The organism is Flavobacterium sp. 245 (genome assembly GCF_004362055.1).
GTDB lineage: Bacteria > Bacteroidota > Bacteroidia > Flavobacteriales > Flavobacteriaceae > Flavobacterium.
The window spans coordinates 230,686-288,356 of record NZ_SNXB01000005.1 but is presented as its reverse complement, the minus strand read 5'-3'; the positions used below and the strand labels follow the sequence as shown (position 1 = coordinate 288,356).

Below are 57,671 nucleotides of genomic sequence, written 5' to 3'. Positions count from 1 at the left end.
TTAAAAGTTGGTATTTTAAGCAGAGGAACAGCTTGGTTAGATACAGGAACTTTTAATAGTCTAATGCAGGCTGGGCAATTTGTTCAAGTCTTAGAAGAGAGGCAAGGACTAAAAGTGGGATGTATTGAAGAAATTGCGTGGAGACAAGGCTTTATTGATGATGCTCAATTAGAAGAACTTGCATTGCCTTTAGTAAAATCAGGTTACGGTACGTATTTAATCGAATTTTTAAAACAGAAGAAAAAAGGAGTTAAATTTTAATTTACTTACACAAATACATTTTTAAACGTTTAATTTGTATTTTTGTAAGACCTACAAAATTGCAGAATCAAAATTGATACCATTGAATACAGATAAACAGGCCAAAATAGCTGACGTGTTGCACAACTCGTTATCTCCTAGAAATCTAAGGGCGCATATTAATAACCTTAGCTATTTGCCTAGGTGGATTATTGTTGCCATAGATGTAATGGTCCTGATTTTTTCATTTACATTTACTTATATGCTGTTTGAAGGAACAGCGTTGGGCTATATTATTACCTCTCATGATTTTTACTTTGTTTCTAGTTTAATAATTATTAACATATTTTTCTTCTGGTTATTCAGGACTTATTCGGGAATTATTAGGCATTCCTCTTATATTGATGCGATAAAGTTGCTGTTTTCACAAATGTCAGTTTTGGTTTTCTTTTTATTTTTCAATTTAGTTTTTGAATTATACACAGGACATAAGGCTTTTTTAAATACGGCGCTTTTTATTAATTTGGTTTTGTCCTTTTGCGGGTTGTTTTTATATCGTGTAATTGTTAAGCAAACTTTCGAATTGTATTTTTCAGAAAAGGCAAATACAAAACTTATCAGAACTGTAATTTATGGTACAGATGCTAACGCAATTTCTGTTGCCAATGCATTAAAATTTGAAACACCTTCCCGATTTAAAATTGTTGGATTTGTTGATAAAAACAATCAAAATGCATCTAAGAGAATGTTGGATTTGCCAATTTTGATTTTGAGGAAAAAATTGCCTGCTTTAATGCGTTCTGTGGCAGCAGAAGGTGTAATTATTGCGGATAAAAGTTTGTCTAAAGATGAGCAATTAATTATTGTTGATCAATGTTTGGAATTTAATTACCGGGTTTATACCGTTCCGCTGATTTCAGATTGGGAAAATCAAAAAGAGATTTCGCAGAAAGTTAAAAATATTCAGATTGAGGATTTACTAGAAAGAAAACCAATTGTTTTAGATAGTAAATCAATTTCTAAGCAATTAAAAGATAAAACAATTTTAATTACTGGCGCAGCAGGATCTATTGGAAGTGAAATAGTGAGACAAGTTCTTGGATTTAATCCAAAAGTTGTAATTATTTTAGACCATGCCGAAACTCCTTTGCATAATTTATGTTTAGAGACATTTGCAATGAAGGCAGAAACTAAAATAGTTGCTGTAATTGCCGATGTAAAAAGTAAAAAAGCATTAGATAAAGTTTTTAAAAACTATAATCCGCATGTAGTTTTCCACGCAGCGGCTTATAAGCACGTTCCATTGATGGAAGAAAATCCGTCACAAGCTATTTTGACTAATATAAAAGGTACCAAAAATTTAGCAGACTTGTCGTGTAAATACCATGTTAAGAAGTTTGTCATGGTTTCAACGGATAAAGCTGTTAATCCTAGCAATGTCATGGGAGCGAGCAAGCGAATTGCAGAGAAATATGTACAGTCTTTATTTTTGAAAAATCAAAGAGAAAATAATGAGGGAAGTACAAAATTCATTACAACACGTTTTGGAAATGTTTTAGGCTCAAATGGATCAGTTGTTCCTTTGTTTACGAAACAAATTGCAGAAGGAGGTCCGGTAACCATAACGCATCAAGATATTATTCGTTATTTCATGACTATTCCTGAAGCCTGCCAATTAGTTCTTGAAGCGGGAGCAATGGGTAATGGAGGTGAAATTTATATCTTTGATATGGGTAAACCGGTTCGTATTATTGATTTGGCGAAAAAAATGATCAAATTGGCTGGTTTTATTCCAGACAAAGAAATCAAGATAAAGATAGTTGGTTTGCGACCAGGAGAAAAACTTTATGAAGAATTACTAAATGATACTTCTAAAACGTTGCCAACCTACCATAACAAAATTATGATTGCTCAAGAAATTCAAGATGAATATGAAAATTTGCATACCGACATTGATGAATTGATTGGTATTGCTGATTTCTATGATAATGATGATATTGTAGCAAAAATGAAAAAAATTGTTCCTGAGTTCAAAAGTATGAATTCTGCTTTTGAAGTTTTGGACAAGTAATATTCATATAATATTGAATTTTAATTCTAATTGTAAGAAAAAGGTGTTTTTTAAGAAAAACACCTTTTTGCTTTTTTGCGAATTTGTAAAAGAGTAAAAATCTTGTTAATTCAGTAGATTTTCATTTTTTGACATAACAAATTGTATTTTAAAAATACTATCATTGCTTTTATAAATTCATCTTTTTTATATTGCACAAAAATTAAATAATTCTTGCATCCCCAATTTAAATGGAATTAAAAACTACAGTTTACCAAAAAAAAAATAACACCAAAATCGGTAAACTTTTAAAAGAAAGCCTTAGTGACATGTATACCTCCCGTTTTCTGGCAAAGCAATTAGCCATTCGGGATATTAAGGCACAATACCGTCAATCTTATTTAGGCATTATCTGGGCATTTATTACGCCTTTGTCAACAGCTTTAGTTTGGATTATTTTAAGCAAATCAGGAACGGTTACATTATCAGATACCGGAGTTCCTTATCCTGTTTTTGTTTTCTCTGGAACATTGTTGTGGTCTATTCTTATAGAATCGATTAACGCACCAATGGCAAATACTAATGGTGCAAAAGGAATACTTTCTAAAATTAATTTTCCAAAGGAAGCTTTAATCTTGATGGGGGTTTACAAGTTGCTGTCCAATAGTTTTGTGAAGATAGTTTTGCTGTTAGTTTTCTTAATTGTGTATGGAGTAGGTTTTCATTATTCGATTCTGTTATTTCCGCTTGCGTTTTTAGGAATTATTTTTTTTGGGACAAGTATAGGTTTATTTATTACTCCTTTAGGAATGCTTTATAATGATATAAGTAAAATAATTAGTATGGGACTTAGTTTTTTGATGTATGCTACGCCCGTAGTTTATGCAATTCCTAAAACAGGATTGCTTAAGACTTTAATGGAAATAAACCCTTTAACACCGCTATTGTTAACTACTAGAAATCTACTATTCGGACAAGACTTGGATTATTTAATATATTACTTTGGGGTTTTTGCTGTTTGTATCCCTTTGTTTTTTTTAGGATTAGTTTTTTACAGAATTTCTATTCCGATAATTGTTGAACGTATGAGTGCTTAATAATGGAGGAAAACGAAGTATTAGTAAAAGTAGAAAATCTTTCAAAAAAGTTTTGTAAAGATTTAAAAACGAGTCTATGGTATGGCGTAAAAGATTTATGCTCTAATGTATTGGGGAATAATAATGATGACCAACAAGAATTGCGACCAAAAGAATTTTGGGCGGTAAAAGATATTAATTTTGAATTAAGAAGAGGAGAGTGCCTTGGTTTAATTGGACATAACGGTGCTGGAAAATCGACGTTACTAAAAATTTTAAATGGTTTAATTAATCCAGATGAAGGAAAGATAACAATGAAAGGGCGAGTTTGTGCTTTAATTGAACTAGGTGCGGGTTTTAACCCGATATTAACTGGAAGGGAAAATATCTATAATAATGGTGCAGTTTTAGGTTTTTCAAGAAACGAAATTGATGCAAAAGTAGAAGAGATTATTGATTTTGCTGAAATTCGTGAATTCATCGATATGGCTGTGCAAAATTATAGTTCTGGAATGAAAGTGCGTTTAGGGTTTTCGATTGCTGCACAAATGCAACCTGATGTACTCATTATTGATGAGGTGTTGGCAGTTGGTGATTTAGGATTTGTTTTGAAATGTTTTAAAGTGATTGACTCAATTTTGCCTAATACCGCTATCATATTTGTATCACACAATATGCCTATGATTTCTCGTATCGCCAGTCAGATTATCCTATTGGAAAAAGGAAAGGCTGTATATCAAGGAGAAAAAGTTTCTAAAGGGATTGATTTATATTATAGCAAATTTGCAAAAACAGGAAACTCCCAGATAGTTTACGATGATAAATCTATTCAATTAATCAAAGCATCTATTGAGGGTTTCGAACAAATAAACGGTATATATCATATTGAATGGGGAAATACAGTTAATTTAAATTTCACGATTAAAAATATTAATTTATCTAAGACTCCATACATTTCACTTGCTATTTATGATAAAGAAGAAAGAGGAATAGCGGAGATTTTTCCAGACAAACAAAGTATGGCAATAATTGGCAATACAAATGAAATTACTTTTACTTTTCAATTAAATAATATTTATCTATCAAAAGGTATATATAATGTTACTTTTACTGCTTCGGAAGATTTTGGATTGAATGTTTATTTTAAAATTCATAAAGCGATTACTCTACAGATAATTCATGACAAACAATTATGGACATCTTTTCTCATGGATTCTAAATTAATTAATGTAACATATTCATAATGCAAAAAAAAGCACTAAAAAATTTAATAAAAAAAATGGCTAATAAATTAGGTTATAGGATTTTAAAAAAGAAAAATTCTGTATTTAATGAATTAATTGTAGCTCATGATATTAATCATAAAAATGATTTATTAAATAAATTTTATACTTTCTTATTAAATCAAAATTATTACCCAAAAACGATCTATGATATTGGCGCGAATACAGGTACGTGGACAGAAGAATGCTTGAGGTATTTTCCCAGCGCTACTTATTACTTATTTGAGCCCCAAATTAATTTAAAAGAAGATATAGATTCACGATTTAAAAACCTCGAAAATGTTCACTTATTTTCTGTAGGAGTTGGGAATGTAAATGATCAATTAAATTTTACTATTCATGATAGGGATGATAGTTGTTCATTTAGCTTTTCAGAGTTGGAAGCAAAAGATAGAGGATTTAAACAAATAAAAGTTCCAATTGTACAATTAGAATCTTTTGTAAATGAAAATAATTTAAAAAAGCCCTGCATATTAAAAATAGATGCAGAAGGGTTGGATTTGGAAGTTTTGGAAGGAGCAAATGAGCTTTTGCAACATACTGAAATTATTATGGTTGAAGTTGCTGTAATGAACAAAAGATTAAAAAATACTGCTGTAGAAATGATGAATTATTTAGATGTTAAGGGTTTTAGGTTCTTTGATATTACAGATTTGAATAGACCATTTCCTAATAATGTCTTATGGTTGTGCGAATTTGTTTTCATTAAGAAAAATGGAGTTTTAGATAAAAACTATTCAAAAAATGATTAATATAACTAAAACTTTCTTACCTCCAATTGAAGAGTATAATCATTATCTAAATAGATTATGGGATAATCAGTGGCTGACAAATCGCGGAGAACTAGTTAAGGAATTAGAAGAAAAATTAAAGGAACATTTATCATCATCAAATATAATTTTAACAAATAACGGAACAGTGCCTTTGCAGATTGCCTTAAAATTATTGGCAAATAAAGGCGAAATCATAACAACTCCTTTCAGTTATGTTGCTACAACTGCCGCAATTGTTTGGGAAAATTGTATACCAGTTTTTGTTGATATTCATCCAGAATATTTAACAATCGATGAAAATAAAATAGAAGAAGCAATAACGCCTAACACTACTGCTATTTTAGCAACACATGTTTTTGGAAATCCCTGTAATGTTGATGCAATTGATACTATCGCTAAGAAACATAATTTAAAAGTAATTTATGATGCAGCTCATTGTTTTGGCGTAAAATATAAAGGCAAATCTATATTTGATTTTGGAGATGTGAGTACGTGCAGTTTTCATGCAACAAAACTATTTCATACAGCTGAAGGAGGCGCAATGTTTTCTCCAAATGAGGATTTGCAGAAACAATTATTTTACAGCCATAATTTTGGACATGATGGGCCTCTCGCTTTTCATGGTCTTGGTGTTAATGGAAAAATGTCTGAACTGCAAGCTGCAATGGGCTTAGCCGTTTTGCCATACATGGAACAGATTACAAGTGAACGAAAAAAAGTAGTTGATTTTTATAATGACAATCTTAATTTTAGAAAAGTCACTTCTTTGAAAATAAGAGAAAATACAATTTGGAATTATAGTTACTATCCTGTTATTTTTGAGAGTGAAGAACAATTGCTTCATGCTCAAAAAAAATTAAATAATGAACAGATTTTTCCTCGACGTTATTTTTATCCTTCCCTAAATACAATTGAGTATACCAACGGTTTGTCAATGCCTATTTCGGAGAGTATTGCTTCGCGAATCTTATGCTTACCTTTGTATGATGGGCTTGATGCTGAAAAATTGAATAAAATTATAAACTGCATTAACTAAGAATGAAAGTTTTAATATTTTCAGGTTCAAATGATCGAGCAGTGATTTCTTTTTGTAGATATTCTGTCGATAGAGAAATTCCAATTTATATTATAGCAAATGGTAATTCAGATTATATCTTTGATACAATTTATAAAGAACATGTAATTGCAGTAAGGTCAAAAAACATATTGGATATTTCTATTCTTCTAGAGTATTGCGAATCAATTAAATCAGATAAAAGCGAAACGGTTTTAATAGTTCCATCTACAGAATATTTAAATAGATTTCTGTTGCAAAATTGTGAAATACTTGCAAAAAACAATGTTGAAATTGGATTATGCGATAGAGAAGTTTACGAAAAGATATCTGATAAATATTTATTTAATGAAATTTGTATCAAGGAGGGTATTAATGTTCCAAATGAATATTTGTCGGTGCCGGATTTTTACCCTTTTGTAGTAAAACCTAAAAAATATATCACAGATTCAAAAGCATTATTAGAAAAACCCCTGTTAGTTTATAATAGAAATGATTTTGAAAAATATATTAAAAATAAAGATCTCTCTGATTATTATTATCAAGAATATATAACAGGACAAAGTTTTTATTTGTTGTATTACTTTTTTAAAAGCGGAGAATATTCAGTTTATTCACAGGAGAATTTAATGCAACAGGAAAATGGAGGTTCTATGATTCTTTGTAAATCGAGTACTATTCATTCAAATGTAATTTCGAAAAAGTTTGCTGATTTGTTTGTTGGTCTGGGCTTTTCAGGTTTAGTCATGGTTGAAGTAAAACTTCAAGATGATAAATTTTACATGATCGAAGCAAATCCTAGATTATGGGGACCTTCACAGTTAATATTAAACGCATCAATGAACTTATTCGATTGTTTTGCATTCGAAAACAAATTAATTTCTGAGATAGAAGAAGTCCAATATGAAGAAAATCAATGGTACTTTTGGGCAGGTGGATTAATAGAAAATCAACAAGCAAAAAAGAATATTTCTTACTATAACTTTAATAGTGAAATGTTTTTTGAAAATTATAATGGTTTTTTGAATAATGAAGTTTATTTGAAAAAGGATACAATAAATTTATATTTAAAAGAAAATATTTATGAATGATGAATTAATTGAGTTATATAAAAAAACTAGTAAACACTCCAATTATCAAGTTCTTCCGACTTTGTTGAAAAATGTACTTAAAGGATCTATTGAGCCATCAATTTCCAGATATGAAAATGAAAGAATGGATTTCTTAAAAAAGCATTTAAGTTTTAAAAACAAAAAAGTTTTAGATGTAGGTGGTAATACAGGTTTTTTTAGTTTTGAAGCTATAGAGGCTGGAGCAAATCAAGTAACTTTAATTGAGGGTAATTTAGCACATGAAACTTTTGTAAAAAAAGCAGCTCAGACCATCAATAAAAAAATCATTACCCATAATTTTTATTTAGATTTTAAAACTAGTATTCCTGAAGAGCCATATGATATAGTATTGTTGTTTAATGTGATTCATCATTTAGGGGATGATTTTGGAGACAAAAATATTGCGTTAGAACAAGCAAAATATGAAATGCAAAATGCAATTAATTTTTTTAGTGATAAAACTGATGTTTTAGTTCTTCAAATGGGGTTTTGCTGGAAAGGAGATAGAGATTTATTGCTTTTTGAAAATGGAACTAAACAAGAAATGATTGATTTTGTTGGAAATGCAACAAAAGATAAGTGGGAAATTCAGACGATTGGCATAGGTGAGGAAACTGATGGGAAAACAATTTTTCATGAATTAAACCATGAAAATATAAAAAGATCGGATTCATTGGGAGAGTTTCGAAATAGACCAATTTTTATTTTAAGGAGTAACTTAAAAGCTTAACATGAATAATACTATTGTTTCCATTTCTTGTATTAGCTATAATCAAGCACCTTATATTAGGCAATGTTTGGACAGTTTTTTAATGCAAAAAACTTCTTTTGCGTTCGAAATTATTATTCATGATGATGCCTCAACAGATGGGACAAAAGAAATTATCGAAGAGTACGTCGCTAAATATCCAGACATTATTTTTCCGATGTACCAAAAAGAGAATCAATATTCGAAGGGAGTCAGAGGGATGATGGTCAGGTTTAACTTCCCAAGATGTATAGGTAAATATATTGCTCTATGCGAAGGTGACGATTATTGGACAGATCCTTATAAATTACAAAAACAAGTAGATTTTTTGGAAGAGAATGCGGATTATATACTTAGTTTCCATGGAATAAGCATTTTACAAACTGATGGGAAATTGGAGGAAGATTTTATAACTAAAATTCCTGAAAATCATGAAACACAGGAAACATTGGCTCGATTTGGAAATTACATCCACACACCCTCAGTAGTTTTTAGGAATGTGATAAAGGAATTTCCTCCTGAATTTGCTATATCACCTATTGGAGATTATTTTCTTTATATGATTTTGACTGAATATGGTAAACTAAACTATATGAACGAAAAGATGGGAGTGTATAGAGCAGGTGTTGGTATTTGGAGCTCAAAATCAGATTATTACAGGAATTTTAATATGTCTTATGCTAATGCTTTACTTGCCAATTTTTTCAATAGTAATGAAAAAATAAGTTCAATATTAACAGATCGAATTATATTTTTTTTGACTAGGTTTGAAGATTATGTGACTTCTGCGGATTTAATTAAGTTAAGCATAAATCGGGATGTTAATGAAAAGGTTTTAAAGTATTTCATTTATAATATAAAATCGTTAAAAACTAGAAAAAATTACGACGATTCTACAAAGAATCTAATAAAAGTATTAATGAAGCGAATTGTTAAGAAAATAACTAAAATTTGAATCCAAAATTTTCCGTAATCATCCCGAATTACAATCATTCTGATTTTTTGGCTCAAAGATTAGAATCTGTTTTTAATCAAACTTTTCAAGATTTTGAAGTGATTCTCCTGGATGATAAAAGTACAGATGATAGTGTCGCTATTTTAGAAAAGTATGCCAGACATTCTAAAGTGTCGCACTTTATAGTCAATGAAAAAAATTCAGGCAGTCCATTTAAACAATGGCAAAAAGGAATACAATTAGCACACGGAAAATATATTTGGATTGCTGAAAGTGATGATTTTTGTGAGCCTATTTTTTTAGAAAATTTAATAGAAATGTTAAGTTCAGATGTTGTTTTGGCTTTTTGCAATTCTATAAATGTTAATCAGCAGGGAGAAAAATTAGGTATTAATACATGGGCAATGTCGTTTGACAAACTTAAATGGAAGGTTAGTTATGTTAATGATGGGAAAAGCGAAATAAAAACTCATTTGCGTTATAGAAATTGTATTCCAAATGCCAGTGCAGTTATATTTAAAAGAGATGCGGTTGAAGATTTATTTTTTGAAGATTCATTTTATTTCTGTGGTGATTGGTCTTTTTGGCTTAAACTTTTGCATAAAGGGCAGATAGCTTATTTAAATCGTCCACTTAATTATTTTAGAAAACATGCTGTGTCGACTAGAGTAATAAAAGATTACGAAAATGAAAAAAAGCGTTTTCAAGAGTATTATTCAATTTTAAGTTCCTACAGTTCATTTTGGAATTTGTTGGTTAATTATAAAAAATGCAATTGGATTGCAGAGGAATGTCTGCAAAAGAGCAATCATTTTACCTTTAAGCAAGTAATAGGTATAAAAATGCCCGTGATGCTCAAATTTTCTTTTCTAAATAAATATTTTAAATTAAAATTTAATAAAAAGCTATGAAGGCAATTTGTACAATAATTACTGGAAATTATGGACACTATGCTTTAGCTTTACATGATTCAATATGTAATTTTAATGCAACCGTTTCCTTTTTTGTATTTGTTAGTGAAGGTAATCTTGCAGCTAATATTTTAGATGAAATTAAAAAGCGAAAAGGAATTTATGTGCTTACAAGTTTGGATTTGCAAAAATCAGAACTTACAAAACAAGTATATTCAAAATATGAAAATATAAATCAAGATGCTTTACGATGGACTATGAAACCAATTGTGATGAGCTACTTATTGCAAGGTGATTACGAAAGCGTTATATATGTAGATTGGGATATTCATTTTTTTAGCGATTTTAATTTTTTATTTGATGAACTAAAAAAATGCAATGTTTTGTTATCACCACATTGGAGGTGTTCAGATCCTAATATAGATTTACTAAATTTTAAATTAAATTTTTTAGATGGAATCTATAATGGAGGTTTTATTGGTGCTTCTAAGGCTGGAAGTGAAGCTCTAGAATACTGGGCCAAATTATGTATTTATAAATGTGAAGTAAATAGGAATGAGGGTTTTTATGTTGATCAAAGATATTTAGATATATTATCTTCAAGATTTGAAAAAATCCACAATATTACTCATAAAGGCTGTAATGTTGCTAACTGGAATGTTATAGATTGTAAACGAGTGAAGCAATCTTCGGGCGAAATATTAATCAATGATAACGATCCCATTGTTTTTATTCATTTCACAAATAGTTTATTTAAAGGAGCTTATTTGTGGAAGAATGACGAAATACTAATTCCTTATATTGAAAAGTATAGAGATTATATATTGCGCTATAGTACTGTAGATGTTATTCAGGATTTTTTACATAAAGGAATTAATATTAAACCTAGATCTGAGTCAATCGTAAATACTAATAAAAATAATTCAAGAAAAATATTTAGGAAAATTTATAAAAAAATCAAAAAAATTGTTTTTAAAAACTAATGAAATTATCAAATATTGCCATTGTTTCTCCAGGTGAAAATGTTTACTCTGAGACTTTTATTCAAGAACAGAAAAAAGGACTAAAGGGAAACATATTTTATTATTATAATGGTGAGATTCCTCAATTTCTAGAGGGCTTTGGAGAACTAAGAAGAAGTTTCACTACATGGTCTGTAAAAATAAAACGTAAATTTGGCTTTAAAACGCTTTCTGCTACAGAGAGAGCTTTTATGTATTCGCTCAAAAAGAATAAAATCCAAGTTGTTCTGGCACAATACGGAACTACTTCTTTCAAAATTGTAAACATCTGCAAAAAATTAAATATTCCTCTTATAACTCATTTTCATGGATATGATGCTTCTGTAAAATCATTTATTGAAAAATGTGATAATTATAAAGAGGTTTTTGAATATAGTTCTTATGTTATTGCAGTTTCCTTATCCATGCAAAAAAGGTTAATTGATTTGGGATGTCCAAAAGAAAAATTGATATACAATACATATGGTCCAAATGATTTGTTTTTAAATATAGTTCCAGAATTTTCTGATTCGACATTTGTAGCTGTAGGACGTTTTGTAAATAAAAAAGCACCTCACAGTACGATATTGGCATTCAAAAAAGTCTATGAGCGATTCCCTGGCGCAAAATTAATTATTGGAGGGACGGGAGAATTGTTTGAAAGTTGCTTAAATATAGTCAGAGCATTAAAACTCGAAGATGCTGTTTTATTGCCTGGGATTTTAAATCAAAAACAATTTGTCGAATATTTATCCACAGGATTAGCTTTTGTGCAACATTCAGTTACTGCTTTCAACGGAGATCAAGAGGGAACCCCAGTGGCAATTTTGGAAGCGAGCGCCGCGGGACTGCCTGTGATTTCAACGCAACATGCAGGCATTCCGGATGTAATTATTAATGGAGAAACAGGCTTCTTAGTAGAAGAGCATGATGTGGATGGAATGGCTGAAAAAATGATATTACTTTTAGAAAATAAAATCCTAGCACAAACGCTAGGCAGGAATGGAAAAGAGCGAATTAAAAATAATTTTACTCTAAAAAGACACTTAAATGTCATTGATGATTTAATAGAAAAATCAATAGTAAATATTCAAAAATAAGCCATTAATTTGCTGTCATACTGAAATAAGAGCTTAGATACTGACTTCAATTATAATAACAAAAATGAAACAATTTATTGTAACTAGATTTAATCTAAAAAAATCTGATTGGAAAAATAGCAAATCTGGTAATTCAGTTTTGACTAATGAATGGTTAGAGCATAGATTTAGTTTGTTTGAAAATTATTGTTTCCCATCTGTTATAAATCAATCAAATCAAAATTTTATTTGGTGTATTTTTTTTGATATTGATACACCAGAAGATTTTAAAAATAAAATAATTGCTTTAACGGCAAATAGACAAAATATAATCCCAATATTTATCGATGGAATGGATGCACTGTATAGTTCTTTTAAGAAATTTATTTCCGAAAATATTACCGTTGAAGACTCACATATCATTACAACAAGAATTGATAATGATGACATAGTTCATCAAGATTTTATTGAGGTAATACAATCTCTATTTCAACCAAGTGATCTTACCGTTATTGACCTAAGAGAAGGATACCAAGTTTCTATTGATGTTCCCAAGCCAGAAGTTAGACTTTATACACATCCATTTAATGCTTTTATTAGCGTAATTGAAAGCACAAAATCTTTTGAGACCGTTTTTTCAAGGGCGCACTATGACTGGAAAACTGAAAAAAATGTTATTTCATATAAAAGAAAACGTCTCTGGATGGAATTGTCCCATCAAGAAAACTATGTTAACCATCGACGAATAAGTCTTAAAAAGGCTTATCATTATGATAGCTTGAAATTTTGTTTGCCGAAAACATTCGAAATAAATATTTTAGATACTTTACAAACTAATTTGAAAATAGATATAAATGAAATTATACACTATTGGAAAAAAAAGATAAGATTTGTAGGTAAACTGCCATTTCGAGGGAAAAGATATTTTTTGAAAAAGATCAATTATTTAAACAAATAGGTTCGTACTAAGTTGAAATTAAAAAATGATCGTTGAGTTTAAACAATACAAAATCTTATTTGGTATTTCTAGAATTGAGAAAAATATTTACTATAAACAAACTAAAGCTTATAACCAATAATCGAGATGAATGATATATTAGTTTCAATTATTATTCCAACATACAACAGAGCAAATATCTTGTCACAAACACTCGATAGTGTTCTAAGTCAAACGTACAATAATTGGGAATGTATTATAGTGGATGATGGCTCAACGGATAATACTGATAGGCTGTTAGCTGAATATTGTAAAAAAGATGTCCGTTTCAAATATTATAAAAGAGCACAAGACACCCCTAAAGGAGGAAATGTTTGTAGAAATTTAGGTTTTGAATTAAGTAAAGGAACATTTATTAAATGGCTTGATTCTGACGACTTATTATCTGATAATCTTTTAACTTCACAAATAAATGCTGTTAGTAAATACTTAGAAAAAAAATATATTCTAGCAACTTCCAAGTGGAATTATTTTTCAGATTCCATAGATGAAATAGCACCTAAATCAGAAGGAATTAATAAAAATTATGAGAATGGTTTCGATTTAATTTCAGATTTTGGAAAGGATAACACATTTTTACCGCCTCATGTTTATTTAGTTCGAAGAGAACTGGTTATAAAAAGCGGACTTTGGAATGATTCTTTATTAATAAATCAGGATGGAGAATTTTTTACTAGAGTATTATTAAATACTAAAAAAATTATTCATGCAGAAGAAGGTATGGCTTACTACAGATATAGTTTTTCGCCTGATAATGTGAGTCGTTTTTCAACAGTAGAAAAATGCAGACATTCAATTATAAGCTGGATACTTATAGATTCGTATATTAAATTATATACAAAAAGTATTTATTCAGACAAATATGTGGAAAACGGAAAGCAACATTTATTGAGAAAGATTTCAGACAAAGAAATTTTACAAGAATATGACTGGTTTTTAGGCAAAAAAAATTTAAAGGACTGGTTTCTAAAAAAGAAGCTCAAAATCTATGAAATTATAAAACGTTTCAAAAGCAAGTAGCAAAATTTTGTTAAGTATAAATTAGATTCAGATTATAAGTGCCCCTAAATAGATTTTAATTAGAGAATGAAAAAATCGAAAAAAATAGTCTTTAAAGTTTTTGAATTTCCGCATTTCTCAGAAACATTTATTGTAGCCCAGATAATAACAGCTATAAAGCAAGGATATGATGTCCAAATACTTGTTCATAAAATAACGAACATTAATCCTGATTTGTGCAGTGGTTTAATTGCTGAATATGGATTGTTAGATAAAATAATATTTGAAGATTATAAAATACCTGAAAATAAATTTTTAAGATTATTAAAATGGATTCAAATTTTGATACTTAATCTAAAAGATTTTCCTTCTATTACTAGATACTACAAAGAACATGCGAAGTTTAGTTTGAGTTGGCTTTTTGAATGGTTTTTTTATAAAAAATTAAGTGATATTACAATATTTCATGTTCAATACGGGACAAATTCTAATGTTTTATCTGCCTTAAAAAAGATTGGTTTTAAACCGATTTTAATAGTAACTTTTCACGGGCATGATGCTTTTTTTCCAATTGGAGGTTATATTCAAAACAATGGATACTATGATAATTTGTTTAAATACGCTGATCTAATAACTGCAAATACACCTTATCTTGGAGATAAATTATTAGATTTAGGATGTCCTATTGAGAGGCTCGAGCTTATTCCTGTAAGTGTTGATACAGCGTTTTTTCATCAACAAAAAAATAACAAACAGTCAATTACTCATTTAAAATTAATAACTGTTGGAAGGTTAGATAAAGTGAAAGGGCAAATTTTTTGTATCGAGGCCTTAAATATACTAATCCAAAAAGGGTTTAAAGTTTCATTGACAATAATTGGAGCAGGGTCTGAACAAAGAAACTTAGAATCTTTAATCGCTAAATATAATTTGAAAGATTCTATTTTTTTGAAAGGAAGTATGTCTCAAGAAGAAATTCGTCTTGAACTATGGAAACATGATGTTTATTTGTTGACAGGACAAGCTACAACAAGCGGACTTAGAGAAACACAAGGGCTTGCAACTTTAGAAGCACAAGCATGTGGACTGCCAGCTATAGTATTTGATTCAGGAGGAATTAAGTATACTGTTAATAATGGAATTTCTGGATTTGTTTGCAATGAATTTGATGTTGATGCCGTAGCTTCTAACATTATAAAATTTATTGAGGACCCAATATTATTAAACGAGATGAGTAATCAAGCAGTAGTTTTTGCTAATGAAAATTTCTCGAGGCAAATAATTGATCAAAAATGGGGATTGATATATAAAAGATTGTCATGAATTACAATAATTTAGTTTCTATAATAATTCCATGCTATAATGATTGGCAATATATTGAACAAGCTGTAGCTTCAGCGTTGAATCAAACGTATCCTTATAAAGAAGTTATTGTAATTGATGATGGATCAAATGCTGAAACTAAAGAGGTTTTAAAAAAATTAGAATCAAAAATCACCAAACTCATTACACAGGATAATCAAGGACAAAGTACGGCTAGAAATGTCGGTATAAAGTCTGCAAAAGGAGATTATATTTTGGTTTTAGATAGTGATGACTTTTTTGAGCCTTCATTTTGTAAGAAAGCAATTCCCATATTTTTGAAAAAAAATGAAGTTAAAATAGTTACTTGCCAGAGTTATCTTTTGTATTCTAACAGAAAAAATGATCTTTTCATACCTAGAGGAGGCAGTATTTCTAATTTTATGTATGCAAATGGAGCCTTAGGAACTTCGATGTTTAAAAAAGAGGATTGGCAATTATGCGGTGGATATGATGAAGAAATGCGCACGGGATTTGAGGATTGGGAGTTTTTTATCAGGATTTTAAAAAATGGCGGAATGGTTGAGGTAATTCAAGAGCCACTTTATAATTACAGAAAAAGACCTAATTCAACTACAAGTACAGCTAATTCTAATAAATATGAATTGTTGAGATATATTTATAATAAACATAAGATTTTATACGTAGATGATTTTGAGAATTTTATAATTAATGTTTTGAATAAAGTTTCATTTGAAGAATCTCAAAAAAACAAGATATTAAATAGCAACGAATATAAAGTAGGTTACTTTTTACTATTTCCAGTGCGAAAAATTGCTCATATTTTAAAATCACTTAAAAAATGATATTTTATTCTCTTAGAAAACGGATGAAACGTAAAATCTTAAATTATTTTTTTTTACTGAAAGTTCTATTCATTAGTTCCTTTGTTAAGCCAAAAGACAAAAAAGTATATATAGATATTCGGGATATAACATTAAATAGATATTTATTTAATTTTATGAAATTCTTTGTACTTATGGACTATACCGTTTACTTGCCAAATGATAGTTCTATTATCGGTAAAATGTCTATTAATAGTAAAAAAGGAGAGCTTAAATATGCGGCGATGATTTTAAAAGAAAAAATTAAAATTGGTAAGCCCTCAAAAAAATCAAATGCTTTGTGGATTACAAAGGAGCAGCTCAGTAATGATTTTTTTAACTCAAAATATTATGATAATAAATTATATTATCATGTTCCAATGAGTAAATATCCCTTAATGTACAATTCTGAATATTTGAGTATAAATACTGATTTTAAAACTAATAGAAAAAAATCAGGATTTATGTCTGGCAATTTTGATGAAAAAAGATATGAAGAAATTACAAAAAGCAATTATTTTGATATTCCAAATAGAAGGGAAATCTTTAATTATATAAATGCACAAAGCTATAATAAGAAAATTAAAAGTCAGGAGGAGTTCGTTGATTTTTTAAAAAGTGATGAAGATAGCGCCGTTGTATTAATCAATGCGCAAGATGATTTTAGATTAAGTTTTTACGAATTATTGAAAAGTTTAGAAAAGTTTAGTTTTTTTATTGCTTTACCAGGTGTAGTAATGCCGCAATCTCATAATTTGATGGAAGCAATAGGAGTTGGTTGTATACCAATAATACATGAAACGTATGCAAATTTATTTGTACCGCCACTTGTGAATAACGAAACCGCATTAGTCTATAAAAACAAAAATGAATTAAATGATTTATTGGTACAATGTTTTGCAATGAGTCAAGAAGACATACTGATATTACGAAAAAAAGTTGTGGACTATTATGATTTGTATTTAAGTCCTTCATCAATAGTTGAAAAGATAGTAAACTCTAAGTTTGATAAGATTTTTATACAAGCGGAACATATTAGTCTTAATTTACTGGAAAATAAAAATATATAATTATGCCTACCCCTACAGTTTCAATAATAATGGCAACCTATAACAGGGAAAAGTTCATTGTAGAAACATTAAGATCGATTCAAAATCAGGTTTATGAAAATTTTGAATGTATAATTGTTGATGATGGTGGGAATGATAATACATTTGAGATAATTGAGCCAATTTTAAAAAATGACCCGAGATTTACATTTCAAAAAAGACCAGATTCTTATTTAAAAGGACTGCCAGGTTCAAGAAATTATGGTCTAGATTTAGCACAAGGACATTATATTATTTTTTTTGATGATGATGATATAGTGCATCCTCAGAATTTAGAATTATGTGTTCAAGAATTAGAGAAGTCTAATATTTACTTTTGTCGTTATATTCGTAATGTTTTTTTTGAAAATTTTCATTATAATTTTGATTATTCTAAAGAATATGACTCTTTTTATATAGATGTAAAGGATATTGATCGAATGCTGAAAAATGAGCTTCCTATTAATTCCTGTGCGGTCATGTGGAAGGCAACATGTTTTGAAAATAACCGTTTTACAGAACATTTGATGTATGCTGAAGAATGGGAGTTATATTCTAGAATTATCTCTTCAGGTTATAGGGGAATTTCAATAGAAAAATGTTTGTTTTTTGGGCGAAAGCATCCTAATTCTAATACAGGTGAATTTTACAGGAATAACCCAGTCCGTATAGAGTCAAAATTGAACGCAATTTTATTAGTTGTGGAGAATTTACAAGTTAAAAACCTATTGAACCATTCGCTAATGCGATATTTTGTTCAGATTTCTTTACGATACAAAGAATTTAAATTGTTTTCAAGAGTACTCAAAGCAGGTAAATTAAATTTTATCATGAGAGTTAAATGGATCATTTTTTATAATATTTTACCGTCTAAAATCTTTATACACAAATTTTATAAGAAGCTTATAAAGCAACAATAATTATGAGAATTGATATTATAGCAGGAGCGCGTCCGAATTTTATAAAGATAGCGCCAATTATTTCAGCAATTAAAGATTTGAAAAATAATGAAATAGAGTACAGGCTTATTCATACGGGTCAACACTATGATAATAATATGAGTGGGACTTTTTTCCAACAATTAAATATTCCTACACCTGATTATAATTTAGAAGTAGGCGGGGGTACTCAAGCGGAACAAACAGGTTCAATAATGGTACGTTATGAAAAATTATTGAATGATAGTTTTAAGCCAGATGTTTGCCTTGTTGTTGGTGATGTGAATTCAACAATGGCATGTTCAATTGTAGCTGCTAAAATGGGGATAAAGGTTGCACATGTAGAATCTGGAATACGTTCAAACGACTGGTCAATGCCTGAAGAAATAAATAGAATAGTGACTGACAGTATTACTAGTTACTTTTTTACAACTTCAATAACAGCAAATAAAAATTTAGTTGATCAGGGTGTTTCTTCAGAAAAAATTTTCTTTGTAGGTAACACAATGATTGATACACTCGAAAAATTTAAATCCAAATTGATTAAACCTGATATTTGGGATTCAATTAAACTTGATAAAAATAATTATTTACTATTAACGATACATAGACCTGCAAATGTCGATGATGATGAAAAAATGAAAGGATATTTGGAGGAAATTTTAGAGCATTCAAATAATTTATCAGTGGTTTTTCCTGTACATCCAAGAACTCAAAAAGTAATTGAAAAATTAAAAATAAATCATAAGAATCTTTATTTAGTGGAGCCGATGGGTTATTTGCAATTTAATTATTTAGTAAAAAATGCAAAAATTGTAATAACTGATTCAGGCGGCATTACAGAAGAAACGACAGTTATGGGAGTTCCTTGTATCACACTGCGAGATAATACAGAAAGGCCTGAAACGGTTACTGTTGGGACAAATGAGCTGATAGGAACTAATCCGTTATCGATAAAACCATTTTTAGTGAAGTTATTTGATGAAAAATGGAAAAAAGGTGAAATACCAGACTTATGGGACGGTTTTGCCGCAAAACGCATAATTGATATTTTGGTAAATCTTAATCAGCAATAATGAAAAAAATTTTAGTAGTTGCTGAATCTATAGATGTCAATGATAGCAGCGGAACAAAAGGGAGAGTAGCATTAATTTATAATTTAGTTGAAGCAGGATTTGAGGTGTTGGTGTATCATTACACTAGAAAAAATATTCAATTAGCAGGAGTGGATTGTATCTCTATTCCTGAAATAAAATATAGTCCCAATTATTTTTTAAGCCGTTTTCAAAGAGTTTTTCAACGTAGTACAAATATTAATATATCGTTATTCTTAGAGAAATTGTTTGGTTTTTCATTTACTTTTTTTAATGATACTAATAGTATTGCTAGAGCTTTAAAAAAATGTACTTTTCAGCCTGATTTGATACTGACATTAAGTAAAGGAGCTAGTTTTAGGCCACATTATGCTGTTTTAAAACTTCCGGAATTACATAATAAATGGATGGCTTATATTCATGATCCATATCCTTTTCATTTTTATCCAAGACCATTTACTTGGGTTGAACCTAATTATAAAGCTAAAGAAAACTTCTTTTTAGAAATTTCAAAAAAAGCTAAATTTAGTGCATTCCCTAGTCAATTGTTGCTGGAATGGATGGGAAGTTATTTTCCTGAGTTCATTAAGACAGGTCTTGTAATACCACATCAAAATTCTAAAAATATTGCTCAAAATTTAGATCAAGGTACTAATTTGCCAAGCTATTTTGATGATTCGAAGTTTAATTTGCTACATGCTGGAAATTTAATTGGCGGACGATCTCCAAAAGGGTTGATAGAAGGTTTTTTATTATTTTTGAACCAAAATCCAGAAGCTGTAAGAGAATCTAAGCTAATTTTATTAGGTAGCGCATCTAATTATGCAGAAATGATTCAAGGATATGAATGTGAAAAGAACGAAATTTATTTTTATAATGGAAATGTCGCTTTTGATATTGTGTATCGTCTTCAAAAGAGTGTTTCTGTAAATGTTATTTTAGAATCAAAATCTGAGATCAGTCCGTTTCTTCCAGGAAAATTTCCTCATTGCGTTGAAGCAAATAAAGCAATTCTCTCTCTCGCGCCTTATTACAGTGAAATCAGAAGGCTGTTGGGAAATGATTATCCTTACTGGGCAGAAGTCGATCAAGTTGATAAAATCGCTGAAATTATTGGAGACATGTATAAATTATGGAAACAAAATCCCAATAATTTGAAATTGAATAGGCAAGATTTAGTTGATTATTTATCTAAAGATTATTTGAAAAGGATAATCGATGATTTGTAAAAATAAATATTAATTAACGAAGGAAAAGTAACTGTAGTAAAGCTGATTGATTATTATAAAGTTATTTAAACGTGATGCTAAATGAGTATAAGAACACTTGTTTTAAAGATAATAAAATACATACCTCTTAATAGTTTCAAAATATTTTTATTAAAAAAAATATTTGGTTATTCTATAGGCAAAAATGTAAAAATTGGAAAGGCTTTAATCATTTGCGATAAGGTCGAAATTGGCGACAATGTTTTTATAGCTGATAGAAATTTTATCTCATGTGGGGCATTATCGATCGGATCTAAAACCTCCATCCATTCAGGTAATATTATTCTAGGATCTGCAAATTTTTCTATTGGTAATGATTCAAGAATTATCAACGATCATTATTTTGACTTGTATTGTAATATAAATATTGGGAATAATACCTGGATTGCTGGAAAAGAAAGTCAATTTTGGACACATGGGTCAATTCATACAAAATCAAAAACCAAAGATCTTTCCATAACAATTAAAAATGATGTCTATGTAGGATCTAGAAGCCTTTTTGCGCCAGGAGTTTTTGTTGAAAGTGAAAACTTAATAGGATTAGGAAGTGTTGTAAATCAAAAATTTTTAGAAAGAAAAACAATTATTTCAGGAAATCCGGCATCAGTTGTTAAACGAGATATTGATTGGCGATTAAATTGGTAAAAAAGAAATAAAAAAATATTAGTTATCGTTGACGATTTTTTTTATATAACGATTAAAGGGAATTTTTGTCTTCTAAGTTATTTAAAATTAATCATAGATATTTTTGAGAAATTAATTTAAATGAAAAAGCTAGCAGTTTTAATGCCTACTTATAATTGTGCTAAGTATTTGTCTGAAAGTATTGATTCAATTGTAAATCAAACTTATTCAGATTTTGATTTATACATTTATGATGATTGCTCAACTGACAACTCGACTGAATTAATAGAAAACTATAACGACGATCGAATTTTTTATAGAAAAAATGAAGCAAATTTAGGTATTTCTAAAACATTGAATATCGGACTAGAAGAGTTGTTGGGAAACTATGAGTTTATTGCAAGGATGGATGCTGATGATTGGGCTTATCCAAACAGATTTCAAATGCAAATGGATTTTATGGAACAAAATCCTGATGTAAATTTATGCGGAACCCAAGGATTTTGGCTAAAGAATATGGGAGAATCACCAACTTCTGGATGGCAATATCCCGTTTCTTATAACTATATAAGGTTGTACTTGCTGTTTACCGCTTCATTTGGACATTCTTCTCTTTTTTTTAGAAGTAGTTTTTTTATTGCTAAAAAATTGAGGTACAATGATACCATTAAAACTTGTGAAGATTGGGATTTATGGATACGAGTTTCGGCAATGGGAGAAGTACACAACTTGCCAGATTTTCTAATGAAATACAGAATCATTTCCACAAGTAATCATCGATCAGAGGAAAATAAGACTAAACATTTTATTGAAAGATCAAAAATCATATCTAATTATTGGAAAACTTTTGATAGTAATCTATCACCTGAACAAGTTTTAGAATACTATTATGAATCAAATGATAGTTTGAAGCAGAATTTTATTCAGAAATTAAAAATACTTATCAATTCTTTTAACCAATTGTTTGTAAATCATACATTAGATTTACAGATAGAAGATAAGAAAAAATTCAATTACCTTTTAGCTAGAAAAATTGTAGATTATAGAAAGAGGGCAAAAATTAGTTTATTTAATCCTTTTGTTTGGTTTTTATTGCTGACTCATGTGAAATTTATTAGTATGCCCCGATTAATTAAAAGTCAGATAAATTAAATGAAAAATAATAGAATTGAGATTTTAGACAGTTTTCGTGGTATAGCTATTGTTATGGTTATTTTTTTTCATTTTTTCTCGCGCTGGACTAATTTATATCCATATTACAATAAATATGATTATTTTGGATATGGAAAATATGGAGTTCATTTTTTCTTTATGATAAGTGGATTTGTTATTTTATTTACACTTGAAAGAACAAAATCATTAGGACAGTTTTGGTCCAATAGATTTACGAGATTATTGCCAGGAATGTTTTTTGCTTCCGTTTTAACTTATATTTTCTTTAATTTTTTGGATAATGATTTTTTATTTCCAGCGAGTCATTATTTTAAAAATATAGTGGTTAGTTTAACCTTTATACAGCCAGATTTATTGTCTTCACTAACAAGGTATACAGTTAAATTAGATTATATAAGTGCTTCCTATTGGAGTCTTTGGGTTGAAATTCAGTTTTATGTTTTAGCTTCTTTTTTATATTTCTTTTGTAAAAAAAGTTTTTACCGTAATTTTTTCACCATATCTATAATCTTGAGTGTTTTTAGTTTTGTATTATCATACGTCGATACTTCAAATAGTTTATATGTAAAGCTTAAAGCTTGGGAATCAGTTTTCAATTTAGGAGAAGCATTGCCATTTTTTTGTTTGGGAGCAGTTTTTTATGTTTTTTATGAAAATAATTTAAAACAAATAAAAAATGTAGCTTTAGAGAAATGCCTTTTTTTATTTTTTTCTTTCTTTTTACTTTTCAAGTCTTTCCCTGATTTAAAAAAAATGTCACTCTTTATTGTTTTTATTTCACTGTTTTTATTAATGATTTATTACCCTAGACGAATTTCGTTTTTAAATGCAAAAGTTATAAATAGTATTGGAGTTTCATCCTATTTTCTTTATTTGATACATGAAAATATTGGTATTTTTTTAATAAATAAAAATCACCTAAACTTTAATTTTTTGCCTTTTTTGCCAACACTTATTTATATTATGATATTAATTGTAAGCAGTGTTCTATTTACAAAATACGTTGAAGGAAGAATCATAATGGTTTTGAAAAAAGTCAATAAATTTTAAAAATGAGAGCTTCAATATTAATTGTATCAAAAAACAGAAAACAAGATTTATTCAAAACTTTAAATATTATAGAATCTTTAATAGATAAAGCTGAAGTAGAAGTATTAGTTTTTTTGGATGGATGTACTGATGAATCTGAAAATCTCAAAAATGAATTTATTTGGGTAAAATGGTTTATTTCTGTAAAATCGATTGGAGCTTCAGCAGCCAGACATCAAATTTACCCGTTAGCAAATTCGGAAATATTAATTGGATTGGATGACGATGCTCATCCGTTAAGTATTGATTTTTTGGATCAAATAGAAAATCTGCTTAAGAAAAATCTTCAAGTTGGAATTTTAGCCCTTGAGGAGATCAGAGGAGTTTTTCAATCTGATCAGGAAGCTTTGAAGCATGCAGAAAATGTAAAAAAAGAATATTTAACCTCGGAATTTATTGGGTGTGGTTTCGCAATTCGAAAATCAGTTTATAATCTTACAAACGGTTTTCCGGTATGGATTGATATTTACGGAGAGGAGTCCTGTTTGTCTATTGAAGTTATATCAAAAGGTTACGATATTTTATATACGAATCAAGTGAAAATTAATCATAGAGTAAACAAAGAACAAAGAAAAGTAAGTAAACAGAATTATTTTAGATTTGGGAAACAATTAAAAAATTCAACATTTTATTTTTTGGTTTATTATCCTTTTCCTTTAATTAATATTTTAAAATTGTATTGGCATAATTTTAAAAAATATGCTTTAAGTGATTGGCAATGTTGTAAAATATATTTTAAAACTTTGCTTGTCGTAATGATTAAAACCCCTAAGATTTTAAAATATAGAAAACCGATTGATAAATCTGTAATTTTAAAAATGCGAAGTTTGTCACATTTGAAATTTTAAAAAAAAATCAAATTTTGAAGCTTGCCAATCTTATTAAAAACCTATAAAATAAAGTATTTTTGTTAATACAAAAGAAATTTAAGTATGCCGTCAAAAAAATCATCACCATATATTATTGCTGAAATTGGTCAAGCCCACGAAGGCAGTTTAGGAATATTATATTCCTATATTGATGCGATTGCAAAAACAGGAGTTGATGCAGTTAAATTTCAGATGCATATTGCTGAAGCTGAAAGCAGTGAACATGAACCTTTTCGTGTAAAATTTTCATTAGAAGACAAAACACGATTTGATTATTGGAAACGAATGGGCTTTTCTTTAGAACAATGGAAAGGAATTAAAGAATATTGTGACGAAGCTGGATTAGATTTCATTTGTTCTCCATTTAGTAATTTGGCTGTTGATTGGCTGGAAGAAATAGGTGTTGAATGTTACAAAATAGGTTCTGGCGAAGTAAATAATTTTTTGATTCTAGAAAAAATTGCTAAGACTGGAAAACCCATGATAATTTCATCAGGGATGAGTTCTTTCTCAGAACTTGATAAAACAGTAGGTTTCTTAAAAGAAAGAAATGTTGAGTTTTCAATTTTGCAATGTACAACTGCTTATCCCACACAACCAGAACAATACGGGCTAAATGTTATTTCGGAATTAAAACAGCGTTATAATGTTTCAATAGGATTTTCAGATCATTCTGCTAAAAAAGAAGCTTGTATTGCAGCTACAGCATTAGGTGCTTGTATTTTAGAATTTCATGTTGTTTTTGACAGGGAACTTTTTGGACCAGATGCAAAGGCTTCATTAACGCTAGTTGAGGCTAGAGAACTTGTAGAATCTGTTCGAAATGTTGGCAAAGCAATGAAAAATCCAATAGAGAAAAATGATATTGAGTATTTAAAGCCTTTGAAACAAATTTTTGAAAAATCTTTGGCTATTAATAAAGATTTACCTAAAGATCATATTCTTACATTTGGTGATTTGGAAGCAAAGAAACCCAAAGGTTTTGGAATAGATGCTTCTCAATTCCAAAAAATAATTGGAAAAACATTGAAGAAAGAATTAAAGCAATGGGATTTTTTGAATGAATCAGATTTGTTATAAGCAACGAAAAAAATAACCTTTTTAGCTTAATAAATTTGAGAAAAAATAACATTTTGCTTTCCTCTTTTTTATCTACTTTAGCCCTTTAATAAATTAAAAATGCCAAAAAGAAAAATAGCTGTGGTAATCACAGCCCGACCTTCTTATAGTCGTGTAAAAACTGTATTATCAGCTATTCAAAAGCACCCGGATTTAGAATTGCTTTTGGTTGTAGCGGCTTCGGCTTTATTGGATAGATACGGTTCTGCCGTGAATTTTATAGAGAAAGACGGTTTCAATATTGCCGCGAAAGTTTTTAACGTATTAGAAGGAGAAAATCTAACTGCTGCAGCAAAAACGACAGGAATTGGGATTTTAGAATTATCTACGGTTTTTGATAATTTAAAACCAGATATTGTGGTAACCGTAGCCGACCGATTTGAAACAATGGCAACTGCTATTGCAGCTTCTTATATGAATATTCCTCTAGCGCACATTCAAGGAGGTGAAGTTACTGGAAATATTGACGAAAAAGTACGTCATGCAATCACAAAATTATCAGATTATCATTTTGTAGCTTCAGAAAATGCAAAAGATAGAGTTATAAAATTAGGAGAAGATCCAGAATTTGTTTTTAATACTGGCTGTCCTTCTATTGATTTAGCAGAAGAGATTATAAAAAGCGAAAAACTTCCATTTGATCCTTACCAAAAATATGGAGGAGTGGGCGCAACACCTGATTTATCAAATGGATATTTGGTCGTAATGCAACATCCTGTTACTACAGAATATAAAGATTCTAGAAAGCATATAGAAGCTACTCTTGAAGCTATTTACAAAATAAATAAGCCTACACTTTGGTTTTGGCCAAATGTCGATGCCGGAGCAGATGGGACTTCAACAGGAATACGTGCTTTTAGAGAGCAGCATCAGTTGCCTAATGTTCACTTTTTTAAGAATATGGAAGGGAAAGATTTTCTTGAATTATTAAAGCACAGTGAATGTTTAATAGGGAACTCTAGTGTTGGTATTCGTGAATGTGCCTTTTTAGGAGTTCCAGTAATCAATATAGGCTCACGTCAAAACAGAAGAGATCGTGGAGGAAATAGTGTTGATGTTGATTATTCACAAGAACAAATTGAGACCGCCATTAAAACGGCTGTTCAAAAAGGGAAAGCAGAGTCATCGTCAATTTATGGTGCTGGAAAAGCTGGTGAACAGATAGCTGACTTGCTGGCTGAATTACCTTTGCAATTTCATAAAACAATAATGTATTAATGAAAATTCTTGCTATCATCCCGGCTCGAGGTGGCTCAAAGGGCGTTCCAGGAAAAAACATAAAACTCCTAGGAGATAAGTCGCTTATTGTTCATGCCATTGATTGTGCAAAGGAGTCTAAAATGATTTCGAAGATTGTGGTTACTACGGATAGTCCTGAAATTATAAATGTTGTCGAAAAAGAAAATGTAGATATAATAGTAAGACCAGATAATCTCGCAAAAGATGATAGTCCTGTAGTAAACGCAGTTAAGCATGTATTAGATACTTTAAAAAGCGATTACGATTTGTTAGTTTTACTGCAACCAACGGCTCCGCTTCGCTCCGCGCAGCAATTGGATGAAATTATTAATATGTTTAAAAAGGATTTGTCATTAGAGGGCGTCATCAGCGTTGTGCCTATGGATGACATTCATCCAGCTCGAATGTATCAGCTTGATGAAAACATCAATTTGATTCCTTACATCAATTCGGGCGAAACTTTAAGAAGACAAGATTTAACACCCGTTTATTATAGAAATGGCTGCTTTTATGCAGTGACTCAAAAAGCATTTTTAGAACAAAATACCTTAATGCCTACATATAAAAAACCTTATATAATGGATCCAAATTGGCTCGTCAATATTGATAACAAAAGGGATTTTGCACTGGCAACTTTATTATATGATGATTGGAAAGATGAAAATAGCAATAACTGAATCCGAGCATTTTAGCCCAAAGGGATTAGAGAAACTTTCAGAAATTGCGAGTGTAAAGCTGTTAGATTGTAAAAATGAACAGCAACTTATATCAGAATGTATTGATGCTTCTGCAATTTTTGTTAGATTAAAGTTTAAGATTAGCAATTCTATAATTGACCAGTTGCCAAATTTAAAATATATCCTTTCGGCTACGACCGGAACAGATCATATTGATGAAGACTATTTTGCTTCAAAAGGCGGTAGAATTTTTACCTTAAAAGGGGAAACTAATTTTTTAGAAAGTATTCCGTCAACTGCAGAACATACTTGGGCTCTAATTCTTTCCTTAATTAAAAAAGTACCTTTTGCATTTGATGATGTAAAATTAGGAAATTGGGATAGAGATAGATTTAAAAATAATAATCTAAAAGGCAAAAATATCGCTGTTTTAGGATTAGGAAGAGTTGGCAAGCAAGTAGCCCATATTGCATCAGCTTTTGGTATGAATGTAGGATTTTACGATGTACTTTCTTTTGAATCAGAATATGAAAGATTTGCAACCCCGACGACCTTATTTTCTTGGGCAGATATTATTTCGATCCATATACCTTACACAGAAGAGAATAAGTATTTTATAGATGAAAATCTTCTAAGTGGCGTCAAAAAAGAAGTTTTTGTTATTAATACGTCTCGAGGAAAAATTTGGGATGAAAAAGTAATTGCCACCAAAATAGAAGAAGGTTTAATTAAAGGTATCGCAACGGATGTTATATCTGATGAGTTCCAACATGAAAATGAAAAGAACGTATTAATAGCTTTAGCTAATAAAGGATTTAATATTATTATTACGCCACATATAGCTGGAGCCACCTTTGAATCTATGGCAATGACAGAGGAATTTATTGTAGAAAAGTTTTGTAGAAATAGTATTTGAAATGATGAGTAAATTAGGAATAGTAATAACTGATGGAGTAGGTTTTAGGAATTTCATGCTTAGCGATTTTTATCAAAAGGCACAGGAATCATTTAATGAAGTTGTGATATTATCTTGTCTTCCAAAAGAAGCTTATAAAGACTTAAATGTTAATTGTGAAATTATAGAATTATCGATTTTCAATGAAAGTTTTTTTACTTGGTTTTTTAGAAAATCAAAAGAAGTTGCCCACTTACAGCTTCACAAAAAACAGAACAAGGGAATTGAGATAAATCTTCAAAAAAATTGGACAAATGCAAAGAATCCGCGAGGGTATGCTACGAGATTTATTTTTAAATTAACTTCTTTTCTGAATTCTGAAAAGTGGATACAGCGTTTTAATCATTGCCAGCAATTATTTTTTAAGAATGATGTCATCACTAAAGAATATTTTGAAATTTTAAAAAAAGAAAATTTTGATTTATTATTTTTTACCCATCAGCGACCACCTTTTATAGCTCCGGTCATTTATGCAGCAGAATTATTGAAAGTAAGGACAGCTACTTTTATTTTTAGTTGGGATAATTTAGCTTCTAAAGGGAGAATGTCAGGCAATTATGATTGCTACTTAGTATGGAGTGATTTAATGAAATCAGAACTTTTACAATTTTATCCATCTGTTAAAGAACAACAAATTAAAGTTGTTGGAACTCCCCAATTTGAACCTTATGTTCTGGATCGATATAAATCTACAAAGGAAAAATTTCATAATGAATTTGATTTGGATCCTTCAATGAAAACAATATGCTTTAGTTGTGGAGATGTATCAACAAGTAAAAATGATGAACTTTATATTGATACAATAGCAAGCGCAATTACAAATAACAATATTCCAAAAGTCAATTTTTTGGTAAGAATCTCTCCCGCTGAAGACGGTTCTCGTTTTAAAGATTTGAAAGAGAAATATTCTTTTATTAAATGGAATTTTCCAAAATGGGTTCTTACAAGAAAAGACCACCAAGAATCATGGTCGCAGAGAGTACCAACTGTTGAAGATGTTATTGATCTGCGCAGTATATTACAGTTTTCAGATTTAAATATAAACATGCTTTCAACAATGAGTTTGGATTTTATGTGTTTTAAGAAACCTGTAATTAACCCAGTTTTTGGGAGCATAGATAGTGGATTGTATAATGATCAAAAGTTTCTAGATTATGAGCATATAAAAAATGTGGTGAATTCAAAATCTACTAGAATTGCAAAAAATGATAGTGAATTGATTAGTGCTATCAATCTTTATCTGCAAAATCCCGAAATTGATGAAAAAGAAAGAGCGAGATTAGTAGAAATGCAGGTAAGCCGACCTCTTGAAAATACTGGAAAGAGAATTGCAGAGACATTACAGGGATGGGCTTAAAGAAAAAAATAGCAATTATCTGCAATTACGAATTACTTCCAGAAAGAATTGGAGGAATGGATCACTTTTTTTGGAGTTTTGATCAAAAATGCAAAGAAAATAATATTGAAGTAGATTGGTTTTTTCCTAATAACTCAAAACATGACAATTATTCAGAATTGAAGATTTACAGTTCTGGAACGAATGTGGAGAAAAGTTTTCTAACATTTCTTGAACATAATAAGCCACAGTATTCTCATATTATTACTCATTTTGTAGAATTGTGTACACCCTTTTTTAAAAAAGTAAAACAACTTTCTACTGCAGAAATTATTGCTATAGATCATAATCCAAGACCTTTAAACGGATATTCATTTAAGAAAAGAATAAATAAAAAACTGAAAGGATTACTGTTCTCAAAATATATAAATTTATTCATTGGCGTTTCTGATTATACAGTAAATGAGATTTTAAAAGATTTTGGATCACATTTAGGACATAAAACTAAAACAATTTATAATGGAGTTGTTATAGATAAGATTTTAATTCGACAGAATAGAAGTGTTTATAAACCTACTTTTTTAGTAGCCTCTCATCTTAGAGAATCAAAAGGGATACAAGATTTAATTGAATCTGTTTCGTTTCTTCCAAATGAAATAAAAGAAGAAATTAAGATTGATATTTATGGTGACGGACCTTACAAGAATATATTGTTAGAGAAGATTGGGCGGTATTCACTTCAAAATAATTTCCTTTTTAAAGGAAGCAAACCCAACTTAAATGAGATTTTTTTTCAATATGACTATATGCTTCAGCCCACACATATGGAATGTTTCAGTTTGTCTATTTTAGAAAGCTTGGCGGCAAATGTTCCAGTTGTAACCACAAATGTTGGGGGAAATGCAGAAGTTATAAAAAATGCTGAAAACGGATATATTTTTGAAGCAAAAAACATAAAAGCCTTAACTAAAATTCTTGAAGATGTTTATTTGGGAAACAAAAAGATATCGATTAATACGAGGGAATTAATTTGCAATTCCTTTTCTTTGCCGAAAATGGTAAAAGACCATTTTGAACTGCTTTTCAAATAGATAAGTTTTACAATTTTATAAATACATAAATGTTTTTTAATTCATTAGCATTTGCTATTTTTTTGCCAATCGTTTTTTTCTTGTATTGGTTTGTCTTTAACAAAACTAAAAGCACACAAAATGCTTTATTAATTATAGCGAGTTATTATTTTTATTCCTGTTGGGATTGGAGGTTTTTGTTTTTGCTCGTTTTCTCTACATTTCTAGATTACTATACTGGAATCCAAATTGAAAGAGGAAAATCTGAAAACAGTCGTAAATTTTGGTTTTGGCTCAGTATAATAGTCAATCTCGGATTTTTAGGGATTTTTAAATACTATAACTTTTTCGCCGCTTCATTTTCAGATCTATTAAATGGAGTTGGTTTCAAGGCGAGTCCAGTTTTATTAAAAGTTATCCTCCCTGTCGGAATTTCGTTCTATACTTTTCACGGACTTTCATATGTTATAGATATTTATTACAAACGAATTAAAGCCGAATATAATTTTGTTGATTATTCTCTGTTTGTGAGCTATTTTCCGCTTCTAGTAGCAGGCCCAATCGAAAGAGCAACGCATTTGCTTCCTCAGGTAAAGGTAAAAAGAGAATTCAATTTTCAAACAGCAAAAGAAGGAGTTTGTCAAATTATTTGGGGATTAGTTAAAAAAGTTGTCATTGCCGATACTTGCGCAACTTATGCCAACGCTATTTTTGATAACTATTCTGGAATGAATTCATTTTCTTTAATTCTAGGTGCCATTTATTTTGCATTTCAAATTTATGGAGATTTTTCAGGTTATTCTGATATTGCTTTAGGCGTTTCAAGATTATTTGGTTTAGATTTATTAAGAAATTTCAATTATCCCTATTTTTCAAGAGATATCGCTGAGTTTTGGCGCCGCTGGCACATTTCACTTTCATCTTGGTTTCGTGATTATCTATATATTCCGTTAGGGGGAAGCAAAGGTGGACTTTGGATGAAAATCAGAAACACATTTATCATTTTCTTGGTAAGCGGATTTTGGCATGGAGCTAATTGGACCTATGTAATCTGGGGATTAATTAATGCTATTTATTTTCTGCCGTTACTTTTATCAAATAGCAATCGCAACAATATGGGCGCCATTCAATTAAAATTTGATTTTGATTCGGTCAAAATTGCAATGAGCATTCTATATACCTTTTTACTGACATGTACAGCTTGGATATTTTTTAGAGCGAAAACAATCACTGATGCAGTTTTATATATAAAAAGAATTTTTTTAAACCGAGATTTTAGTTTTCAATTTTTAGAAAACGAGCGTTATAGTTATGAGTTAGTGGGAATGATTGGTTTATTTGTATTGATAGAATGGAATAATCTAAACAAGGTTGAGCCCCTTTCAGGAAAAAGAAGTTCATTGAAGGTAGCTTTAGCTTTAGTTGCCATAATGGCTTTGGGAACTTTTTCAGATTATAAAGAATTTATATATTTTCAGTTTTAATGAAGAATTTTATAATTTATACAACCAAAATTTTTGCTTTAGCTATTTTGATTGCTATTGCATTAGATGGACTTTATACTTATGTCTTTCTGCAATCAAAAAATAGAGGAAAAATCGAAACTGTTTTTAATTCGAGCGGAAAGAAATATGATGTTGTAATTTTAGGTTCATCAAGAGCCAACAATCATTTTGTGTCACAGATGTTTGAAGACAAAGGTTTAAAAACTTTCAATTACGGAATGAGCGGTGGACATTTATTTGAAGCTTCATTAATGTTGAAATTAATGATCGAAAGAAAGTATACAATTAAGAACGTCATTCTTGAAGCCGATTTAAATTTGTCAAATGATAAAGAATCTGAAGGAGTGTCGGCAAAGTTTTTACCTTACATTCATAATTCAGAGATTATAAAAGAACAATTTAAATCTCAAGAAAATTTTAATGAACTTTATTATATACCATTTTATAGATATATAAAATATGATTCGAAAATTGGATTTCGGGAAACCTACAAAATTGTTACCAATCAAACAACAAATGCTTTAGATAATCTAGGATTTTATCCTTTAAAAAAACACAAAAACGGCAATATGAAAAACAATATTGTCAATTTAAATCCACTCCCTCATAATAAATATTATGAAGAAATCAAGAAAGTCTGTAAAGAAAACAACATAAATCTTATCACTATAATGACGCCAATGTGTGAAAATGTAGTAGGGATGAATTATTTTGACAAGGTTAAAAAAGCTTATCCAGAAATTCATAATTATGAGAATGTTGTGGTTGAGGATAAATATTTTTCATCTTGTGGGCATATGACAGATAGTGGAGCAAAACTATTTACGGACAGAATTTTAAAAGATTTTTTCAATAAATAAAATATGAAAATAGCTTTTTTAACACCAGAATATCCCCATGCCAAAACTGGTAACTCAGGAGGCATTGGAACCAGTATCAAGAATTTGGCAATTGGACTTTTAGCACAAGATGTTTCAGTGCGAGTACTTGTTTATGGACAAAAAGAAGATTCTCTTTTTGATGATAATGGCGTTTTAATTCAGCAGATTAAAAATGTAAAAGTTAAAGGATTGTCATGGTGGTTTACAAAAAAAAAACTTGAAAGAATTATAAATGAATTATACTCGAATAAAGAAATTGATTTAGTAGAAGCACCAGATTGGACCGGAATAACTTCATTTATCAAGCCAAATAAATGTCCAATTATAATACGATTGCATGGTTCTGATACGTATTTCTGTCATTTAGATAATCGTCCTGTAAAATGGGTAAATAAGTTTCATGAAAAAAGAGCAATTCAAAAAGCTGATAGTTTATTATCGGCAAGTCAGTTTACTGCAGATAAAACGAATTTAATTTTTAATTTAAATAAGAAGTTTGAAATCATTCCAAATCTTATTGATTCGGAATTGTTTAAAAAAGATGATTTAGATAAACAGACTAAACAAAATATCTTATACTTTGGAAGCCTTATTAGAAAAAAAGGACTTTTAGAATTACCTCTGATTTTTAATAAAGTTATCGAAAAGCATCCTGAAACAAAATTAGTTTTAATAGGAAAAGATGTTTTAGATATTATTTCAGGAAATTCTTCAACATGGGAAATGATGCAAAATCTTTTTTCTGAGAAGGCTTTAAAAAATGTCGAATATCTTGGAAGTATTCCTTACAGCGAAATAAAACAAAAAATTCAGGAATCAAAAATATGTGTTTTTCCATCTTTTGCAGAAGCTTTTCCGGTTTCTTGGTTAGAGGCAATGGCAATGGAAAAACCAATTGTAGCTTCAAATATTGGCTGGGCAAATGAAATGATAGATGAAGAAAAAAACGGATTTTTAGTTGATCCAAAAGATCACGATTTATACGCTCGAAGATTAATTGAGTTTTTAGAAAATCAACAACTTTGTCTTGAAACAGGAAAGGCAGCAAGGAAGAAAGTTCAAGAATGTTTCGATATAGAAATTTTGGTTAAAAGAAATATTGAATTTTATAAAAAAATGAAAGTATAATTCACATTAAAATGATACTAAAGGAATTTTTAACAAGTACCGGAGAAATTATACTTTATAATGGTCAACCTAATTTTGAGAAGTTAGAAGTTTTAGCATCTGGTGCAGGAGATATTTGGCACAGTTCATTTGAACAGGGCTATAAAAATGCTTTTCCAGAATTAGTATATCAGACTGCTGTCTTTTTTATGTTTATTAATGATTTTGATAATCTTGATGAATGTGTAAGTTGGAGAGTTAATCCTAATCAATTTGCAGTTCGTAAATCTGTTTGGGAACAATTAAAAGGTTTTGATGCAGAATATGAAAATGTTCAATTACAGGCATTAGATTTTGGATACAATGCGTTGCGTAATTCCGCGGCAGTTCCACTTTTTATTAAAGGACTTTTTCAGGAAAATTTAGAAGAAAAAATTGATATATCTGCAAAAGACAGATATGTGTTTTTTCGAAAAAATTTCAAATTGGATCACTCTGCATTTATGTTGTACAGAGAAGGATTTTGGAAATGGAAAGAATGGAATGCTTTTTTTTATGCAAAGAAAAATTTCAAATTAGGAGCTAAAAAGCCTATAATTAAACCTCGTAAATTATTACCTATTGAGGGGCAACCAACTGTGAGTTACATTATTCCTACAATGATGCGCCAGGATTTTACTTTACAGTTGTTGCAAGATTTAGCAGTTCAAACTTATCCGTTATCTCAAGTTGTTATTGTTGATGCAACTCCAGAAAATGTAAGAGACGAAAAATTATATAAAATCAAAGATTTCCCTTTTGAATTAATTGTAAAATGGCAGGAAACAAAAGGAAGCTGCAGAGCAAGAAATGAAGCTATAGAATTATGCACGGGAGATTATACTGTTTTTGGAGATGATGATGTCCGAGTACTTCCAGATTTTATTGAAAACCATATTAGGCTTTTGCAAACTTATAAAACTGGTGCCTGTAATGGCTTAGATATTCGAGCAGATAACCAGCAGCAAGATTTGGAAGATTTAAATGAAAAACTAAAAAAAGTTGAAAAAAATAGGTGGAAAGTTGGCGTAACTCCAACTTTCAGCAATGCAAATTCTTGCGTTAAAACAGAATATGTTAGAAAATTGATTGGGAATGATATTAATTTTGATGGTGGGTACGGTGAAGACAGTGATTTTGGATTGTCGTTATTTAAGTTAGGACAGGTCATTCTTTATAATCCTTTTTCTGCCAACTTGCATTTAAAACCGCCAGTTGGAGGATATCGATTTTGGGGAAATCAATCAAAGATTCTCGGAAAAAAAAGAAAAATACAGCCTTGGGAATTAGATACTCCGGTAAGAAACATTCGACCAGTACCAAGTCCTACTGTCATGTATGGTATTGTAAAGCATTTTACACCACAACAAGTTTTGGAATACAAATACAAACACTTTTTTCTCTATCTTTTTAAAGGATCTAAAAGAGGTTTCGTATACCGTTTTTTTCGAATACCATATAAAAACCTTCAGTTTAAGAAATCACTTTTTTATGCTAAAAGATTAAATAATTTAGGAATTAGACACAAATAAATATGAAATTCTCTCTAATTATTTGTACTTATATGCGTCCAGAACCCTTGCTACAATTATTGCAATCGGTTCAAAAGCAAACTTTTTATCCAGATGAGATTTTAATTATTGATGGATCTTTACATGATCAAACTAAAATTATTTTAGAAAAGAACAAATTTGAAAATCTCAAATATTTTTTAGTTGATGATCTGAATCGCGGTCTTACAAAACAAAGAAATTTTGGAATTAGGAATGTAGAGCCTAGTAATGAAATTGTTTGTTTTCTAGACGATGATACCGTTTTACAAATAGATTATTTTGAGAGAATAATGGAAACTTATAAAATATTTCCCGATGCTTTAGGAGCTGGAGGTTATATTTGTAATGAAGTAAAATGGGAAAAAACTTCTGATAATTATATTCCAAGAATTGATGAGTTTTATTATGATGAATGGAAACGAAATGATGGTAGCCGATTTATACTTCGAAAAAAACTTAGTTTAGACAGTGATTGTCCTCCGGGTTTTTCTCCCAATTTTTCACATGGACGAAGCGTTGGTTTTTTACCCCCAAGTAATAAAATATACAAGGTTGAACAATTAATGGGCGGCGTTTCTTCATTTCGAAAATCGGTTTTCGAGGAGCTTTCTTTTTCCAATTATTTTGAAGGATATGGTTTGTATGAAGATGCAGATTTTACATTAAGAGTTTCAAAAATTGGAAATTTATATTTAAATACAGCTGCAAAATTAGAGCATTTTCATGCGGCATCAGGACGGCCAAACCAATATAAATATGGAAAAATGGTTGTTAGAAATGGCTACTATGTATGGAGAGTAAAAAATCCAAATCCAGCTTTAGAAGATCATTTTAAATGGAATGCAATAACTATATTGCTGACGCTAATTAGATTTAGTAATGTTTTAACAGGCAATAAAAGAAAAGAAGCTTTTACAGAAGCAATTGGAAGAACAATAGGCTGGTGGAGTTTATTATTTGATAAGCCAAAAATTGAAAAATGATAACAAAAGAAACAATTTTAGAAACGAATTTAAAGCAAAAAGAATTTTACAATAATAAAAAGAAAAATTTTGCTACAAATATTTGGTCAAAAGTTAGAAACGGGGTTCTTAACCAAATTAAAAAAAATATTGGCGTTCAGGACCAGTCTTATGTTTTACATAAAGAATGGTTTGGCGATTTGTCGACAAAAAAAGTTTTAGACTTAGGCTGTTTTTCAGGGAATTATTGGTCAATGTATTTGGCAGAAAATTCGAAAGAATATTTGGGTATTGATTTGAGTGATATTGCGATTGCAAAGTTGAGTGAAAGAATTAAGCATTTGCCAAATGCACAAGCAAAAGCAATTGACTTTCTTTCGGATGAATTCACAGTGAAGGACTTTGATTTGATTTACGCCTATGGTGTACTCCACCATTTTGAAAACACATCAATTTTAATTGATAAACTGAATGAAAAATTAGCATTTAGCGGAGAAATTATAAGCTATGACCCACTTGAGACGAGTTTTCCCGTGAAAGTTCTGCGAACATTGTATAGACCTTTTCAATCTGATGCCGCTTGGGAATGGCCGTTTACAAAAAAAACATTCTATTTATTTCAGGATTCTTTCAATATTATTGAACGAAGAGGATTGCTTGGAAAATCAAAATGGATTGCTTTAGTAAATATATTGCCACTCTCTGGCGAAAAGAAAAATGAAATTGGTTTAAAATGGCATCAACAAGATTGGAATGATTCTAAAACATTAGATTCAGTTTTGTTTAGTTGTATGCATGTTACGATGTTGATGACGAAAAAATAGGCTGTTGTTTGTTCAATTGTATTATAGCCTGTGATTTAAGCGTAGTATATTTTGAAGATTAATTAATATCAGGATCTTTTAATGTAGCTTTTTCAGAAACGAAAGAGAACTTATTTGCAGCAAAATAACCCAACAAAATCTAATGAAGACAATTTTAATTGCACATAATTATTCTGAAAATTCATTTGCTTCAATGAGTTATTATTTGGCTAATTATTTAGCAGATACAGGAAATAGAGTTGTTTTTATATCACACAGGCCTTTTTTTAATGAGATGCAAACAATCAAAAAACAAAAAGGTGAAATAATTATTTGTTCATGGCCTACAGAAGATAGACCTACGTCACTAAAAGATGCTCTTTGGTATTCTAAACTTTATTTTAAATATAAACCAAATATTGTTATAGGACATTTTGTGGGAGCTAATATTGCTATTGGCTTGTCAAAATTGTTATCATTTAATAGAGTGAAAACATTTAGTTATTATCATACTTTAATGGGACAAATTGCTTTAGACAGTAGAGGAAAGCATTTGAAAAGGAATGTTTTGATTTTTAGAAAAAGTATATTTTATAAATTTTTTTGTGATGCAATTATTTGTCCATCAGATTTAGCACAAGAAGATTTGAAAAAAAGTTATAACTTAAAAAAGGGTTTAGTTTTTCTGAATCCAATGAAGGATAGATTTCAATACAAAAATATTCAGAATGAAAATAAAATTATTATTTCTTATTTAGGAAGACTTGATCCTTCAAAAGGAATATTAGAATTAATAGAAGCATTTATAAGTTATAAAAGAAAAAATAAATTTTCAAATTTATTTTTAAATATTGCTGGCACCGGAAGTTTAGAAAGTGAAATAAAAAAAATGATTGTTAATGTAAGTGAAATTAAGTTTTTTGGTGGAATTAAGTATGATAAAGTTGATGACTATTTGCTGCAAAGTCATTTTGCAATAATACCTTCAAAAATAGATAATTTACCAACAGTAGGTTTAGAGGCATTAATGAATTCTACGCCTTTATTGATTTCTAATTTTACAGGACTAGCAAACTACTTACAAGATGGTTCGGATTGTTTTAAATTTGATCCAAATTTAGAATCAATGGTTTCTCTATTTTATAAGGTTGAAAGTAATTTTTCCGAATATAATAAGATGAGTGACAATGCAAGAATAACTTTTCTAGAAAATTTTGAGATAATGAATTATTGCAACAAATTTTCCAATATGATTTTGCAATGAAATTAGTTGTTATAACTCATGTTGTTCATATTCAAAAAGATGGTGCTTTTTGGGGATATGCTCCTTATGTTAGAGAAATGAATATTTGGTTTAAATATATTGATGAAGTAGCTGTTGTCGCTCCTTTAGAATTAAAAAAAGGTTTGACCGAAATTGATACTTTTTATGAGTGTGAAAACATCGATTTTAAGCAAATTCCGAATTTCAATTTCACTAGTTTGAAAAATATTCTTAATTCGATATTTAAGCTTCCTCTCATTTTTTGGCAAATTTTTTGGGCTATGTATGATGCAGATCATATTCATTTGCGTTGCCCTGGAAATGTAGGCTTAATCGGTTGTCTTGCACAAATTTTTTTTCCAAACAAAAAGAAAACGGCTAAGTATGCGGGTAATTGGGATTCTGAAAGTAAACAGCCTTTGTCGTATCGTTTACAAAAGTGGATTCTTAGTAATTCTTTTTTAACAAAAAATATGCAAGTATTGGTTTATGGAGACTGGCCAGATCAATCCAAAAATATAAAACCTTTTTTTACTGCAACATATTCAGAAGCAGAGAAAGAAATTATTTCAAAAAACAGTTTAGATTTAAAGACTGAGTTTATTTTTGTTGGCAGTTTGGTTTCAGGTAAAAATGCCCTTTATGCCATAAAATTAATTCAAGAATTAGTTAAAAAAGGAATAAATGCAGTTTTGAATGTTTATGGAAATGGTATCGAAAAGAATAATTTAGAAATTTATATTAGTGATAATAAATTAGAAGGCTACATTGTTTTACATGGAAATCAAAATAAAGAAACAGTAAGAAAAGCCTATCAAAAAAGCCATTTTGTAATACTGCCATCAAAAAGTGAAGGATGGCCAAAAGCAATTGCTGAAGGAATGTTTTGGGGCTGTGTTCCTGTCGCAACTAATGTTTCGTGTGTTCCGTTTATGCTTGATTATGGAAATAGAGGAATTTTATTGAAGATGAATTTGGAAAAAGATGTCGTACAGCTCAATAATCTTCTTGAAAACAAAGATATTTTTATGTCTAAAAGTAAGTTAGCGCAAGATTGGTCTCAGAACTATACTACTGATTTTTTTGAAACTGAAATTAAAAATTTGCTGTAAACATGAGGGTTGTACAAATAATAGATACCTTGGAAGCTGGCGGAGCCGAGCGCATGGCGGTAAATTATGCCAATGCATTGTCAAAAAAAATTGAATTTTCAGGTTTAATTGCAACGCGAAAAGAAGGTTTGCTTTTGAATCAGATTGATGCAGAAGTTAATTACTTGTTTTTAAATAAGAAGAAACTAATAGACTTAAAAGCTGTTTTTACGGCAAGATCTTATATTAAAAAACATTCAATTAATGTTATACATGCCCATAGTTCTTCATTTTTTTTGGCTGTTCTAATTAAATGCGTTTTTCCAAAAGTCAAAATTATTTGGCATGATCATTATGGAATTTCTCAGGATCTAGAAGTTAGAAAAAATATAGCATTGAAAGTAGGCTCGTTTTTTTTTATTGGAAGTGTTGCAGTAAATTCTGCTTTAAAGAATTGGGCTGAATCATATTTAAATTGTAAAAATGTAATTTACTTTCCTAATTTCATTGTTGACAGGAACGATTCGTATAAAGTGTTTTCTTTAAAAGGAATAGATCATAAAAGGGTTGTTTGTGTTGCAAATCTGCGCCCGCAAAAAAATCATGAATTATTAATTAAATCAGCGCATTTAATTAAAGAAAAACATCCTGATTGGACTTTTCATTTTTTTGGAAAAGATTTTGAAGATAGTCATTCAAAAAAAATAAAAGATTTAATTGACGAATTTAAATTAGAAAATTCTGTTTTTCTTTATGGGACGGTTGACAATATAGGTGCTGTCTTAAAACAATGTGAAATCGCAACTTTACCATCTTTATCAGAAGGACTTCCGTTAGCAATTTTGGAGTATGGCTTATATGAAAAAGCTGTTGTAGCTACAAATGTGGGTCAGATTTCTGAAATTATTTCTTCAGATAGTGAAGGTCTTTTAGTAGATTCAAATGATCTATGTCAATTCACAGAGTCGATTATAAGATTAATTGAGAATGAAAATGAGCGTCTTCAAATGGGATCGACATTACATCATATTGTTGAGTCAAGATATTCTCAAAAATCAATAATCAAAGATTATTTACAATGGTTAAATTCTTTAACTAATTTTACTCCTGAAATTCCAGTTTAAATATTTTAATGAAAAATAAAACGATCACATATTATTACCTTATTTTATTGCATTTACTTATTGCTTTGGCAGTTTTTGTTTTGCCAGTTCTTTCGAAATTATACGCGCTTATAATACCTGTAGCCGGAATTTATTTGGTAAATAAAACAAAAAATCAAAATAATGAAGTATTGCTGGTTTGTGCATATTTGGTTGGTGCAGAGGTATTCATGCGTATGACTGGAGGGAATTTCAATAATGAATATGTGAAATTTAATCTTATTTTTTTCATGTTTTTAGGCATGATTTATAGCAGTTTCTCTCCATCATCTTTTATTTATTGGTTTTTCTTGATTTTACTTATTCCTTGTATTTTGGTTACGGCTTCAGTAGATCAAGTTGATGTTGATGTTAAAAAACTACTGTTTTTTAATCTTTCTGGACCAGTCTGTTTAGGAATTTGTTCTATATACATGTATTCAAGACGGATTCAATTTTCTCAATTGCAGAATATTCTTTCGGTGATGGGGCTACCAATTTTCACAACAACAGTCTATTTGTTTTTATATACGCCAAGCGTGAGAGATGTAGTGACCGGTACAGGTTCTAATTTTGAAACCTCTGGAGGATTTGGACCAAATCAGGTGGCAACAATTTTAGGTTTAGGAATCTTTATTTTTTTTACCCAGCTTGTATTGTTTTCTAAATCAATTAAAGATAATATTTTGAATGTATGTTTGTTACTGTTTGTAAGTTATCGTGGAGTTGTAACTTTTTCTAGAGGCGGTATTATAACTGGAGTTGTCATGATTATTTGCCTTTTGTTTTTTTTGTATCGATTTTCTAATGCAAAAGGAAAAGCAAAATTCAGTTTGGTATTTATCTTAACTGCGTTAATGGGTGTTGGAATTTGGACTTATAGTTCTATTCAAACAAGAGGACTTATTGATAAACGTTATGCCAATAAAGATGCATTAGGACGTGCGAAAAAAAGTACTTTAAGTGGAAGAGAAGAAATTATGGACACCGAAATTAAATTCTTTTTGGATAATCCTATAATGGGAGTAGGGGCTGGAATGGGTAAAGAACTTCGAAAAGAATCAGGTGATGTAGTTGCCTCACACAATGAAATAACTAGAATGCTTGCTGAACATGGAATGTTTGGTGTTTTTGGGCTATTGATACTGTTTTTAACGCCATTAATTCTTTTTATAAATAACAGGCAGCATCTTTATTGTTTGTCTTTTTACCTCTTTTGGTTACTAACTATAAATCACGCTGCAATGAGAATTGCGGCACCCGCATTTATTTATGCTTTGTCATTGCTTTCGGTACGAATTGCAATACCGGAAAAAGCTGAAAATTAAGCTGTTTAATTATAATTTTTTTATAATACATTTGTGTCGAAGAAAAAGTCCCCAAACTTTAAAACTTACGACTGATCATGACTACTAAAAAAATGCATTTCGAGATTTCGGAAAGGAAAATACTATTGCATATTTTTGATGCTGCCTTTATTTTTGCTGGTTTATATGTTTTACATTTTCTATTTGATAATCGGTATTATGTTTTAGATTTCGATTATTTCTACAGACCAATTTTGCTTATTGCGTATATTGCTGTTTTTGGAGCAATTTTCGAAATGTATAATCTTCAAATTGCCAGTAATCAGTTTCTAATACTTCGAAGTACTGTTTTGACAGCAACTGCTGCAGTTATTTTATATTTATTTACTCCTGTTTTATCGCCTGAGCTTCCAAAAAAGCGATTGGTTATTTTGGTGTTTTACTTTGCAATTCTTGCTTCATTGCTGGCTTGGCGTTTCTTTTATGCTATTTTTCTAGCTTCGCATCGTTTTTCTCAAAATGTTGTTTTGATATGCGATAAGGATCAAGTCGAGGAACTGGTTTTAGGTCTTGAAAATGTTGATCCGCATTATACAATAATCGGTTTTGTTAATTCTGATTCAGTTTCTGATGAAAATAATGAGTTTAATTATGTGAAAGAGATTAAGAAACATGATTTAGAGGATTTTGTAATTCATCATAATGTTTCTGAAATTGTTATCGCGGCCCAAAAAACAGACGGAATCACAGCTGACTTGTATCAGCAATTACTTCACTTATTAGAGTCTGGTAATATTATTAAAGAATATACGCAGGTTTATGAAAATAAAACACAGCGCATTCCAGTACATTATATAGAGCGTGATTTTTATCGCTTTTTTCCCTTTAGCCGTAGTAACAGCAATAAATTATATCTGATTTTAATTCGTTTAATAGAATTTGTACTGTCTTTCATCGGTTTGGTATTTTGTTTCATTTTTATACCATTTATTTTAATTGGCAATCTTATCGCAAATAAAGGGAGCTTATTTTATACACAGGAGCGCGTTGGAAAGAATGGTGTTATTTTTAAAATTTATAAGTTCAGGACAATGATTGAAAATACAGATGTCAACGGTCCATTCGCGAAATCAAATGATAATAGGGTAACGCCATTTGGGAAATTTATGCGTAAATCCAGATTAGATGAATTGCCTCAGTTTTTCAATGTTTTAATGGGAGATATGGGGGTAATTGGACCTAGACCCGAGCGTCCTTTTTTTGTTGCTGAAATTGCTAAAATAATGCCTTTTTATGAAACTCGTCATGTTATAAAACCAGGTTTAACGGGTTGGGCTCAGGTAAACTATTCGTATGGAGAATCCATTGACGAAAGTCTAATAAAACTTCAGTATGATTTATATTATATAAAACACCGCAGTATTTTTTTGGACTTAAGTATTACTTTCAAAACAATTACAACCGTTTTGTTTTATCGCGGACAATAATGCGATTTAGATAATAATTGGAATACGTTTTTTGTTTCTGATCGCGAATCTTGCCAAAACAAATCCGCTGGTAATAATCATTGGCAAAACAATAAAAAAGTGTGCTTTATTGATTAGGAAAAGCGTGTATATTAGTAAAAATAGTAAATGTAAAACGGCAAATCGATATGTCCATCTTTTGTTTTTTAGAAGTGAAAAAACAATCAAAATCAATAACAGCGGACTAAATAATAATACATTGTAATTCATCTCCAATTCGTGGTGATAAGAATAAAATCCAATCGCAACAAAAAATATCCCTATTAAAGATAAAATGAAAATATAAATCTTGTCAACTATTTTATTTTGTGCCAATACTACAAAGCCAAGTATAAATAGATAAGTGTAAATATTATTCCACAATGATCTTGGCGTTTCTTTTTCAAAGCTCAAAAGAGTCTGGCTTTCTTTTGCCAGGGGATGATTTTGAAAAGTAGTTTTTGCTAAACTGTTTTTCAATTCAAAAGGAAGAAAAATTTTCGTTCCCATTTGATCAACTTTGGTTCCAAAAATAATACTCGTTCCTAATTGTTCGTAAAAGTGTCCGTCAAAATAAGGGAAAAGAATCGAGCGATACGTTTTATCAGTATCTTCTTTTTTGATAATCACATTGTGGTTCAAAGCGTTGTTGATCACGTCAACTACCATCGAAGTGCAGTTTTTATCAATAAATTTATAAGTGTAATATCTTTCTTCAGAAGCTAAAACGGCATTTAATTTGTCGAATAATTTTTGTTTTAAATCGAGCGGAATTAATAATTCTTGTTCATGAATACTTCTTTTTTCATAAGTGTACTCATTTAAAAAATCGGAGTAAGAGTGCACTGTTGCAAAATACTGTAAATCGCCTTTGGCAAATTTCATTACAAAATTGGGTGTTCTAAAATCAAAAGTTCCATAATTATAAACGACATCAAAGTTGTTTCCAGGATCAGAAACCCGAATACCTGTATGTCCAAAATAGGAATATGTTTCGTTTCCAAGACCGCAAGTTAGCACACTTATTTTGACATCTTTTGATAAAGGCAGACTTTGGCTGAAACCAATAAAACTTAGTAATAATAGTAAACTAAAAAGTGTTTTTTTGAAAATGACATTTTTCATAATTTAAAATTTTTAAGAAGTTTAATGGTTTTGTAATATTATCTAAAGATACCTAAATCTACTTTTAAAGAAAAAATATTCGAATACAACGCCGCGCTTTGATTCCCTAAATCGGTTAAAGCATAATCAACCTGAATTCCTTTGTATTTGAAACCAAGACCAATATTTGGCTGGAAATTCACCTTTTCAGTATTGTCTAATTGTGTAACGTTTTGAAAGTTTCCTGCTCCGGCTCTTAAGAAAACAAGATCTGTATAACCAAATTCAAAACCAACTGCTGGGTCAATACTTACTAATTTTGATGAAATGATATCGTTTGTCTGCTCAAATCGCATATTCAGATTTGTGGCAACAAGAAGACTGTAATCATTATGGAAATCAAACTTTTTTGAAACTCCTAATTGTGCTTTTGGCAAAGTAATTTCGGTACTTTCAGGAAGTTCGTTGTTTTCTCCCGGAATAGCGTTGGCAATTTTTGCATATTCTTCTTCGTCAATATTCCAAATATTGTAAGTGGTTGTAATATCACGAAGCATTAAACCGAATTTCCAATCGTTTCGTTCAAATTGTAATCCTACGTCAAAACCAAAACCCCATGAATTAGCAAATTTCCCGATAATTCTCCTGATTATTTTGGCATTAACTCCATATTGAAAACCTTCAACGGGCAATTTTCGTGCATACGAAAAAGTAAAACCATAATCTGCGGTTGAGAATAAGCTGATTCGGTTATAATCGATATTGCCCTGACTGTCGATTAATTGTGTGGTGTCCATTATATCATCAACCCCAAAACGAATCATCGAAATTCCCCAAGCACTTCGATCATCAATTGGACTTGCGTATCCTATAAAATCATATTGCGCAATGTTTGCAAAATAGTTGGCATGCATTAATGAAATTTGATGATCTTCAAGGTTTGTCAAACCTGCTGGATTCCAATATACTGCGTTAACATCGTTAGTGGATGCAACAACGGCACTCGACATTCCTAATGCAGCAGCATCGACACCAATATTCATAAACTCATTCGAATATTTTCGAACGGTTTGTGCATACTGTGCAGTAAAACTCCAAAATAATAAAAGCGAAAAAAGATTTTTCAAAAGTTATTTTTTTGCAGACTTAAGCCTGTTTTTAATTTTCATCAAAAATATAATATTTTACTCATCTAATTTCTTCCTTTTGAGAAATATTGCAGAACTAAAGGCTTTAACTAAAAAACTCTTGCGAAAACCTATTTTACATGCACTTATTATGCTAAATTTGTTCCTTGTCATTATCAAATTTTTTAAAGATGAATATTAAAAAACACATTCCTAATTTAATTACCTTAATTAATCTTTTTTGCGGTTGTGTCGCAATAGTTTTTGTGTCGCAAGCAAATTGTGGGCAAGATTCAGTTTACTTTCTCATGGCTTTTTATATGGTATGTTTAGGAATCTTTTTTGATTTTTTTGATGGTTTTTTTGCTAGACTTTTTAAAGTTTCAAGTCCGCTTGGATTACAATTAGACTCTTTGGCTGATATGGTGACGAGTGGCGTTGCACCTGGTTACGTAATGTATAGTATGTTTGAAAGAAGCGGTCACCAATTAGGAAATCAAGCTGCTATTCCTTTTTTAGGATTCATTATAACTTTAGGCGCGTGCTACAGGTTAGCCAATTTTAATATTGATACTCGTCAGACGGATTCATTTATTGGCTTGCCAACACCTGCAAATGCATTGTTTATTTTGAGTCTTCCATTGGTTGTTGAATTTTCAGATTCTTTACTGATGCTTGAAATTTTAACTAATGAATGGGTTTTACTACTTATTACATTATGCAGTGCGTATGTTATGAATGCTGAAATTCCTTTATTTTCTTTAAAAATTAAAAAGTTCAGTTTAAAAGAAAATGCACTTCAAATCGTGTTTTTGATTGTTTCAGTATTAATGGTTGTTTTGCTTCATTATATTGCGATTCCTTTGATTATTGTTTTCTACGTTTTACTGTCTATTATTAACAATTTGTTTTTGAAGAAGTAGTTCCTATTGTAATGGCAAGAAAAACAACTTACCGTAAAACATATTCAAGAAAACCAGCTGGAAGATCTTTTCTAAGCAAGCTTTTCCGAGGATTTTTATTGCTATTTTTTTCGCTTTTATTTATCGGAATCGTTTATCATTACCGAAAAGGACTTGCCTATTATTTAGGATTTAAATCGGAAAAAGTTTTAGATGAAGATGAGGTTGATAAACATCTTTCTGATGTACGAAATATTCGTGTTCTCGAAAATCACAAAGGAAAAGTTGTCGGAATTGATGTTTCTGAATTTCAAGGAAAAGTAGATTGGGATGAGGTTGAAATTTTGGATGAAAAATATCCGGTGCAATTTGTTTTTATAAGAGCAACTGCCGGAAATGACCGCGTAGATACACAGTTTAAGAAGAATTGGGAAGGTGCAAAAGAGAATAAGATTATGCGTGGTGCATATCATTATTATCGACCTAACGAAAATTCTATTGAGCAGGCGAATCTTTTTATTAAAACAGTAAAATTGCAAAAAGGCGATTTGCCTCCGGTTTTGGATATTGAGAAATTACCAAAAAATCAGCCTTTAGACAGTTTGAAAAAAGGTTTGAAACGTTGGCTGACTAAAGTTGAAAAGCATTATCAGGTTCGTCCAATAATTTATTCTGGAGAAAGATATTATAGTGATTTCTTAAAAGAAGAATTTAGCGAATATTTATTCTGGATTGCCAACTACAATTTCTACAGAGAAAAAATCGAAGACGATTGGCTTTTTTGGCAATTTACAGAGAAAGCTTCTTTGCCGGGAATCAAACACAGAGTAGATGTCAATATCTATAATGGCGATTTAGAACAATTGCAGTTTATTACTGTTGAATAAGTTTTAAGTCGCAGTAATAGTTTTCAGTATATTACTTTAGATTTATTTTGATAAAACTAAAACCACGATTATTAAAAATGGCACTAGCAGTAATACAGAATAAGGATTAGCAAAATTTACAGTCAGCCCCATCCATTTAATCCTTTTTGGAGGCATTAACCGTTTGTCCTTCGGGTTATAATAAAAACATCCCAAATACCAATTGTTTGGATCTTTGTGCCAATTATCATAATCTTCCTGAGTTGGTTTTTCTGGCTTCATTGTAGATTGTTAAATTAGTTTACAGTCGCAGTTTACAGTTTTGAGAGAACTGCGACTGAAAATTGCGACTGAATACTTTTTCTAAAATTCAAGTTTCTTTTTACGTAATTCGAAGTTTTGTCCAAGATAAACACGGCGAACCATTTCATCTTCAACAAGTTCTTCTGGAACTCCCGCTTTCAGAATTCCGCCTTCAAACATTAAGTATGTTTTGTCAGTAATTGCGAGTGTTTCCTGAACGTTGTGATCGGTAATTAAGATTCCGATATTTTTATTTTTTAATTGCGCTACAATTCTTTGAATATCTTCAACCGCAACCGGGTCAACTCCCGCGAAAGGTTCATCTAATAAAATAAATTTTGGATCTGTGGCCAAAGCACGGGCAATTTCAGTACGACGACGCTCTCCTCCAGAAAGTAAATCGCCTCGGTTCGTACGAATATGCTCTAAACTGAATTCTTCAATTAAACTTTCCATTTTGGCAATTTGAGCTTCTTTAGAAAGTTTAGTTAATTGCAAAACACTTAAAATATTGTCTTCAATACTTAATTTTCTAAAAACCGAAGCTTCTTGTGCCAAATAACCAATTCCTTGTTGTGCACGTTTGTACATTGGGTAATCAGTAATATTCAAATCATCCAAATAAATGTTTCCTTGATTTGGTTTCACTAATCCCACAATCATATAAAACGAAGTTGTTTTTCCAGCACCATTCGGACCCAAAAGCCCCACGATTTCCCCTTGATTTACTTCAACAGAAATTCCTTTTACAACACTACGTCCTTTATAGGTTTTGATTAAATTGTCGGCTCTTAGCTTCATTTTTGTTTAATTAGATAATGTGTCAATTAGAAAATTAGATAATTGACTTTATGGAAATTTATCTTTTCTCTTTCAGGAAGGCAAAATAAGTTAAAATTAATCAATCAAGTAAAGGAATTAACATATCCTATTGAAATTATCTAATTGACTAATTATCTCATTTTCTAATTACCAGCCTCTTCTTCTAAAGCTTCCCAAAATTCGTAAGCTCTTCTTAAATGCGGAATTACGATTGTTCCTCCAACCAAAGTTGCGATTCCCATTGCTTCCATCATTTCTTCTTTGGTAACACCTTCTTTGTGGCTTGTTTCCAAATGGTATTTTACGCAGTCATCACAACGTAAAACTGCAGATGCGACTAATCCTAAAAGTTCTTTTGTTTTTACATCAAGAGCTCCTGGTGCGTATGCATTTGTATCAAGATTAAAAATTCGCTTTACAATTTTGTTATTGTCAGCTAATAATTTTTCGTTCATTCTAGAACGATAGTCGTTAAATTCTTGTATTAATTCAGACATTTTCTTTCATTTTATTTCGATAAACAATCTTTGAGATCAGGATGCTCACTTCGTAAATAAGCAACATTGGTATTGCTACAATAGTTTGACTTACTACATCCGGTGGCGTTACAATTGCAGCAATAATCAGAATGATAATTACGGCATACTTCCAATATTTTCTTAAAAAAGTAGGAGTTACAAGTCCTAATTTGGTTAAGAAATAAATAGCGATTGGCAATTCAAAAAAGATTGCGCTACCCAAAATACTTGTTTTTACCATTCCCATATAGGAGTCAAGTGTAAATTGATTTTTTACAACATCACTTACAGAGAAAGTAGCAACGAAATTTACCGACATTGGAATTACGACAAAATAACCAAACAATACTCCTAAAAAGAAAAGTAACGAAGAAACAAAGATGAATACTCTCGCATTTTTTCTTTCTTTCTCATACAAAGCAGGGCTGATAAATTTCCAGATTTCCCATAAAATATAAGGAAAACTCAGGATAAAACCTGCCAAAAGACACATCCATACAAAAATATTTACCTGTCCTTCCATTTCTGTATTCTGAATAATGAAATTCAGTTCAGTAATACAAATGCTGTCTGCAAATCCCAATTGATGTGATAAATCACAAAACCACACATAAGTAAAAAATGTAGGTCTTATGGGTCCCAAAATAATTTGGTCAAATAAATAATCACTAACAAAATAAGTAACAAATGCCATAATGCATATTGCAATTGTACTTCTAACTAATAACCATCTTAGTTCTTCAAGATGGTCTAAAAATGACATCTCGCCAAGGTTCTTTTTTGCCATTATACGATTCCTTCTTTTAATATGTCATGTAAATGTAATACTCCTTTGTACTCGCCGTTGTCTGCAACAATGAGTTGTGTTATTGAAAAATCTTCTAAAATATTCAGAGCGTCAACCGCCATGGTTTCCGATGAGACTAATTTAGGGTTTTTCGACATAATGTCCCTTGCCGTTAAGTCTGCTATAGTATCTACGTTGTTTAGCATTCGTCGGATGTCTCCATCAGTAATAATCCCAACGATTTTGTCATTTTCGATAACTGCTGTAACGCCTAATCTTTTTTCTGAAATTTCAAAAATAGCTTTTTTGATTGAAGTTTCTGGTGTAACCATTGGTTTTAGTGAGTGTTCAATCATATCTTTTACCTTAAGAAGCAGTTTTTTCCCTAAAGCTCCTCCTGGATGATAAATTGCAAAATCTTCGGGTTTAAAATCGCGCATTTCCATCAAGCAAACGGCTAAGGCATCGCCCATAACAAGTTGTGCTGTTGTGCTGTTTGTTGGAGCTAGATTTATTGGGCAAGCTTCGATTTCGACGGTTGTATTTAAAACATAATCGGAACCTTTTGCTAAAAAAGAAGTTATGTTGCCTGTCATTGCAATTAAAGTATTTCCGAAACGTTTCAATAATGGAACAAGGACTTTTATTTCAGGGCTGTTTCCGCTTTTTGAAATACAGATAATAATATCTTCGTTTTGTATCATACCTAAGTCGCCATGAATGGCTTCAGAGGCATGTAAAAACATAGATGGAGTGCCTGTTGAGTTAAAAGTAGCTACCATTTTTTGTGCAATGATGGCACTTTTTCCAATTCCTGTAACGATCAGTCGGCCTTTTGTTTCGTATATACGTTGAACAGTTTCGTAGAAATTTTCATCAAGAAAATCAATTAGTTTTGTAATTGCTTCACTTTCAGAGAGTATAGTTTTTTTGGCAATCGCCAATATATTTTCTTTTGTGATCAAAACAGAATATTTAAAATTTGTATGTATAAAAGAAAGTTGTATCTTTATGTGTTGCAAATTTATACAAAAATATCCATTAAAATAAAGAATGAATTCAAACGAAATTGAAATACACAAGGAATTAAAGAAGTATTTCGGCTTTAGCCAATTTAAGGGCTTGCAGGAACAAGTCATTACAAGTATTTTAGGTAAAACTAATACTTTTGTAATTATGCCGACTGGTGGTGGAAAGTCTCTTTGTTATCAATTACCCGCTTTAATTCAGGACGGAACAGCTATTGTTGTTTCTCCTTTAATTGCTTTGATGAAAAATCAGGTTGATGCGATTCGAAGCCTTTCTTCAGAAAACGGAATTGCGCATGTGCTAAATTCCTCCCTTACAAAAACGGAAATTGCTCAGGTAAAAAAGGATATTAGTTCCGGTTTGACCAAGCTTTTATATGTAGCTCCCGAATCGTTGACAAAAGAAGAATATGTTGCATTTTTACAAAGCGTGCCAATTTCATTTGTTGCGATTGATGAAGCGCATTGTATTTCAGAATGGGGACATGATTTTAGGCCGGAATACAGAAATCTTAGAAATATTATCAAGCAATTAGGGAAAGTGCCAATTATTGGACTTACCGCAACTGCAACCCCAAAAGTTCAGGAAGATATTCTGAAAAACCTTGATATGTCTGATGCAAATACTTTCAAAGCATCATTCAACAGACCGAACTTGTACTACGAAGTTCGCACAAAAACAAAAAATATTGAATCGGATATTATTCGATTTATCAAACAACATAAAGGCAAATCTGGAATTATTTATTGCTTAAGCCGTAAAAAAGTCGAATCGATTGCCGAAGTTTTACAAGTGAACGGAATTAGTGCTGTTCCTTACCACGCTGGTTTGGACGCAAAAACAAGAGCCAAACATCAGGATATGTTTCTTATGGAAGATGTAGATGTTGTAGTTGCAACAATCGCTTTCGGAATGGGAATCGATAAGCCAGATGTTCGATTTGTAATTCATCATGATATTCCAAAATCGCTTGAAAGTTATTACCAAGAAACAGGTCGCGCCGGTCGTGATGGAGGAGAAGGACATTGTTTGGCTTACTACTCTTATAAAGATGTAGAGAAGCTGGAAAAATTCATGTCTGGAAAACCCGTTGCAGAACAGGAAATTGGTTTTGCACTTTTGCAGGAAGTTGTGGCTTACGCCGAAACCTCAATGTCACGCAGAAAGTTTCTTCTTCATTATTTCGGAGAAGAATTTGATAGTGAAACCGGAGAAGGTGCAGATATGGATGACAACGTTCGAAATCCTAAACATAAAGTCGAAGCCAAAGATCAAGTAGTTAAATTATTGGAAATCGTTCGCGATACCAAACATATTTACAAGTCAAAAGAAATTGTGTTTACTTTAATTGGGCGTATAAATGCTGTAATTAAAGCGCATAAAACTGATGCACAGTCATTTTTTGGATCGGGTTCTGATCATGACGAAAAATATTGGATGGCATTGTTAAGACAAGTTTTGGTTTCAGGATATTTATCAAAAGATATTGAGACTTACGGCGTTATAAAAATTACAAAAGCCGGTCTGGATTTTATTAAAAAACCAGTTTCGTTTATGATGTCTGAAGATCATGAATATAGCGAAGCCGATGATGAAGCAATTGTAACTGCAGGAAAATCATCAGGAACTGCTGATGAAGTTTTGATGGGAATGTTGCGTGAACTGCGCAAAAAAGTAGCCAAAAAATTAGGAGTTCCTCCATTTGTTGTTTTCCAAGATCCTTCACTTGAAGATATGGCATTAAAATACCCAATTTCATTAACTGAATTATATAATATTCATGGAGTTGGAGAAGGAAAAGCTAAAAAATACGGTGGTGAATTTGTAGCGCTTATTAGCCGTTATGTTGAGGATAATGATATTATTCGTCCGGATGATTTGGTTGTAAAATCTACAGGAGTCAACTCGGCAAACAAATTATATATCATTCAGAATATTGATAGAAAATTGCCTTTAAGTGATATTGCTTCTGCAAAAGGACTTTCGATGGATGCTTTGATTAAAGAAATGGAGCAAATTGTTTATTCCGGAACAAAGCTGAATATCAAATATTGGGTTGACGATATGCTTGACGATGATCAACAAGAAGAAATACACGATTACTTCATGGAATCAGAATCGGACAAAATCGAAGATGCACTTAAAGAATTTGATGGTGACTACGATATTGACGAATTAAGATTAATGCGTATTAAGTTTATTAGCGAAGTGGCTAATTAAGTCTTAAAGTTATAAAGTCAAAAGTCTTAAAGTCCGATGTTTGTGCTCAAACTTTCGACTTTAAGACTTTTGACTTTCGACATATACTTCCCCACGATGCGGTTTCAAAGCATCTCTTACCTGAATCATATTTTCATCAGTTACAACCATAAAAGCGGTTGCATGCATATCGTTTACGATTTTAAACCCCGTAATATTTAACGGAAGCTTTTCTATTGCGATATATTCTTTTAAATGAATTTCATGATGTTCGGCTGTTTTTGCAGAAGCTGGGCCACGAAAATCCCAAATCAATTTTATTTTTCTAGACATTTTTTTAAAGGTGCAAAGGTTCAGAGTTGCAAAGGTACAAAGGTTGCTTTGAAAAAAAAGATTCTAAGGTTCTGAGTTTTTTTCTGTAGAGACGCACGGCAGTGCGTCTAATTTGATTAAAAGAAATCTTTTTAAGCATAATAATCTGTGGCCAAATAGTACAGTAAACATAAAATCTCATTTCAAAATAGTACTTTTGCATTGTATTTTTGGTTTATATCGAAAATCTTTTAACCATAAAAAATAAGAATGGAGGAAAAGCAAGAGTCAAATGATTTGTTGATGAGTGAATCTGCAAAAAAGCATTTACGAACCGCTGCAAATTGGGTTTATATTATCTCTATTATTGGATTGACATTATTGATAGGTGGAATCATTCATGAGGTTTATGATTATATGAATCTTTCTAGCTGGGATGATGTTCCTACTGGTGGAGGAGTTGGATATGCATTAATTGTGGTCATGACGCAAATTCTTTTACTGATAGGTATAGTCTGTTTTTTTCCACTCTATTACTTATATAAATTTTCTTTGAATGTGAGAATCGCTTTTAGAGATGATGATTCAGAAGCTTTAGAAGATTCGTTTAGATATTTAAAATTACATTATATCGCAATTGGAATTTCGCCTCTCTGTGTTTTTGTATATTTTTTACTGGTTAGCATCTTTTAATAATAATATTACCTTTTAATCAAAATGCCAAGAGAACTTTTACTTCAGGTAACTCCGGAAATAGCTGCAAATGAATTGTTGCTAAAAGACTATTTGTCTAAACAAATAAAGGTTTCTCCTAAGGAAATTCAACATGTTTCTATTTTAAAACGTTCGATCGATGCGCGTCAAAAAGCGATTAAGATCAATTTGAAAGTGATTATATATTTAAAAGGAGAAGCGTTTCAGGAAACTAAAATCGAACTTCCTATATATAAAGATGTTTCATCAGCACAAGAAGTGATTGTTGTTGGTGCGGGTCCGGCAGGGCTTTTTGCAGCTTTGCAATTAATAGAATTAGGCTTAAAGCCAATTGTAATCGAACGCGGAAAAGACGTTCGCGGACGCCGACGCGATTTAAAAGCAATTAATAGAGAACATATTGTTAATGAAGACTCTAATTATTGTTTTGGAGAAGGTGGAGCCGGAACTTATTCTGATGGAAAATTATATACGCGTTCTAAAAAGCGTGGTGATGTTACGAGAATTTTAGAACTTTTAGTAGCTTTTGGGGCTTCTGAAGATATTTTGGTTGAAGCGCATCCGCATATTGGAACTAATAAATTGCCTAAAATCATTGAAGATATTCGAAATAAAATAATCGAGTTTGGTGGTCAGGTTTTGTTTGATACCCGAGTTACTGATATTTTAGTGAAAAATAATGAAGTTGAAGGAATCGTAACTCAAAACGGAGATAAGATTCTGGCTAACAAACTGATTTTGGCAACCGGACATTCAGCGCGTGATATTTTTGAATTGTTAGATAAAAAGAAAATTTTTATAGAAGCAAAACCTTTTGCTTTGGGTGTTCGTGCAGAACATTCGCAAGAACTAATAGATAGTATACAATATAGTTGTGATTATCGTGGCGAACATTTGCCTCCAGCGCCCTATTCTATTGTAAAACAAGTTAACGGTCGCGGCATGTATTCTTTTTGTATGTGTCCTGGCGGTGTAATTGCACCTTGCGCAACAAGTCCGGGTGAAGTGGTTACAAATGGCTGGTCGCCATCAAAACGTGATCAGGCTACGGCAAATTCTGGAATTGTGATCGAATTGAAATTGGAAGATTTTAAACCTTTTGCAAAATTTGGCGCTTTGGCGGGAATGGAATTCCAAAAAAGTATTGAACAAAAAGCATGGCATTTGGCTGGGGAGACTCAAAAAGTTCCAGCGCAACGAATGATTGATTTTACGCAAAATAAAGTTTCTGCCGATATTCCGAAAACGTCATATGTTCCGGGAACAACTTCGGTTGAAATGGGACAGGTTTTTCCAGGATTTTTATCGCAGATTTTACGTGAAGGTTTTAAAGAATTTGGGAAATCAATGCGCGGTTATTTGACAAACGAAGCTATTTTGCACGCTCCAGAAAGTAGAACTTCATCGCCAGTAAGAATTCCAAGAGATCCTTTAACTTTAGAACATTTGCAGATAAAAGGTTTGTATCCATGTGGAGAAGGGGCAGGTTATGCAGGCGGCATTATCTCTGCTGCAATTGATGGTGAGAAATGTGCTTTAATGATTGCGGAGGCTTTGAAGTAATAATTTATTTGCGTTTTAATATATAGTTCCTACGGAACAAATTGAATATGTGAATTAATTTTTTTCTACCGATATGTAATCTCTACGAGATATTTTGTGAGACTTTAATTAATGAATATTGTACGCGAGAATTACAACTCCGTTAGGAGTTAAATATTGGTAGCAAAAGATACGTCAAAGAATGAGAATGTCCCGTAGGGACTATATTTGTATTATTTTCAAAGTGTTTGTTCGCGTGAGGGATAGAGCTAAGCTATCGAAGTAGCAGCGAAAGCCCGACAGCAATAAAAAAAGGGCCGACTAAGCGTTTTGCAAAGTTGGCCCTTTTTTTATTGCTGGCACGCCCAGATTATTATTTACGGAATCAAAATTATTTTCCCAGTACTTTTTCTGCTTTCTAGATAATCATGGGCCAATTTCCCTTCAGATAATTTGAAAGAAGTTGGTTCGGAAAGTTTGATTTTTCCTTCGATAATCCAATTAAAAAGCTGTGTTGCTCTATTGATTCTTTCTTCTTTGGAATTTAAATAACTCCATAAATCGCCTCCAGTTAGGGTTTTGGAACCGTCCATTAACATTCTGGGGTCTACAGGTTCAGGATCTCCGCCCGCCATTCCAAAGAAAACGACTTGTCCACATTCTTTAGTTACTTCAAAACTTTCTTTTAAAGTGCTTCCAATACTATCGTAAACAACATCAACGCCATTTGGAACAGTTTTAAAAACTTGTGATGTCCAATCTTCATTATATAGGAACACATGATCAGCGCCTTGTTCAAAACCAACTTTAGCTTTATCTGAAGAAGAAGTTAGGCCAATAACAGTTGCGCCCAAAAGCTTGCTGATTTGCGTTAGGATTTGCCCAACTCCTCCGGCAACGGCATGAATTAAAACTGTTTCGCCTTTTACTGTTTTATGACTGTCGGTTGCTAAATAATGCGCCGTTAAACCTTGCAGTAAAACGGAAGCCGCGGTTTCAAAAGAAATAGCTTCCGGTAATGGCAAAACATGATTTGTGTTTACGGCAACCAATTCGGCATTTGCAAAAGGGGCATCGGCGAAAGCCACGCGATCTCCAATTTTATATTCGGGATGATTGTTTGCATTAACAACAATTCCGGCGCCTTCGTAACCGGCAATAAAAGGCGGGTTTCCTTTTAAATGATAATTTCCTTTTCGTCTATAGACATCGGCAAAATTTAATCCGATGGCTTTCATTTCGACTAAAATTTCATCTTTTTTTAATTCCGGATTCGGGATTTCG

General features: G+C 30.8%; 55 protein-coding genes (2 of these 55 only partly in view). 46 read left to right on the top strand and 9 right to left on the bottom strand.

The annotated features are described in order from the left end of the window. The 41 genes from rfbA to EV145_RS11950 all read left to right on the top strand — a co-directional run. Nucleotides 1-261, top strand: partial view of a glucose-1-phosphate thymidylyltransferase RfbA gene (gene rfbA / locus EV145_RS12150; protein WP_133525482.1) — the 3' end only. It extends 624 nt beyond the left edge of the window; only the last 261 of its 885 coding nucleotides appear in the window; its start codon lies beyond the left edge, outside the window; it ends in the stop codon at nucleotides 259-261. Between the two features lie 82 nt (nucleotides 262-343). Further along, on the top strand, nucleotides 344-2,311 hold the full coding sequence (locus EV145_RS12145) for a polysaccharide biosynthesis protein (RefSeq protein WP_133525481.1): 1,968 nt from the start codon (nucleotides 344-346) through the stop codon (nucleotides 2,309-2,311). Nucleotides 2,312-2,619: 308 nt separating this feature from the next. Beyond that, a complete protein-coding gene (locus EV145_RS12140) occupies nucleotides 2,620-3,387 on the top strand; it encodes an ABC transporter permease (RefSeq protein WP_243739255.1) in 768 nt (255 codons plus the stop codon). 2 nt (nucleotides 3,388-3,389) lie between these two features. Then, nucleotides 3,390-4,610 carry an ABC transporter ATP-binding protein gene (locus EV145_RS12135; RefSeq protein WP_133525479.1) on the top strand — a complete coding sequence of 407 codons (1,221 nt, stop codon included), beginning with the start codon at nucleotides 3,390-3,392 and terminating at the stop codon, nucleotides 4,608-4,610. Then, a complete protein-coding gene (locus EV145_RS12130) occupies nucleotides 4,610-5,401 on the top strand; it encodes an FkbM family methyltransferase (RefSeq protein ID WP_133525478.1) in 792 nt (263 codons plus the stop codon). The genes EV145_RS12135 and EV145_RS12130 overlap by 1 nt, the downstream gene beginning before the upstream one ends. Next, entirely contained in the window at nucleotides 5,394-6,458 is a 1,065-nt protein-coding gene (locus EV145_RS12125; RefSeq protein WP_133525477.1) for a DegT/DnrJ/EryC1/StrS family aminotransferase, read from the top strand. The genes EV145_RS12130 and EV145_RS12125 overlap by 8 nt, the downstream gene beginning before the upstream one ends. A gap of 2 nt (nucleotides 6,459-6,460) precedes the next feature. Next, on the top strand, nucleotides 6,461-7,567 hold the full coding sequence (locus EV145_RS12120) for an ATP-grasp domain-containing protein (protein WP_133525476.1): 1,107 nt from the start codon (nucleotides 6,461-6,463) through the stop codon (nucleotides 7,565-7,567). Next, nucleotides 7,560-8,318 carry a class I SAM-dependent methyltransferase gene (locus tag EV145_RS12115; protein ID WP_133525475.1) on the top strand — a complete coding sequence of 253 codons (759 nt, stop codon included), beginning with the start codon at nucleotides 7,560-7,562 and terminating at the stop codon, nucleotides 8,316-8,318. The genes EV145_RS12120 and EV145_RS12115 overlap by 8 nt, the downstream gene beginning before the upstream one ends. Before the next feature lies 1 nt (nucleotide 8,319). Next, on the top strand, nucleotides 8,320-9,291 hold the full coding sequence (locus EV145_RS12110) for a glycosyltransferase (protein ID WP_133525474.1): 972 nt from the start codon (nucleotides 8,320-8,322) through the stop codon (nucleotides 9,289-9,291). Continuing rightward, a complete protein-coding gene (locus EV145_RS12105; protein WP_133525473.1) occupies nucleotides 9,288-10,202 on the top strand; it encodes a glycosyltransferase family 2 protein in 915 nt (304 codons plus the stop codon). The genes EV145_RS12110 and EV145_RS12105 overlap by 4 nt, the downstream gene beginning before the upstream one ends. Then, on the top strand, nucleotides 10,199-11,185 hold the full coding sequence (locus EV145_RS12100) for a hypothetical protein (RefSeq protein WP_133525472.1): 987 nt from the start codon (nucleotides 10,199-10,201) through the stop codon (nucleotides 11,183-11,185). Before EV145_RS12105 ends, EV145_RS12100 begins: the two co-directional genes overlap by 4 nt. Further along, nucleotides 11,185-12,303: a glycosyltransferase gene (locus EV145_RS12095; protein WP_133525471.1), complete on the top strand. Its 1,119-nt coding sequence runs from the start codon at nucleotides 11,185-11,187 to the stop codon at nucleotides 12,301-12,303. Before EV145_RS12100 ends, EV145_RS12095 begins: the two co-directional genes overlap by 1 nt. A 64-nt stretch (nucleotides 12,304-12,367) precedes the next feature. After that, nucleotides 12,368-13,240 (top strand): glycosyltransferase, encoded by an 873-nt coding sequence (locus tag EV145_RS12090; RefSeq protein ID WP_133525470.1) that lies wholly within the window; start codon nucleotides 12,368-12,370, stop codon nucleotides 13,238-13,240. Between the two features lie 126 nt (nucleotides 13,241-13,366). Further along, complete coding sequence (locus EV145_RS12085; RefSeq protein WP_133525469.1) at nucleotides 13,367-14,299, top strand: glycosyltransferase family 2 protein; 933 nt, start codon at nucleotides 13,367-13,369, stop codon at nucleotides 14,297-14,299. A gap of 66 nt (nucleotides 14,300-14,365) precedes the next feature. Further along, complete coding sequence (locus tag EV145_RS12080; RefSeq protein ID WP_133525468.1) at nucleotides 14,366-15,601, top strand: glycosyltransferase; 1,236 nt, start codon at nucleotides 14,366-14,368, stop codon at nucleotides 15,599-15,601. Then, on the top strand, nucleotides 15,598-16,446 hold the full coding sequence (locus EV145_RS12075) for a glycosyltransferase (protein WP_133525467.1): 849 nt from the start codon (nucleotides 15,598-15,600) through the stop codon (nucleotides 16,444-16,446). Before EV145_RS12080 ends, EV145_RS12075 begins: the two co-directional genes overlap by 4 nt. 23 nt (nucleotides 16,447-16,469) lie before the next feature. Continuing rightward, on the top strand, nucleotides 16,470-17,534 hold the full coding sequence (locus EV145_RS12070; protein ID WP_133525466.1) for a hypothetical protein: 1,065 nt from the start codon (nucleotides 16,470-16,472) through the stop codon (nucleotides 17,532-17,534). 2 nt (nucleotides 17,535-17,536) lie between these two features. Next, nucleotides 17,537-18,472, top strand: coding sequence for a glycosyltransferase family 2 protein (locus EV145_RS12065; RefSeq protein WP_133525465.1), 936 nt, complete (start codon nucleotides 17,537-17,539; stop codon nucleotides 18,470-18,472). Nucleotides 18,473-18,474: 2 nt separating this feature from the next. After that, a complete protein-coding gene (wecB, locus tag EV145_RS12060; RefSeq protein WP_133525464.1) occupies nucleotides 18,475-19,566 on the top strand; it encodes a non-hydrolyzing UDP-N-acetylglucosamine 2-epimerase in 1,092 nt (363 codons plus the stop codon). Then, a complete protein-coding gene (locus EV145_RS12055; protein WP_133525463.1) occupies nucleotides 19,566-20,813 on the top strand; it encodes a UDP-glycosyltransferase in 1,248 nt (415 codons plus the stop codon). The genes wecB and EV145_RS12055 overlap by 1 nt, the downstream gene beginning before the upstream one ends. 81 nt (nucleotides 20,814-20,894) lie before the next feature. Beyond that, on the top strand, nucleotides 20,895-21,497 hold the full coding sequence (locus EV145_RS12050; protein WP_133525462.1) for an acyltransferase: 603 nt from the start codon (nucleotides 20,895-20,897) through the stop codon (nucleotides 21,495-21,497). 120 nt (nucleotides 21,498-21,617) lie between these two features. Next, nucleotides 21,618-22,628 carry a glycosyltransferase family A protein gene (locus tag EV145_RS12045; protein WP_133525461.1) on the top strand — a complete coding sequence of 337 codons (1,011 nt, stop codon included), beginning with the start codon at nucleotides 21,618-21,620 and terminating at the stop codon, nucleotides 22,626-22,628. Continuing rightward, on the top strand, nucleotides 22,629-23,699 hold the full coding sequence (locus tag EV145_RS12040) for an acyltransferase family protein (RefSeq protein WP_133525460.1): 1,071 nt from the start codon (nucleotides 22,629-22,631) through the stop codon (nucleotides 23,697-23,699). It abuts the gene before it with no gap. Between the two features lie 2 nt (nucleotides 23,700-23,701). Beyond that, entirely contained in the window at nucleotides 23,702-24,586 is an 885-nt protein-coding gene (locus EV145_RS12035) for a glycosyltransferase family 2 protein (RefSeq protein WP_133525459.1), read from the top strand. A gap of 84 nt (nucleotides 24,587-24,670) precedes the next feature. Then, on the top strand, nucleotides 24,671-25,687 hold the full coding sequence (locus EV145_RS12030) for an N-acetylneuraminate synthase family protein (RefSeq protein WP_133525458.1): 1,017 nt from the start codon (nucleotides 24,671-24,673) through the stop codon (nucleotides 25,685-25,687). A 99-nt stretch (nucleotides 25,688-25,786) separates the two neighbouring features. Continuing rightward, nucleotides 25,787-26,944, top strand: a complete 1,158-nt coding sequence (gene neuC / locus EV145_RS12025) for a UDP-N-acetylglucosamine 2-epimerase (protein WP_133525457.1) — start codon at nucleotides 25,787-25,789, stop codon at nucleotides 26,942-26,944. Next, a complete protein-coding gene (locus EV145_RS12020) occupies nucleotides 26,944-27,642 on the top strand; it encodes a cytidylyltransferase domain-containing protein (RefSeq protein ID WP_133525456.1) in 699 nt (232 codons plus the stop codon). The genes neuC and EV145_RS12020 overlap by 1 nt, the downstream gene beginning before the upstream one ends. Then, nucleotides 27,623-28,558: an NAD(P)-dependent oxidoreductase gene (locus EV145_RS12015; RefSeq protein ID WP_166638446.1), complete on the top strand. Its 936-nt coding sequence runs from the start codon at nucleotides 27,623-27,625 to the stop codon at nucleotides 28,556-28,558. The genes EV145_RS12020 and EV145_RS12015 overlap by 20 nt, the downstream gene beginning before the upstream one ends. 1 nt (nucleotide 28,559) lies before the next feature. Beyond that, nucleotides 28,560-29,954: a hypothetical protein gene (locus EV145_RS12010; RefSeq protein WP_243739254.1), complete on the top strand. Its 1,395-nt coding sequence runs from the start codon at nucleotides 28,560-28,562 to the stop codon at nucleotides 29,952-29,954. Continuing rightward, nucleotides 29,945-31,024 (top strand): glycosyltransferase family 4 protein, encoded by a 1,080-nt coding sequence (locus EV145_RS12005; RefSeq protein ID WP_243739253.1) that lies wholly within the window; start codon nucleotides 29,945-29,947, stop codon nucleotides 31,022-31,024. The genes EV145_RS12010 and EV145_RS12005 overlap by 10 nt, the downstream gene beginning before the upstream one ends. A 29-nt stretch (nucleotides 31,025-31,053) precedes the next feature. Beyond that, nucleotides 31,054-32,487 carry an MBOAT family O-acyltransferase gene (locus EV145_RS12000; protein ID WP_133525454.1) on the top strand — a complete coding sequence of 478 codons (1,434 nt, stop codon included), beginning with the start codon at nucleotides 31,054-31,056 and terminating at the stop codon, nucleotides 32,485-32,487. Beyond that, complete coding sequence (locus EV145_RS11995; RefSeq protein ID WP_133525453.1) at nucleotides 32,487-33,368, top strand: hypothetical protein; 882 nt, start codon at nucleotides 32,487-32,489, stop codon at nucleotides 33,366-33,368. The genes EV145_RS12000 and EV145_RS11995 overlap by 1 nt, the downstream gene beginning before the upstream one ends. A gap of 3 nt (nucleotides 33,369-33,371) precedes the next feature. After that, nucleotides 33,372-34,517 carry a glycosyltransferase family 4 protein gene (locus EV145_RS11990; protein ID WP_133525452.1) on the top strand — a complete coding sequence of 382 codons (1,146 nt, stop codon included), beginning with the start codon at nucleotides 33,372-33,374 and terminating at the stop codon, nucleotides 34,515-34,517. An 11-nt stretch (nucleotides 34,518-34,528) separates the two neighbouring features. Next, complete coding sequence (locus EV145_RS11985; protein ID WP_133525451.1) at nucleotides 34,529-36,067, top strand: glycosyltransferase family 2 protein; 1,539 nt, start codon at nucleotides 34,529-34,531, stop codon at nucleotides 36,065-36,067. 2 nt (nucleotides 36,068-36,069) lie between these two features. Next, nucleotides 36,070-37,071 (top strand): glycosyltransferase family 2 protein, encoded by a 1,002-nt coding sequence (locus tag EV145_RS11980; protein ID WP_133525450.1) that lies wholly within the window; start codon nucleotides 36,070-36,072, stop codon nucleotides 37,069-37,071. Beyond that, nucleotides 37,068-37,874 (top strand): class I SAM-dependent methyltransferase, encoded by an 807-nt coding sequence (locus EV145_RS11975; RefSeq protein WP_133525449.1) that lies wholly within the window; start codon nucleotides 37,068-37,070, stop codon nucleotides 37,872-37,874. The genes EV145_RS11980 and EV145_RS11975 overlap by 4 nt, the downstream gene beginning before the upstream one ends. A gap of 142 nt (nucleotides 37,875-38,016) precedes the next feature. Then, nucleotides 38,017-39,117 carry a glycosyltransferase family 4 protein gene (locus EV145_RS11970; protein WP_133525448.1) on the top strand — a complete coding sequence of 367 codons (1,101 nt, stop codon included), beginning with the start codon at nucleotides 38,017-38,019 and terminating at the stop codon, nucleotides 39,115-39,117. Next, nucleotides 39,114-40,229, top strand: coding sequence for a glycosyltransferase (locus tag EV145_RS11965; protein ID WP_133525447.1), 1,116 nt, complete (start codon nucleotides 39,114-39,116; stop codon nucleotides 40,227-40,229). The genes EV145_RS11970 and EV145_RS11965 overlap by 4 nt, the downstream gene beginning before the upstream one ends. 2 nt (nucleotides 40,230-40,231) lie before the next feature. Continuing rightward, the gene (locus EV145_RS11960; protein ID WP_133525446.1) at nucleotides 40,232-41,332 is read left to right on the top strand and encodes a glycosyltransferase; all 1,101 of its coding nucleotides are present in this window, start codon (nucleotides 40,232-40,234) and stop codon (nucleotides 41,330-41,332) included. Nucleotides 41,333-41,340: 8 nt separating this feature from the next. After that, the gene (locus EV145_RS11955; RefSeq protein ID WP_133525445.1) at nucleotides 41,341-42,678 is read left to right on the top strand and encodes an O-antigen ligase family protein; all 1,338 of its coding nucleotides are present in this window, start codon (nucleotides 41,341-41,343) and stop codon (nucleotides 42,676-42,678) included. A 74-nt stretch (nucleotides 42,679-42,752) separates the two neighbouring features. Next, nucleotides 42,753-44,144, top strand: a complete 1,392-nt coding sequence (locus EV145_RS11950) for a sugar transferase (RefSeq protein WP_133525444.1) — start codon at nucleotides 42,753-42,755, stop codon at nucleotides 44,142-44,144. Nucleotides 44,145-44,150: 6 nt separating this feature from the next. Here the strand turns inward: EV145_RS11950 and EV145_RS11945 are convergent, their stop codons facing one another. After that, nucleotides 44,151-45,287: a DUF4105 domain-containing protein gene (locus EV145_RS11945; RefSeq protein WP_133525443.1), complete on the bottom strand. Its 1,137-nt coding sequence runs from the start codon at nucleotides 45,285-45,287 to the stop codon at nucleotides 44,151-44,153. Between the two features lie 38 nt (nucleotides 45,288-45,325). Beyond that, a complete protein-coding gene (locus EV145_RS11940) occupies nucleotides 45,326-46,393 on the bottom strand; it encodes a PorV/PorQ family protein (protein ID WP_410501075.1) in 1,068 nt (355 codons plus the stop codon). A 191-nt stretch (nucleotides 46,394-46,584) separates the two neighbouring features. On the opposite strand from EV145_RS11940, the gene EV145_RS11935 reads away from it, so the two are divergent. Beyond that, nucleotides 46,585-47,316, top strand: a complete 732-nt coding sequence (locus EV145_RS11935; RefSeq protein WP_133525442.1) for a CDP-alcohol phosphatidyltransferase family protein — start codon at nucleotides 46,585-46,587, stop codon at nucleotides 47,314-47,316. An 11-nt stretch (nucleotides 47,317-47,327) separates the two neighbouring features. Beyond that, nucleotides 47,328-48,182: a glycoside hydrolase family 25 protein gene (locus EV145_RS11930; RefSeq protein WP_133525441.1), complete on the top strand. Its 855-nt coding sequence runs from the start codon at nucleotides 47,328-47,330 to the stop codon at nucleotides 48,180-48,182. A 42-nt stretch (nucleotides 48,183-48,224) separates the two neighbouring features. Here EV145_RS11930 and EV145_RS11925 read toward each other — a convergent pair whose 3' ends face one another. From EV145_RS11925 to EV145_RS11905, 5 genes are all read right to left on the bottom strand, one after another. Beyond that, the gene (locus EV145_RS11925; protein WP_133525440.1) at nucleotides 48,225-48,443 is read right to left on the bottom strand and encodes a DUF5808 domain-containing protein; all 219 of its coding nucleotides are present in this window, start codon (nucleotides 48,441-48,443) and stop codon (nucleotides 48,225-48,227) included. A gap of 81 nt (nucleotides 48,444-48,524) precedes the next feature. Then, on the bottom strand, nucleotides 48,525-49,265 hold the full coding sequence (gene lptB / locus EV145_RS11920; RefSeq protein ID WP_012022391.1) for an LPS export ABC transporter ATP-binding protein: 741 nt from the start codon (nucleotides 49,263-49,265) through the stop codon (nucleotides 48,525-48,527). Between the two features lie 164 nt (nucleotides 49,266-49,429). Next, complete coding sequence (locus EV145_RS11915) at nucleotides 49,430-49,783, bottom strand: carboxymuconolactone decarboxylase family protein (protein WP_133525439.1); 354 nt, start codon at nucleotides 49,781-49,783, stop codon at nucleotides 49,430-49,432. After that, a complete protein-coding gene (tatC, locus tag EV145_RS11910) occupies nucleotides 49,776-50,591 on the bottom strand; it encodes a twin-arginine translocase subunit TatC (protein ID WP_133525438.1) in 816 nt (271 codons plus the stop codon). Before tatC ends, EV145_RS11915 begins: the two co-directional genes overlap by 8 nt. Further along, entirely contained in the window at nucleotides 50,591-51,556 is a 966-nt protein-coding gene (locus EV145_RS11905) for an SIS domain-containing protein (protein WP_166638445.1), read from the bottom strand. The genes tatC and EV145_RS11905 overlap by 1 nt, the downstream gene beginning before the upstream one ends. A gap of 88 nt (nucleotides 51,557-51,644) precedes the next feature. Here EV145_RS11905 and recQ point away from each other — a divergent pair, with 88 nt between their 5' ends. After that, complete coding sequence (gene recQ / locus EV145_RS11900) at nucleotides 51,645-53,840, top strand: DNA helicase RecQ (RefSeq protein WP_133525437.1); 2,196 nt, start codon at nucleotides 51,645-51,647, stop codon at nucleotides 53,838-53,840. A 60-nt stretch (nucleotides 53,841-53,900) separates the two neighbouring features. On the opposite strand, the gene EV145_RS11895 is transcribed toward recQ, so the two are convergent. Next, on the bottom strand, nucleotides 53,901-54,152 hold the full coding sequence (locus EV145_RS11895; RefSeq protein WP_133525436.1) for a hypothetical protein: 252 nt from the start codon (nucleotides 54,150-54,152) through the stop codon (nucleotides 53,901-53,903). A 249-nt stretch (nucleotides 54,153-54,401) separates the two neighbouring features. Between EV145_RS11895 and EV145_RS11890 the strand changes: the two genes are divergently transcribed. Both EV145_RS11890 and EV145_RS11885 read left to right on the top strand, forming a co-directional pair. Further along, the gene (locus tag EV145_RS11890) at nucleotides 54,402-54,824 is read left to right on the top strand and encodes a hypothetical protein (protein WP_133525435.1); all 423 of its coding nucleotides are present in this window, start codon (nucleotides 54,402-54,404) and stop codon (nucleotides 54,822-54,824) included. A 24-nt stretch (nucleotides 54,825-54,848) separates the two neighbouring features. Then, entirely contained in the window at nucleotides 54,849-56,408 is a 1,560-nt protein-coding gene (locus EV145_RS11885; RefSeq protein ID WP_133525434.1) for an NAD(P)/FAD-dependent oxidoreductase, read from the top strand. Between the two features lie 356 nt (nucleotides 56,409-56,764). Here the strand turns inward: EV145_RS11885 and EV145_RS11880 are convergent, their stop codons facing one another. Then, a protein-coding gene (locus EV145_RS11880) for a quinone oxidoreductase family protein (protein ID WP_133525433.1) crosses the window boundary here: on the bottom strand, nucleotides 56,765-57,671 show its 3' portion. The gene runs 53 nt beyond the window's last position; 907 of the gene's 960 nt are visible here — the last part of the coding sequence; its start codon lies off the right edge, out of view — the gene reads right to left on this strand; the stop codon is at nucleotides 56,765-56,767.

Coding starts and splice junctions, on each gene's coding strand:
- EV145_RS12000 (WP_133525454.1), top strand. CDS start 31,054: ATGTTTTTTAATTCATTAGCATTTGCTATTTTTTTGCCAATCGTTTTT.
- EV145_RS12100 (WP_133525472.1), top strand. CDS start 10,199: ATGAAGGCAATTTGTACAATAATTACTGGAAATTATGGACACTATGCT.
- EV145_RS12015 (WP_166638446.1), top strand. CDS start 27,623: ATGAAAATAGCAATAACTGAATCCGAGCATTTTAGCCCAAAGGGATTA.
- EV145_RS12040 (WP_133525460.1), top strand. CDS start 22,629: ATGAAAAATAATAGAATTGAGATTTTAGACAGTTTTCGTGGTATAGCT.
- EV145_RS12095 (WP_133525471.1), top strand. CDS start 11,185: ATGAAATTATCAAATATTGCCATTGTTTCTCCAGGTGAAAATGTTTAC.
- EV145_RS11965 (WP_133525447.1), top strand. CDS start 39,114: ATGAAATTAGTTGTTATAACTCATGTTGTTCATATTCAAAAAGATGGT.
- EV145_RS11890 (WP_133525435.1), top strand. CDS start 54,402: ATGGAGGAAAAGCAAGAGTCAAATGATTTGTTGATGAGTGAATCTGCA.
- EV145_RS12085 (WP_133525469.1), top strand. CDS start 13,367: ATGAATGATATATTAGTTTCAATTATTATTCCAACATACAACAGAGCA.
- EV145_RS12125 (WP_133525477.1), top strand. CDS start 5,394: ATGATTAATATAACTAAAACTTTCTTACCTCCAATTGAAGAGTATAAT.
- EV145_RS11935 (WP_133525442.1), top strand. CDS start 46,585: ATGAATATTAAAAAACACATTCCTAATTTAATTACCTTAATTAATCTT.
- EV145_RS11925 (WP_133525440.1), bottom strand. CDS start 48,443: ATGAAGCCAGAAAAACCAACTCAGGAAGATTATGATAATTGGCACAAA.
- EV145_RS11990 (WP_133525452.1), top strand. CDS start 33,372: ATGAAAATAGCTTTTTTAACACCAGAATATCCCCATGCCAAAACTGGT.
- EV145_RS12055 (WP_133525463.1), top strand. CDS start 19,566: ATGAAAAAAATTTTAGTAGTTGCTGAATCTATAGATGTCAATGATAGC.
- EV145_RS11980 (WP_133525450.1), top strand. CDS start 36,070: ATGAAATTCTCTCTAATTATTTGTACTTATATGCGTCCAGAACCCTTG.
- EV145_RS12080 (WP_133525468.1), top strand. CDS start 14,366: ATGAAAAAATCGAAAAAAATAGTCTTTAAAGTTTTTGAATTTCCGCAT.
- EV145_RS11975 (WP_133525449.1), top strand. CDS start 37,068: ATGATAACAAAAGAAACAATTTTAGAAACGAATTTAAAGCAAAAAGAA.
- EV145_RS11960 (WP_133525446.1), top strand. CDS start 40,232: ATGAGGGTTGTACAAATAATAGATACCTTGGAAGCTGGCGGAGCCGAG.
- EV145_RS12070 (WP_133525466.1), top strand. CDS start 16,470: ATGAAACGTAAAATCTTAAATTATTTTTTTTTACTGAAAGTTCTATTC.
- EV145_RS11885 (WP_133525434.1), top strand. CDS start 54,849: ATGCCAAGAGAACTTTTACTTCAGGTAACTCCGGAAATAGCTGCAAAT.
- EV145_RS12065 (WP_133525465.1), top strand. CDS start 17,537: ATGCCTACCCCTACAGTTTCAATAATAATGGCAACCTATAACAGGGAA.
- EV145_RS11930 (WP_133525441.1), top strand. CDS start 47,328: ATGGCAAGAAAAACAACTTACCGTAAAACATATTCAAGAAAACCAGCT.
- EV145_RS11895 (WP_133525436.1), bottom strand. CDS start 54,152: ATGTCTAGAAAAATAAAATTGATTTGGGATTTTCGTGGCCCAGCTTCT.
- EV145_RS12115 (WP_133525475.1), top strand. CDS start 7,560: ATGAATGATGAATTAATTGAGTTATATAAAAAAACTAGTAAACACTCC.
- EV145_RS12120 (WP_133525476.1), top strand. CDS start 6,461: ATGAAAGTTTTAATATTTTCAGGTTCAAATGATCGAGCAGTGATTTCT.
- EV145_RS11985 (WP_133525451.1), top strand. CDS start 34,529: ATGATACTAAAGGAATTTTTAACAAGTACCGGAGAAATTATACTTTAT.
- EV145_RS12090 (WP_133525470.1), top strand. CDS start 12,368: ATGAAACAATTTATTGTAACTAGATTTAATCTAAAAAAATCTGATTGG.
- EV145_RS11995 (WP_133525453.1), top strand. CDS start 32,487: ATGAAGAATTTTATAATTTATACAACCAAAATTTTTGCTTTAGCTATT.
- EV145_RS11970 (WP_133525448.1), top strand. CDS start 38,017: ATGAAGACAATTTTAATTGCACATAATTATTCTGAAAATTCATTTGCT.
- EV145_RS12045 (WP_133525461.1), top strand. CDS start 21,618: ATGAAAAAGCTAGCAGTTTTAATGCCTACTTATAATTGTGCTAAGTAT.
- neuC (WP_133525457.1), top strand. CDS start 25,787: ATGCCAAAAAGAAAAATAGCTGTGGTAATCACAGCCCGACCTTCTTAT.
- EV145_RS12010 (WP_243739254.1), top strand. CDS start 28,560: ATGATGAGTAAATTAGGAATAGTAATAACTGATGGAGTAGGTTTTAGG.
- EV145_RS12050 (WP_133525462.1), top strand. CDS start 20,895: ATGAGTATAAGAACACTTGTTTTAAAGATAATAAAATACATACCTCTT.
- EV145_RS12075 (WP_133525467.1), top strand. CDS start 15,598: ATGAATTACAATAATTTAGTTTCTATAATAATTCCATGCTATAATGAT.
- EV145_RS12130 (WP_133525478.1), top strand. CDS start 4,610: ATGCAAAAAAAAGCACTAAAAAATTTAATAAAAAAAATGGCTAATAAA.
- tatC (WP_133525438.1), bottom strand. CDS start 50,591: ATGGCAAAAAAGAACCTTGGCGAGATGTCATTTTTAGACCATCTTGAA.
- lptB (WP_012022391.1), bottom strand. CDS start 49,265: ATGAAGCTAAGAGCCGACAATTTAATCAAAACCTATAAAGGACGTAGT.
- recQ (WP_133525437.1), top strand. CDS start 51,645: ATGAATTCAAACGAAATTGAAATACACAAGGAATTAAAGAAGTATTTC.
- EV145_RS12140 (WP_243739255.1), top strand. CDS start 2,620: ATGTATACCTCCCGTTTTCTGGCAAAGCAATTAGCCATTCGGGATATT.
- EV145_RS12135 (WP_133525479.1), top strand. CDS start 3,390: ATGGAGGAAAACGAAGTATTAGTAAAAGTAGAAAATCTTTCAAAAAAG.
- EV145_RS12110 (WP_133525474.1), top strand. CDS start 8,320: ATGAATAATACTATTGTTTCCATTTCTTGTATTAGCTATAATCAAGCA.
- EV145_RS11955 (WP_133525445.1), top strand. CDS start 41,341: ATGAAAAATAAAACGATCACATATTATTACCTTATTTTATTGCATTTA.
- EV145_RS12035 (WP_133525459.1), top strand. CDS start 23,702: ATGAGAGCTTCAATATTAATTGTATCAAAAAACAGAAAACAAGATTTA.
- EV145_RS12005 (WP_243739253.1), top strand. CDS start 29,945: ATGGGCTTAAAGAAAAAAATAGCAATTATCTGCAATTACGAATTACTT.
- wecB (WP_133525464.1), top strand. CDS start 18,475: ATGAGAATTGATATTATAGCAGGAGCGCGTCCGAATTTTATAAAGATA.
- EV145_RS12020 (WP_133525456.1), top strand. CDS start 26,944: ATGAAAATTCTTGCTATCATCCCGGCTCGAGGTGGCTCAAAGGGCGTT.
- EV145_RS11945 (WP_133525443.1), bottom strand. CDS start 45,287: ATGAAAAATGTCATTTTCAAAAAAACACTTTTTAGTTTACTATTATTA.
- EV145_RS12030 (WP_133525458.1), top strand. CDS start 24,671: ATGCCGTCAAAAAAATCATCACCATATATTATTGCTGAAATTGGTCAA.
- EV145_RS11915 (WP_133525439.1), bottom strand. CDS start 49,783: ATGTCTGAATTAATACAAGAATTTAACGACTATCGTTCTAGAATGAAC.